The sequence below is a fragment of the Paenibacillus sp. ALJ109b genome, assembly GCF_010747435.1.
GTDB lineage: Bacteria > Bacillota > Bacilli > Paenibacillales > Paenibacillaceae > Paenibacillus > Paenibacillus taichungensis.
Window position 1 is genome coordinate 1 of sequence record NZ_JAAIFP010000007.1, and the last position, 57,671, is coordinate 57,671.

Annotated in this window: 42 protein-coding genes (1 of these 42 running past the window's edge); 22 read left to right on the forward strand and 20 right to left on the reverse strand. The window is 48.5% G+C overall.

The genetic code is table 11. The features are described 5' to 3' along the window. Positions 1 to 267: 267 nt before the first annotated feature. The 7 genes from G3352_RS07685 to G3352_RS07715 all read right to left on the reverse strand — a co-directional run bounded on the left by G3352_RS07685 (position 268) and on the right by G3352_RS07715 (position 10,708). The gene (locus G3352_RS07685; RefSeq protein ID WP_024632855.1) at positions 268 to 612 is read right to left on the reverse strand and encodes a Na-translocating system protein MpsC family protein; all 345 of its coding nucleotides are present in this window, start codon (positions 610 to 612) and stop codon (positions 268 to 270) included. A gap of 206 nt (positions 613 to 818) precedes the next feature. Continuing rightward, complete coding sequence (locus tag G3352_RS07690; RefSeq protein WP_345940736.1) at positions 819 to 4,649, reverse strand: GH32 C-terminal domain-containing protein; 3,831 nt, start codon at positions 4,647 to 4,649, stop codon at positions 819 to 821. A gap of 115 nt (positions 4,650 to 4,764) precedes the next feature. Continuing rightward, a complete protein-coding gene (locus tag G3352_RS07695; protein WP_163755430.1) occupies positions 4,765 to 5,655 on the reverse strand; it encodes an ROK family protein in 891 nt (296 codons plus the stop codon). Positions 5,656 to 5,674: 19 nt separating this feature from the next. After that, positions 5,675 to 7,156 carry a glycoside hydrolase family 32 protein gene (locus G3352_RS07700; protein WP_163755432.1) on the reverse strand — a complete coding sequence of 494 codons (1,482 nt, stop codon included), beginning with the start codon at positions 7,154 to 7,156 and terminating at the stop codon, positions 5,675 to 5,677. Positions 7,157 to 7,252: 96 nt separating this feature from the next. Continuing rightward, positions 7,253 to 8,860 (reverse strand): ABC transporter substrate-binding protein, encoded by a 1,608-nt coding sequence (locus tag G3352_RS07705; protein WP_205524762.1) that lies wholly within the window; start codon positions 8,858 to 8,860, stop codon positions 7,253 to 7,255. 56 nt (positions 8,861 to 8,916) lie between these two features. Next, positions 8,917 to 9,798 (reverse strand): carbohydrate ABC transporter permease, encoded by an 882-nt coding sequence (locus tag G3352_RS07710; protein ID WP_024632860.1) that lies wholly within the window; start codon positions 9,796 to 9,798, stop codon positions 8,917 to 8,919. 16 nt (positions 9,799 to 9,814) lie between these two features. Beyond that, the gene (locus G3352_RS07715; RefSeq protein ID WP_240342996.1) at positions 9,815 to 10,708 is read right to left on the reverse strand and encodes an ABC transporter permease; all 894 of its coding nucleotides are present in this window, start codon (positions 10,706 to 10,708) and stop codon (positions 9,815 to 9,817) included. Between the two features lie 506 nt (positions 10,709 to 11,214). Between G3352_RS07715 and G3352_RS07720 the strand changes: the two genes are divergently transcribed. Next, complete coding sequence (locus G3352_RS07720) at positions 11,215 to 12,276, forward strand: LacI family DNA-binding transcriptional regulator (RefSeq protein WP_163755434.1); 1,062 nt, start codon at positions 11,215 to 11,217, stop codon at positions 12,274 to 12,276. A gap of 165 nt (positions 12,277 to 12,441) precedes the next feature. Here the strand turns inward: G3352_RS07720 and G3352_RS07725 are convergent, their stop codons facing one another. Genes G3352_RS07725 through efeO form a run of 3 tightly spaced genes read right to left on the reverse strand, consistent with a single transcriptional unit; the run spans position 12,442 to position 16,527 of the window. Beyond that, positions 12,442 to 14,337 carry an FTR1 family iron permease gene (locus tag G3352_RS07725; protein ID WP_240342978.1) on the reverse strand — a complete coding sequence of 632 codons (1,896 nt, stop codon included), beginning with the start codon at positions 14,335 to 14,337 and terminating at the stop codon, positions 12,442 to 12,444. Positions 14,338 to 14,351: 14 nt separating this feature from the next. Further along, positions 14,352 to 15,626: an iron uptake transporter deferrochelatase/peroxidase subunit gene (gene efeB, locus G3352_RS07730; RefSeq protein WP_163755438.1), complete on the reverse strand. Its 1,275-nt coding sequence runs from the start codon at positions 15,624 to 15,626 to the stop codon at positions 14,352 to 14,354. 4 nt (positions 15,627 to 15,630) lie between these two features. Further along, on the reverse strand, positions 15,631 to 16,527 hold the full coding sequence (efeO, locus tag G3352_RS07735; RefSeq protein WP_163755440.1) for an iron uptake system protein EfeO: 897 nt from the start codon (positions 16,525 to 16,527) through the stop codon (positions 15,631 to 15,633). Between the two features lie 303 nt (positions 16,528 to 16,830). On the opposite strand from efeO, the gene G3352_RS07740 reads away from it, so the two are divergent. From G3352_RS07740 to G3352_RS07750, 3 genes are all read left to right on the forward strand, one after another. After that, complete coding sequence (locus G3352_RS07740; protein ID WP_163755442.1) at positions 16,831 to 17,745, forward strand: zinc ribbon domain-containing protein; 915 nt, start codon at positions 16,831 to 16,833, stop codon at positions 17,743 to 17,745. A 275-nt stretch (positions 17,746 to 18,020) separates the two neighbouring features. Continuing rightward, entirely contained in the window at positions 18,021 to 18,752 is a 732-nt protein-coding gene (locus G3352_RS07745; RefSeq protein WP_205524764.1) for a DUF3105 domain-containing protein, read from the forward strand. 277 nt (positions 18,753 to 19,029) lie between these two features. Continuing rightward, positions 19,030 to 20,748, forward strand: a complete 1,719-nt coding sequence (locus tag G3352_RS07750) for a methyl-accepting chemotaxis protein (RefSeq protein WP_163755445.1) — start codon at positions 19,030 to 19,032, stop codon at positions 20,746 to 20,748. Between the two features lie 162 nt (positions 20,749 to 20,910). On the opposite strand, the gene G3352_RS07755 is transcribed toward G3352_RS07750, so the two are convergent. Next, a complete protein-coding gene (locus G3352_RS07755; protein WP_163755447.1) occupies positions 20,911 to 21,864 on the reverse strand; it encodes a nucleoside hydrolase in 954 nt (317 codons plus the stop codon). A 278-nt stretch (positions 21,865 to 22,142) separates the two neighbouring features. Further along, complete coding sequence (locus tag G3352_RS07760) at positions 22,143 to 24,374, reverse strand: MMPL family transporter (RefSeq protein WP_163755449.1); 2,232 nt, start codon at positions 24,372 to 24,374, stop codon at positions 22,143 to 22,145. A 180-nt stretch (positions 24,375 to 24,554) separates the two neighbouring features. Here G3352_RS07760 and G3352_RS07765 point away from each other — a divergent pair, with 180 nt between their 5' ends. After that, positions 24,555 to 25,178, forward strand: coding sequence for a TetR/AcrR family transcriptional regulator (locus tag G3352_RS07765; protein WP_163755451.1), 624 nt, complete (start codon positions 24,555 to 24,557; stop codon positions 25,176 to 25,178). An 84-nt stretch (positions 25,179 to 25,262) separates the two neighbouring features. Further along, positions 25,263 to 25,844: a GNAT family N-acetyltransferase gene (locus G3352_RS07770; RefSeq protein ID WP_163755453.1), complete on the forward strand. Its 582-nt coding sequence runs from the start codon at positions 25,263 to 25,265 to the stop codon at positions 25,842 to 25,844. A 13-nt stretch (positions 25,845 to 25,857) separates the two neighbouring features. Here the strand turns inward: G3352_RS07770 and G3352_RS07775 are convergent, their stop codons facing one another. Continuing rightward, on the reverse strand, positions 25,858 to 27,069 hold the full coding sequence (locus tag G3352_RS07775; protein WP_163755455.1) for a serpin family protein: 1,212 nt from the start codon (positions 27,067 to 27,069) through the stop codon (positions 25,858 to 25,860). Positions 27,070 to 27,358: 289 nt separating this feature from the next. On the opposite strand from G3352_RS07775, the gene G3352_RS07780 reads away from it, so the two are divergent. Next, a complete protein-coding gene (locus tag G3352_RS07780; RefSeq protein WP_163755457.1) occupies positions 27,359 to 27,949 on the forward strand; it encodes a hypothetical protein in 591 nt (196 codons plus the stop codon). Between the two features lie 100 nt (positions 27,950 to 28,049). Here G3352_RS07780 and G3352_RS07785 read toward each other — a convergent pair whose 3' ends face one another. The 4 genes from G3352_RS07785 to uxaC all read right to left on the reverse strand — a co-directional run bounded on the left by G3352_RS07785 (position 28,050) and on the right by uxaC (position 33,837). Then, complete coding sequence (locus G3352_RS07785; RefSeq protein ID WP_163755459.1) at positions 28,050 to 29,930, reverse strand: ABC transporter ATP-binding protein; 1,881 nt, start codon at positions 29,928 to 29,930, stop codon at positions 28,050 to 28,052. Then, positions 29,927 to 31,654: an ABC transporter ATP-binding protein gene (locus G3352_RS07790; protein WP_163755462.1), complete on the reverse strand. Its 1,728-nt coding sequence runs from the start codon at positions 31,652 to 31,654 to the stop codon at positions 29,927 to 29,929. The genes G3352_RS07785 and G3352_RS07790 overlap by 4 nt, the downstream gene beginning before the upstream one ends. Further along, positions 31,651 to 32,193, reverse strand: coding sequence for a MarR family winged helix-turn-helix transcriptional regulator (locus tag G3352_RS07795; protein WP_163755464.1), 543 nt, complete (start codon positions 32,191 to 32,193; stop codon positions 31,651 to 31,653). The genes G3352_RS07790 and G3352_RS07795 overlap by 4 nt, the downstream gene beginning before the upstream one ends. Before the next feature lie 201 nt (positions 32,194 to 32,394). Next, positions 32,395 to 33,837 carry a glucuronate isomerase gene (uxaC, locus tag G3352_RS07800; RefSeq protein ID WP_163755465.1) on the reverse strand — a complete coding sequence of 481 codons (1,443 nt, stop codon included), beginning with the start codon at positions 33,835 to 33,837 and terminating at the stop codon, positions 32,395 to 32,397. A 204-nt stretch (positions 33,838 to 34,041) separates the two neighbouring features. On the opposite strand from uxaC, the gene G3352_RS07805 reads away from it, so the two are divergent. Beyond that, positions 34,042 to 34,788, forward strand: coding sequence for an MBL fold metallo-hydrolase (locus G3352_RS07805; protein WP_163755466.1), 747 nt, complete (start codon positions 34,042 to 34,044; stop codon positions 34,786 to 34,788). Positions 34,789 to 34,874: 86 nt separating this feature from the next. Here the strand turns inward: G3352_RS07805 and G3352_RS07810 are convergent, their stop codons facing one another. From G3352_RS07810 to G3352_RS07820, 3 genes are all read right to left on the reverse strand, one after another. Beyond that, positions 34,875 to 35,489, reverse strand: coding sequence for a hypothetical protein (locus G3352_RS07810; protein WP_163755468.1), 615 nt, complete (start codon positions 35,487 to 35,489; stop codon positions 34,875 to 34,877). Between the two features lie 208 nt (positions 35,490 to 35,697). After that, entirely contained in the window at positions 35,698 to 37,179 is a 1,482-nt protein-coding gene (locus G3352_RS07815) for an alpha-amylase (RefSeq protein ID WP_163755471.1), read from the reverse strand. Between the two features lie 165 nt (positions 37,180 to 37,344). Further along, positions 37,345 to 39,666, reverse strand: coding sequence for a helicase C-terminal domain-containing protein (locus tag G3352_RS07820; protein ID WP_163755473.1), 2,322 nt, complete (start codon positions 39,664 to 39,666; stop codon positions 37,345 to 37,347). Between the two features lie 169 nt (positions 39,667 to 39,835). On the opposite strand from G3352_RS07820, the gene G3352_RS07825 reads away from it, so the two are divergent. The 14 genes from G3352_RS07825 to gcvPB all read left to right on the forward strand — a co-directional run. Beyond that, entirely contained in the window at positions 39,836 to 40,048 is a 213-nt protein-coding gene (locus G3352_RS07825; RefSeq protein WP_036612923.1) for a helix-turn-helix transcriptional regulator, read from the forward strand. Then, on the forward strand, positions 40,038 to 40,352 hold the full coding sequence (locus G3352_RS07830; protein WP_163755474.1) for a hypothetical protein: 315 nt from the start codon (positions 40,038 to 40,040) through the stop codon (positions 40,350 to 40,352). Before G3352_RS07825 ends, G3352_RS07830 begins: the two co-directional genes overlap by 11 nt. Before the next feature lie 93 nt (positions 40,353 to 40,445). Then, entirely contained in the window at positions 40,446 to 40,943 is a 498-nt protein-coding gene (locus G3352_RS31405; RefSeq protein ID WP_090994860.1) for an antibiotic biosynthesis monooxygenase family protein, read from the forward strand. A 308-nt stretch (positions 40,944 to 41,251) separates the two neighbouring features. After that, entirely contained in the window at positions 41,252 to 43,240 is a 1,989-nt protein-coding gene (locus G3352_RS07840; protein ID WP_240342980.1) for an LTA synthase family protein, read from the forward strand. A gap of 293 nt (positions 43,241 to 43,533) precedes the next feature. Continuing rightward, positions 43,534 to 45,240: an amylo-alpha-1,6-glucosidase gene (locus G3352_RS07845; RefSeq protein WP_163755477.1), complete on the forward strand. Its 1,707-nt coding sequence runs from the start codon at positions 43,534 to 43,536 to the stop codon at positions 45,238 to 45,240. A 193-nt stretch (positions 45,241 to 45,433) separates the two neighbouring features. Continuing rightward, entirely contained in the window at positions 45,434 to 47,179 is a 1,746-nt protein-coding gene (locus G3352_RS07850; RefSeq protein WP_163755479.1) for a sensor histidine kinase, read from the forward strand. Beyond that, positions 47,157 to 48,341: a response regulator transcription factor gene (locus tag G3352_RS07855; protein ID WP_163755481.1), complete on the forward strand. Its 1,185-nt coding sequence runs from the start codon at positions 47,157 to 47,159 to the stop codon at positions 48,339 to 48,341. Before G3352_RS07850 ends, G3352_RS07855 begins: the two co-directional genes overlap by 23 nt. Before the next feature lie 129 nt (positions 48,342 to 48,470). Beyond that, positions 48,471 to 49,733: an ABC transporter substrate-binding protein gene (locus G3352_RS07860; protein WP_072733725.1), complete on the forward strand. Its 1,263-nt coding sequence runs from the start codon at positions 48,471 to 48,473 to the stop codon at positions 49,731 to 49,733. A gap of 24 nt (positions 49,734 to 49,757) precedes the next feature. Further along, positions 49,758 to 50,744, forward strand: a complete 987-nt coding sequence (locus tag G3352_RS07865; protein WP_163755483.1) for a carbohydrate ABC transporter permease — start codon at positions 49,758 to 49,760, stop codon at positions 50,742 to 50,744. Next, positions 50,744 to 51,556 carry a carbohydrate ABC transporter permease gene (locus tag G3352_RS07870; protein WP_163755485.1) on the forward strand — a complete coding sequence of 271 codons (813 nt, stop codon included), beginning with the start codon at positions 50,744 to 50,746 and terminating at the stop codon, positions 51,554 to 51,556. Before G3352_RS07865 ends, G3352_RS07870 begins: the two co-directional genes overlap by 1 nt. A gap of 40 nt (positions 51,557 to 51,596) precedes the next feature. Further along, complete coding sequence (gene lacZ / locus G3352_RS07875; protein WP_481856273.1) at positions 51,597 to 54,719, forward strand: beta-galactosidase, LacZ type; 3,123 nt, start codon at positions 51,597 to 51,599, stop codon at positions 54,717 to 54,719. Beyond that, the gene (locus G3352_RS07880; RefSeq protein WP_163755488.1) at positions 54,712 to 55,494 is read left to right on the forward strand and encodes an SDR family NAD(P)-dependent oxidoreductase; all 783 of its coding nucleotides are present in this window, start codon (positions 54,712 to 54,714) and stop codon (positions 55,492 to 55,494) included. Before lacZ ends, G3352_RS07880 begins: the two co-directional genes overlap by 8 nt. Positions 55,495 to 55,542: 48 nt before the next feature. Beyond that, complete coding sequence (gene gcvPA, locus G3352_RS07885; protein ID WP_163755490.1) at positions 55,543 to 56,943, forward strand: aminomethyl-transferring glycine dehydrogenase subunit GcvPA; 1,401 nt, start codon at positions 55,543 to 55,545, stop codon at positions 56,941 to 56,943. Positions 56,944 to 56,970: 27 nt separating this feature from the next. Then, a protein-coding gene (gene gcvPB, locus G3352_RS07890) for an aminomethyl-transferring glycine dehydrogenase subunit GcvPB (protein WP_163755493.1) crosses the window boundary here: on the forward strand, positions 56,971 to 57,671 show its 5' portion. Its footprint extends 868 nt past the window's final position; 701 of the gene's 1,569 nt are visible here — the first part of the coding sequence; it begins with the start codon at positions 56,971 to 56,973; the stop codon falls past the right edge of the window.

The window sequence follows — 57,671 nt, forward strand, 5'->3', positions numbered from 1 at the left end:
AGGTTGTTCTGTCATCGGAGTGCCAGTGTGAATATTTGTTAGTTGGGCTCATATAGTTCAACTTAAAAAAACAAAAAGAAAAGCATTCTTGTATAAACAAGAACACTTTTCTTCGTAAACAAAGGAAAGCGACACCCGCTGCCGGTACATCATCGGTTTCTGCCTCAGAATCAATCCGAAGTCAGACGCCATCATATGAAATTGTTCGGAATCCGAATGATGAATTAGAATTGTATGCAACGCATGCATCGAACCTGTCGATCCATCCTATGCTTGTTCCAATATCACATTCGTAATGGCCCACTGCGTGGACGCATCGTAATCCCGTAATACAGCTTCGATTGGCAAACCCATGTGCTGCTCCAACTTCTCCCTGAATTTCTTCTTATACAAGACAGACATGCGGAAGTCCACTTCCAGCTTCAAGCCGGGGGCCTCCCCTTCCAGGGCGTCAGAGCGCGGTGAACGTCGGTGCTTCGCGTAGAAGGTCACAATGTTCTGATCAATGGTCACTCTCAGGAGAGTGGTGCCAAAGCCGAACAGCTCCTTCGAAATTTCGTTATAATACTGGCACATCTTCTTCTTGCTCTCATTACTGTCCAGCAGTTCCATGAACTCACCCACATCATTTACTACCGTACGTTCGACGTGTTAACACGATTGATTATACATATATCTACGATTTTAGGCAACCCAAAAGATATAGTTAACATGAAAATAACACATAAAAGCGAACGATAGGTATAAACTAACGAAAAAATTCGTAAATGTTTGTTAACCGTGAGCGTGCTTGGAGATAACTGCACCCCTTTTCGCTATTATTGTTGCTTAAAAACCCACTTTTGATACTCGTTCTCTTGACGATACTCATCCATTACCAGCTCTGCCCCATCCTCGGATATGCCAAGTGCTTTCCCGTTATGAGAACTTGTAATGCGCATCGTCCCGTCCTCATTCTTTGAAATGTTCCAGCGTTGATTCGCATAACCAAGATACGAATAGAGCTGAATACGATTCTGTCCTACATCCCAATCAAGAGACATTCCGCTCAAGGTTCGAATGGAGTAAGAGCCGGAATCATCGCCTGTCGGTACAAGTACCCATTTGAAGCCTTCACCTGCATTCTCTGTCTCCACAGCAACCTTTATCACTTCTCCTGCTTCAGATGGAACAGCCTGCACCGTAACGGGATGTCCTGCGTTATGAATCATCACCTGCTCCAATTCTGCTTTCTTCCTATGGATTGCATTCACATTCTGGAAGGACGCATTCCCACCAAACACATGAATTCCAAAATGTCCTTCGGCAAACGTTCCATCCTGAAGATCCAGGACTCGCTCACCGTCTACATCAACCTGGATTCGAGGACCGTTCGCCTTAATCTGGATGTGATACGTATGATCTTTACGAACGAATCTCGGGATTTGAGCAATTACCTGTCGATTTTCGATTTTTCCATTCACTTTATAAAATAGTCGGATGGACTTCAGGTTCGGGTCAATATTCAAATAGTAGCCGCTTCGTCCATCCTCACTTGCACGGAATACAATAGACCCTGCTCCACCCTGAGCTCCCAGCGTCAGATCAGCATCATATTGAAAATCCCCTGCCGTTTCCTGTGCGATATATTGTGTATCTCCACTATAATAGCCCTGTATGCCTTGTTTGGAAATAAGCCATTGGGCAGATGACTTATCCGACTTCCAGCCAGATAAGTTGGTATGGAATATGCCACTGGATACCGTTATCGGTATTTGGGCAGAAGCTTTGCCGTTTGCCGTTGATACCGTTACTACTGCTTCGCCTCCACCCACAGCTCGAACCGTAGCTTTCGTTTTATCAGAATGAACGATTTGCACCACTTTAGGATTGCTTACCTTCCATTTCAACGGTTGAGTGGCAGCTTTTCCGGGTCTGCCTTCCACCGTGGCGTACAGCGTTTGTGTCTGCCCAACATTCGCCGTTCTTCTTTGCTTATCTGCAATAACCTGAGACTTGGAGGAAGTGCTCTTTCTCCAGATGTTATCTAAGACATACACCTTCATGGAGCTCACCTTCACTTCCCCACCCAGGCTATAAAATGCCATTGCCCTTCCCGCCGGATCTGGAAAAATGACATCTGAGAAGACAACCTTGCCATCATTGCCAAAGACCTCTATAGAGGATTCATCGACGAATATACGTAACTTCACCTTTCGATTTTCAGGTTGTAACGGGGCCTCGTGTACCTTGGTGAATAAGTCGGAGAAGCTTACGTCCCCCGAAGCGGTGCGATCCACGAACATGTTCTGCGTATTTACTCTGTATCCTACAGTGGTCTTCTGCCCTTCTCTTTGACGCACTTGAAAACCAAACTCGTTTACAGAGCTGTTAGCCGGAATTTCCACTTCAGCTTCAATCTCATACGCCCCTGCCGTTAGGCCATCAAGCGGATTTTTTGTTTTTGGTCCAACGATCATTTGTTGTGCACTATACAGGTTATGCCGCAGTGTCTGGAGTTCAGTGATCGGTGTTTGCACCAAACGTACTCCTTCATCCGTGGTTCGAAGAGAGACTTCTCTTGGTATGGTCAGTTGTCCTTTCCATGAGGAAGTTGGGAACTCAAACGGATAATCCCAGTTCGTCATCCATGCAAGCATGACTTTCCGCTGATCCGGCATATTCGCAAAGGACATCGATGCGTAGAACTCCTTACCAAAGTCCGTTCTCAACACTTGTCCCGCCGGATGATCGTTCAGGAATTTCCCATCAGCTGTTAGCTGGCCTACAAAATATTCCGCATCAGACCCTTGGGTGTTCGGATTGGCCCCTGTACTGATCATTAGCACCCACTTACGTTGACCCGTTCCATCTACAGGCAGTTGAATCAGATCGGGACACTCCCACACACCACCTCGAACATAATCGCCATATCCGAAGTTATCGGTTAAGGTCCAATCGAGCAGATTGGTTGAAGTAAAGAACCGGATGTGATCCCCGCCGGACACCACCATCAACCAACGGTTGTGATCTTCATCCCGGACGACCTTCGGATCACGGAAATCCCAGCTTCCCGGATCATCACCATTCTTGCCAGGGTTATCAATAACAATTGGACGATCTTTAGCGTATTGCCAATTCCGGCCTTGATCAGTACTATAGGCGAGGCCGATACGTTGATTGCCACCAGGTTTATCTGGATGATAGGAAGTGTAGTACGCAATCAGACCTTTTCCGCCCGAATCCGTGAACAGACCGGAGGCATTATTCAGATCAGCAATTGCAGATCCCGACCATACATGGCCCTGATCATTCCAGGGCAACGCAATAGGTAAACGCTTCCAATTTATAAGATCAGAACTGACTGCATGAGCCCAGGTGCCTCCATCCTGATGAAACAGATGATATTCTCCTTCGTAATAGACCAGCCCGTTTGGATCACTTGCCGATCCCCGAATCGGAGAATAATGGTACTGAGGACGATAGTTCTCCTTGTAGTACACCGATTCTTCCGTCACATAGATATCCTGAAAATAAGCGATGCCTTGTTGAACCACAAGTCCAGCATTTCCAATAGCGTAGCTTTTATCTGTCACCTCAACAGCTGCAGGCGTGTACCCATCTACATAGACCTGAATCAAGCTGCCCGAGGCTATAACTTCGATGTGATGCCTCGCTCCCGGTTGGCTTGGAAACTTGCGATTCGAGCTGGCGAGCACTGTACCCTCCGCTTTTCGAAGTTGTACCCGAACTTCTTCCCCTTCCCGAATCAGGGCTGCTTCATATCCCTTCGTTCCATCTGCATTTGCCCTGAATAGCAGCGCTGCTGAGGTACTCGCATTGGCAAGAGATATATTTCCTTCATATACAAAATCAGATGTCGCTTTCTCGTAAATGACCCTTCCTTTCCCCTGCACGTTTGCTTTCCCTTTATATCCTTTCAAATCCGGCTGCCATTCACCTACGCTACTAATCGTTTTGCCGATATTGCCATTCATGGTACTAACCTGCACATTCTGGAACAAAGCCGACCCATCCCACACATGAAGCCCCAGATTCCCTGATGAGTAGGTACTGTCTTTCACATCAATCACCGGGTCATACCGATTATCCCAATATACCTGAAGACTCTCTCCGTCCGCTTTCACTTTCAGATGATAGATACCTCCAGATTCCAGGTTTGCTTTATGTTCTACATTTAACGTTCCTGGCTGTCCACTGGCATCTCTCAGACGTATCACACCAGCCTGAGGAATCACTTGCAGCATATATGAAGACCAACCTGTATCATTGGATCGAAAAATAAGGCTCGTATCCGCTTTCATATCCTGAATCATCAAATCAGCTTCATAGATAAAATTATCGGATCGTGTAGTCGATATGGCCATCACATTCTCCCCGGCGTCCGAAGTCAGACGAAGTCCTTCATCCGTATCTTCCAGATCGCCTCTACCTTGCAATGTCCAATCTGACAAATTCGTTATTGCCTTAGACACTTTGGTTAACATTTGAACCGTCTCCCCCTGTTTTGCTGATTCCTCAGAGGTCTGCTCTATCCTTTGCGAGGCATTTGTCTCCATAACAGATGCTGTGGAGTATGCTCCAGCAGAAGAAGATCCAAGGACACATGATAATAGAACACAACCAATGGAACGGAAGATGAATTTCATGAGCATTCCCTCTTTTCATATAGTAATGAGACAAAAATCCCACAAAGGACGGCGCAGTCTCTTAGATAAGTGAACCTGCATCCGCCCCTTCTGGGACGTCCATACATATCAAACGCTATAAAGCATATGTTTCATGCTGCAATGCTTCTAAACCCAATGCGAGAGAACCGCACAGTCCTGCGTGCTGGCCCAATCCCGGCTGGACAATATATTGGTCGATATGTTGTGTTATTGGGGCTGCATTCACATAACCATTCAGATTCCGTACAACCTGCTCCCGGATCATGGGAAAAAGATGACCTTGCTGCATCACCCCTCCGCCCAGGATGACCTTTTGCGGGGAATGAAGCAGAATGGCCGTTGTGATGGACTCCGCAATGTAAAAGGATTCGATCTCCCAGGCCGGGTGGACTGCCGGCAGCTCGCTGCCAGGGCTCTGCCAGCGGGCTTGAATGGCTGGGCCCGCAGCCATTCCCTCCAAGCAATCGCCATGATACGGACATAATCCGGCAAAATGATCCTCCGGGTGGCGTCTCGTCCGGATGTGTCCACCCTCTGGGTGCAGCAATCCATGCACACGTTTACCTCCCGCCACAAGTCCAATCCCAACACCTGTGCCGATCGTATAATACACACAATTGTCCAGTCCCTTCGCTGCTCCCCACGTGACTTCTCCAAGGGCCGCTGCATTCACATCCGTATCCCATCCGAAGGGAACCGGGAATTCGCGCTTCAATGATCCAATAACATTACAGTTTTCCCACCCTGGCTTGGGCGTTGTTGTAATGTAACCATAGGTGGGGCTATCGGGTTGCAGATCAATCGGACCAAAGGAGCCGATCCCGATCGCCGCCACTCCTTTGTCCCTAAAATAGTCGATGGCCTTCGCCAGTGTGGTCTCGGGATGTTCCGTTGGAAAGCTGCACCAATCTTCAATTTCCCCTCGCTCGTTACCTACACCACATACAAACTTCGTTCCACCGGCTTCTATTGCTCCGATAAGCATCTTACTGTCCCCCTCACGATCATTTCGATTGACCTTCAACACGAATGGGGGATAGTTCGTAGATATGAAGCGAATCAAATACTAAATCCTTATTTTCGGACTGAACAGAGATTCCCTTGGAACCCGCATCCGGATAGATCAGATCGGTAATAACCGCTTGACCGTCATTGGCAAATACCTCTACGGATGAGTAATCCACATAAATACGCACATGTTGGTTGCCCTGCACTGCTTTTAATCCAGCTGCATGGCGGCCCAGGAAATGTTCATGGAAATCGCTAATACCCGATCGACTGCGATCAACATATACCTCATTCTGGCTAGCATCCACGCCGATGAGCGTTTCGTTGCCTGAACCACTTCGTAATGCAAATTGAACAGATTGATCAGAAGCCCATTCCGCATAAATCTCATAGTTTACGAGGCCCAAGGTGTTCAACTGCTCACTCAGTTGTCTAATGGAAGCGTTCTGTAAGGACAGTACTGGTGTGCGGGCTTGCTCCAGCTCACGTGCTGGACGCTGAACCAGCAGGACTTCTCCGTCCCTTTTCTCCAATGTCAGCTCTCTCGCAATGGTCATCGCGCCGCGATATGCTTCGGTTGGTGTCTGATTGGCATACATCCAGTTGCTCATCCAACCCATAAACAGGCGTCTGCCGTCTTCTGCCGGAATGTCGGACCAACTGACCCCTGCGTAGTTATCCCGACCATGATCAAACCAGCGAACGGTATGTGAAGCTTCATCAGGAACAAATGTATTCCCATTAAAATCTCCGGTGAAGTATTGCGTTCTGGAGCCTTCCTTGAAGGCCGGATCTGCACCAATGCTGACGAGCATCACCCATTTCTCCTGGCTCGCATCTCCATCCACGGCTAGCGGGAACAGATCAGGGCACTCCCAGACGCCATCATGCGAACCGATCCCGGCGCCGAATTCACTGCCCAATGTCCAATCCTTCAGATCGGGAGAATGGTACAGACATACCGTCTGACCACAAGCGATAATCATGATCCATTCTTTGGTCTGCTCATGCCAGAACACTTTGGGATCACGGAAATCCACGAATGACTCATGCTCCAGTACCGGATTGCCCTCGTATTTTACCCATGTTCTTCCACTATCCTTACTATATGCGAGACTCTGCCGCTGAATCGGATGATCGTTTGGCACCTCCTGATGATGGGTAAAAATAGCCACCAGTCCTGGCTCATCGTCAAAGAATCCGGACGTATTGTTCCAGTCCACCACGGCACTGCCGGAGAATATCATGCCATGTTCATCCGGCGCCAAAGCCACAGGGAGCTCTTCCCAGGTCACCAGATCCTTCGTCACCGCGTGTCCCCAATGCATCGGTCCCCAGGTTGTGCCAAACGGATGATGCTGATAGAACAAGTGATACTCACCTTTGAAAAATACCATGCCATTGGGGTCATTCATCCACTTCTCCTTGGGTGAGAAATGATAGACGCCCCGGTAATCGGTTGTTGAAATGGTAGACATATTGGTTTCTCCTTTGGATCAAACCGTTGAAGAGGACACTTTGCTTCACTCACGCACCTTAATACTAGTAAGGCAAAGCTCCTCATCCAGTTTGTTTTATTGGGTGTTGCGGTCATATCCCGCTTGTTTAATCTGCAGCCACTCTTGCAATCCAAGACGGTCCAGTTCTTTCAGATAAGCATCCCACTCCTGATCGATCTTTCCATTCTGATACCATTCCGTGCGCATACGCAGCACATAGGCGAACAGATCAGTCTCAATGGTGGAAAGGCGGTCGAGTTCATCGATTGAGAAGAACACGCTTGGATAGACGTTTTCTGCTTTCATGTGTGGAACCATATATTTATCGAGCAGTTCCATACGCCATGCAGCATCTTCCGGTTTGGTTGTGTATTTGTCATAGTAACTGTCGAGAATAGCCAACGGTCCTGCAATACTCGTTTTCTGTCTGAGCTCAACTGGTGCAGCGCCTTCCAGCGGAAGATGCTTCAGCATGCCTTTGGCTTCATCCAATTCAAAAATATTCTGTTGTGTCTCATCACCGTAAGTTCCCCAGTTGTTCTGCACGGACTGGAGCGGATCGTACAATTGGTCCACCCACTTCGCTGTGGATTCCAGATTTTTATTGCTGCTCGTAACAACCATTCGTCCCCGGTCTAGACCGATACCGTTTGTACGTGCAACATTAATTTCTCCATTCGGTCCGGCGACAGGAGGCAGAACATCATAGGTATCATTCATACCTGTAATGTTGGCCTTATCCCAAGTGAAGTACATGCCATACTTGTTGTCTTTGCCCTTGGCCAGATACGTATTCCAATCCTGCTGATATGCTTCCACATCCACAAGACCTTCCTGGACCAGTTCGTGAATGTATTTGACCGCTTCCTTGTAGCCTTCATCAGCTGCCGTGAAGACCACTTTTCCATCGTTGGTCACCACGGTGTGGTCCCAGTTCTCCCCAAGTCCAAATGCTGCAAATAGAAATGTCAGATCTTCTCCGCCCGGCTTGTTAATAAAGGACAACGGAATTTCGTCAGCCTTGCCATTGCCGTTCGGGTCCTGGGTTTTGAACGCAATCAGCACTTGTTTCAGTTCTTCGGTTGTCGTTGGCATCTTCAGTCCGAGCTTGTTCAGCCACTCCACGTTGATCCAAGGTATGTCATCCACCGCCTGTATGCGCTGCTTGCCACTTCCGAGCTCCTCAATCCAGGGAAAGGAATAAATATGTCCGTCTGGAGCCGTAATCATGCTCTTGTATTCGGGAGCTTCCTCCAGCACCTTTTGCAGGTTCGGCATGTATTGCTCAATCATGTCCTCCAGTGGAATGATGGCCCCATCCTTCGCCAGTTTCAGGAGATCATAATCCCCATAACCTGCGTCAAAGATGGCATCAGGTAAATCTCCGCTGGCTACCGCCAGGTTTCTTTTCTCCGCAAACACGTCACTCGTATAGTTCTTCCAGTTGATATGCACATTGGTCTTCTCTTCGAGTCGCTTGTTAATCAGTTTCTCGTTCGGATCAGCGGGCGCCAGCGGAGAACTCTGTGTTATAAAATTCAATGTCACTTTGCCATCAGGCGACTGGGCTTCACTCGCCGCACCGCCTCCTCCCCCGCCACACGCCGAGAGCAGGAGCATGGCTGACAACATGGAGATGGATGCCGTTGTAACGGCTTTTCTGGATTTTTTCACTTTTTTCATAATAATGACCTCCGTGAATTGTGTTGGGTCGAACGTGCTGTATCTCAGGCTGCTCACTATTTGAGTGAACCTACCATGACACCTTTTTCGAAATATTTCTGAAAGAATGGATACATAATGATGAGTGGCAGACTCGAAATGACAATGGCTGAATATTTGATCATTTCCGAGAGCCGTTTCAGTTCCGCCATCGCAAGCTGATCACTGATCATGCCCGGTGCAGCCTGATTCTGAATCAGGATGGAGCGCAGAACGAGCTGTAGCGGATGGAGGTTCGGATTATCCAGATAGATCATGGCGTCAAAATAGGAATTCCACTGCCCTACAAACGCGTACAACGCCAGGACAAAAATGATAGGTTTGGACAACGGAATGACGATCTGGAAGAAAATCTTCATCTCGGAGGCACCATCCACATTGGCGGCTTCTTTCAGTTCTCGCGGTACCCCTTTGAAGAAGGTTCTGGAGAGAATGATGTTCCAGACGTTGACTGCGCCTGGGATGATAATAGCCCATACCGTGTCCAGCATGCCGAGATTACGAACAAGCAGATAGGTAGGGATCAAACCGCCACCGAAGAACATCGTAATGATAAAAATAATCATGAAAAATCCTCGCCCAGCCAGCCTTTCATCAGACAAGGCATACCCTGCAAATATCGAAACGGTCACCGTCACGAGTGCAAAAGAAACCGAGTACAGAACCGCATTGGCAAACCCTCGAATCATGGCCGGATTGGACAAAATCATCTGATACCCGTCCAGACTCCAGTCGGACACATTGAAGGACAGTCCACGGTTCAGCAGCACCGTTGGGTCCATGAATGAGGCAACGACGATATAAATCAGGGGGACAACCACAACCAGTACGGCACAGGTGAGAAAAATCGCGTTCAGCGCGAGGATCAGACGATCCAGTCCCGTATGTTTGACTACCATGGATAACACTCCTTTCCTAATAGAGGCCTTCGCCTTCATTCAATTTCTTCACGATCAGATTCACAGTCACCAGCAAAATGACATTGATAACCGAGTTGAACAATCCCACTGCCGCAGAATAAGCGTAATCTCCGGACTGCAAGCCCACCTTGTAGACATACGTGGCAATGATTTCGGAGGAAGGCAGGTTCATGGACGTCTGCATCAGGTAGGCCTTCTCAAATCCAATCGACATGATTCCGCCAGCGGCAAGAATAAATACGATGGCCATAATCGGTCGAATCGTCGGAAGGTCGATGTGGCGAATACGTTGAATGAGATTCGCTCCGTCCAGATTGGCTGCATTGTGAAGTTCCGGATCGACATTGGCCAAAGCTGCGACATAAATGATGGAAGCCCAGCCGGCTCCGGTCCAGATATCCGACAAAATGTATATCCAACGGAAATATTCCGGTTCGGACATAAACATAATGGGATGCCCTGTAATTGCTGTGGCTATCTGATTGATCGGCCCTGTTGGGGATAGAAAGATAAACAGCATACCTACAACGACAACCACCGAGATAAAGTTGGGTGCATACAGAAACAATTGGATGTTTTTCTTCACTCCGGCTTTACGTACCTGATTGAGCATGAGAGCAAGCAATATCGGTACCGGAAAGCTGAATATCAATCCAAAAAAACTGAGTTTAAGCGTATTCATAAAGATGACATCAAAATTGGGCGAAGCCAAAAACTTCTCAAAATGCTTCAAGCCTACCCACTCACTGCCCATAATACCTTTGATCGGACTAAAATCCTTAAATGCGATAATGGCTCCGTACATCGGGATGTATTTGAAGACAAGGGTCAGGATCAGAGCTGGTGCGAGTAACAAGTACAAAAAATAATTCTTTTTGAACTGCTGCATCCTGTGACCGGTAGATGCCCTCTCTTTCAACGCCCTTCCAGTACCCTTTTTGGTATCCACTGTGTTATCCAACACATTACCTCCGTTCATTCCTGAAGTTGACAATTGTTTTTAGTAAGGGCTTTCAATATTTACAATTGCTCATTTGATAATTTACAATTTAGCAGGTGATCTAGGCATTAGTCAATACATTATGTAAAAAATAATTGTGCATTTGATATCATTTTATGTGTTTTTCGAGTTCTAAATGTGCATTAAATTGTATATACAACGTTTATTTATTCCCCCTCAACCTGTCACCCCTCTTATCATCAGTAGGATACTTCGAACTAATTATCATTTGTAACGAAGCTACTGAATACAAATAATAGCGCAATATCTGAATTAAAAACGTAAACTAAATTGTGCATATGTAAAATTACGATTGCTATTTCTTCCGATCTATTATACATTTGACTAAGATAATACTATGGACGACCATATGATCATTAGAGGTGAAGCACTAGATGGCAAAAGAAAAAATCACGATACAGGACATCGCGGATGCTTTGGGCATCTCCCGGAATACAGCTTCCAAAGCCTTGAATGATAGCGGAAATATACCGGATGAGACACGTAATCGTGTAATTAAAAAAGCAATTGAACTTAAATATAAACAGTTTGCCTATATGGAAAATGAGCATGTTCTAACTAAAGCTCCAAGCAATATCGCCCTGTTAACGGAGAATTTGCCCAATACATCTCACTTTGGTTCGATGTTAATCAGTGGTCTGGAGAAAAGAATCAGCGCAGAGGGGTACAATCTCTCCATTCATATCGTGCGTGAGGTTGATCAGGATTCACTTACACTTCCCAACAATTTTGATATTTCCAACGTGGACGGTATCATTTGCATTGAATTGTTCGATCTCAAATATACTCAGCTTATTACCGATCTTGGAATTCCCACGATCTTCATCGATAGCGCTTCCGACATATGTTATCCGGAATTTCATGCCGATTTGCTGCTAATGGAGAACGAGCACAGCACGTATCAATTAACCAGGAAATTAATTGAGAGCGGCTACAACCATATTGGATTTGCCGGGGATTACAATCATTGCAAAAGCTTCAATGAACGTTGGGTAGGATATCAGCGAGCCATGCTGGAAGCGGGGCTGCAGGTCGATCCATCCCAATGCATTGTGGATGATGACCGCCTGTTCTTCTCAAAGCCCGGCTGGTTGAACGAACGCGTGGCAGAGCTGAAGTCGCTGCCTGATGCGTATGTGTGTGCCAACGACTTTATCGCAGTCGACTTGATCAGAGCTTTGAAAGCGAGAAATGTTAAAGTGCCGCAGGATATCGTCATATGCGGTTTCGATAACGCACCTGAATCACGGATTATTGAGCCTGCATTAACGACGGTTCATATCTACAGCAACGAAATGGGCATTAAGGCTGCAGAGATGCTGTTATCCCGGATTGATCATCCGTCACAGCCTTATCAGGTCTCGCATATCGTGACCAAACCGATCATACGGGAGTCCACACCCACACTTATGAAAGCCAATCCACAGACCGTTTAACCTATCTCATAGATCTCTTAAAAATAAAAAGCCGTATCTTTCACGCAGAATAGAACGTGAAAGATACGGCTTTTTACGTAGGGACTTATAGATCCCCTTTGATGATGGCAATCACCATATGATGCGAACGGGACGCAGCCTCTAATTGGGATTCGTAGCTCTGTGCTACACGGATGCCTTGGATGCTCCTTTGGCCGAACGTACCTCTGTACGAATCAAATTGAAGCTCATAAAGACCAGCACAACGAGTTGTGGAATAAAGGTCTCCCATGTCGGATACATGCCAAGCCAGCCAATCGTCGGCAGACTCGGTGCGACATGAGCCCCCAGCGCTGCTGAGACTTGAAGGGAGTGAATACTCTCTCCAAGGAAACGAAATACCAGATAATAAATCAGCAGCGTAGCGGTCAGGAAAAACCACCGTACAGGCAGCCGTACACTGAACTGAATAATGGCCACAGCCAATACAATCAGGATGAGCAACGCCGCCCCCATGCCGATCAACATCTGTGAGGTCTCAATTGCAGGCGCCATACCAATATAAAAGATCGCAGTCTCCGCACCTTCTCGCAATATGGCAAGACCCGCCACAGCGAAGAGTGACCACAGACTTCCCCGGGCAAGCGCACCACCTACCTGTCTCTGGACATAGCTATTCCAGGAGCGGGTATTTGATTTGCTATGCATCCATTGTCCAACCGTCAACATCAGTACAACCGCTGCAAGCCCCGTATACCCCTCAATCATCTCCCGTGTGCTGCCCGATGATGCCACAGCAAGAGTCAGCGACAGTACAACGGCCAGCGCCGCACTAAGCAGCAGACCACTACCGGCTCCAGCCCAGATCCAGCGCCGGGCCGCAGTCTCGCCACTCTTCTTGGCGTAAGCCAGCAATGCAGCCAGTACCAGAATGGCTTCCAAACCTTCGCGAAGCAGAATCAATGCCGCATCCCATGCCGAGTATGAGGTAGTAGCCGTTAACGGCTCCAGCCGATTGATCATGCGGGTTACAACCTCGGTTGCCTTCGCCGTATTTGGCGGATTGGAGACGACATATCCCGATGCTTCGGCCATTTCATTCTCAATGGCCGTATATGAAGCTGGAGATGATATCTGTACCTGACCTTCAACCAAAGGCCAGGACACAATAAACTGCTCCAATCCCGATGCGGCAGAAGTCGTATCCCCCGCTTGAATCTGCTGCTCTACTTGCTCCAGTAATTTCAGCAGGTCGGACAAAGAAGAAACACCAGATGATGCCGTCGTATCCTCAACTTCCCCTTCCTTGAGTGTCCCTGCACTATAGTCTGTGAGCAACGTGACCAGTTCCTGCATACGTTCTGTTGCCTGTTCTTCCTTGCGGGGTTCGGCCTGCATTGAAATGCGAACCAGGCTGATGTCCTTCTCCAACTGGCTGTATACGCCAAAATGATCCTGACGAATCGGAGCTTCGGTGCCTTTCCAGGCCGTAACAATCCGTTTATAGGCAAGCTCTGCCTGGGTCCAATCGCCCTGTTCCATTGCTCTCAAACTTTTACGTGCGTCTGGCAGCAGCCTTTCGGCCGCTTTACGACCTGCGTCGCTGCTCTCTTCTGCACCCTGAAACGCCTCAATGTACTGATTAGTCGCACGGGCAAGATCGGCGAGTGCTTTCTTGGCAGCATCAGAATCCTTGCCGGACAGTGCCTGTTCCGCTTTGGACAAAGCTTCACCTACAACGCTGGCGGTCGTCGCAACCTGATCTGCGTTCTGCTCCGGCACCAACGTGCTGGCATCCTCCCACAGTTGCCTGAATTCGGCGACGTCCTCCGTGGCTTCTGCCAGCTTGCCCTGTCCCGCTTCAACCAAGGCGCTGCCCACAGGCGGCAATAGGCTATCCAATTGTTTTTGCACAGACTGCTCATTGTTTTGGAGCCCTTCAGCAGAAGCGTGTGGCATGCCCGGTAAACGAATTGCACTGGACCCCACCATCAGGAACACCAGCAGCATCAGCAAGGAGCGCATCAACCTTCCTTTGTACAGCCACCCCTGCGCCTTCCGATCTGCGATCCTGCCCATCATTGTCATCCTCCCCATCAAATCAAGGTGTCCCCAATATATCCGCCATTCGTAATTCCGGGGAAACAGGCAAATACAGCACTGCCTGTGTGCACAGTATATTCGTTCAGCTTATCGTTCTTTGCCAGTCGTTTCTGAATCGGAATAAACTGTTTCTCCAGGTCCCGTTGATAACTAATGAACAGCAAACCTGCATCCAGCTGTCCGGTCTTGGCATCAAGCCCACTCGAATATGAGTAGGAGCGGCGTAAAATTTGCTGACTGCCGTCCCCCTTCGCGAGGCGCAGATGTGACGTTGCCGGAATAACAGGCTGCCCATCGGCAGACTTGGCCTTCAGATCTACCGGATCGAACTCGCCGCTGCTGCCGAGCGGCGCTCCGCTGTCCCGGTGGCGTCCAAATGTCGCCTCCTGATCTTTCAGTGTGGAGCGGTCCCACACCTCCACACGCATGCGAACCCGGCGGACGGCCATATAACTGCCGCCGGCCATCCACCCTGGACCGTCAGCCGGCTGCGCCCAGACGGTCTGGTCCATCAGCACGGAATCCGTAGTATCCGGATTGCCGGTGCCATCCTTGAAGCCGAGCAAGTTGCGCGGTGTTCCACCCGCAGGGTCAGCTCGGCCTGTGCGCTGGAATCCTTCCTGCGTCCAGCGCAATACCGCATGCCCGCGTGCGATGCGCGCGAGATTGCGGATGGCATGGAAGGCGACCTGCATATCGTCTGCGCAGACTTGCACGCACAGGTCGCCACCACACCACTGCGGGTCCAGCGCATCTCCGGCGAATGCCGGCAGATCGCGCAGACCTTTGGGCTTCCGGCCCTGCAGCCCGAAGCGTCCGTCAAACAAAGAGGGCCCCACACCAAACGTCAACGTGGTTCGTGACGGTGTCAGGCCTGCCGCTTCACCCGTATCGGTAGGGGGCGTATTCAGCGTTGTATTATGTTCGCCAATCATCTCTCCGGCGGCCATGGCAGCGGCAGCCGCCGTCCAGTTCTTGAACAGACGGCGGAGATCATCCGCACTTCCCGCCGTCACATCAAAGGCGGCAAAGCAGATGAAATCCTGAGCCGGGGTAATAATGCCCGCCTGGTGCTTGCCATAGAAGGCCAGTGCCTTGTCCGGCGTGTTCACATCCAATGCCGCCGGACTGCTTTTGCGACCCAGCGCCATCAGACCGCTGGCACCGCCTCCGCCCAAGAGCAGACCCAATCCGGCCACGCCGGTCAGCTTCAGCATTTCACGCCGTGACAACGGCTTTTTCAGCGAATCCTTTTTCTGCTCGGTCATTGTTCTACACTCCCAGTACCTGTCCCATGTTCGACAGCGGCTCAGCCAATGCATCCAGGTTCTGACTCAGCTTCTTCACGTCCTCATCCTTCAGCTTCTCATAGGAAACGTACCCGTCTCCATCCTTGAATGGAGCAAGTTCTTTCTCGAGCGCATCGAATCGGTCCGCAATTTGCTGATTCAGATCTTTGTCTTTGGCAGCCAGATCATCCTTGAGCAGGTTATATATCTCGCGTGCTCCCTCTACATTCGCTGCAAAATCATACAGATCCGTATGGGAATAACGTTCCTCTTCACCCGTTACCTTGCTGGAGGAAACCTCATTCAGCAGTTCTACCGCACCCGTTACCATCAGACTCGCATCGATGTCCATCGTCTCGACTTTGGCACGAAGGAGCTTCGCATCGCTCAACAATGTATCCGCAAAGTCAGTCATGCCTTCGGTCGTCTTGTCTTCCCAAAGTGCTTTCTCAATCCGGTGGAATCCACGCCAGTCGGCAGCCTCTACATCTCCGTCACGTGCATCGATATTCGGGTCCAGATCGCCAAGTGCTTCGGCTACCGGTTCAATGCGTTCATAATACATACGAGCTGGTGCATATAATGATTTGGCAGTCTCCAGATCACCAGCTTTCACGGCATCCGTGAACTTCTCCGTTTGCTTCACGAATTCATCGATCTGCTCAATTGCAAACGTGCGATAGCCATCCACTGCGGTTGTATAATCACTCCCGGCCGCTTCCTGATCTGCTGCATCCGTGGTTTCTGTGGAAGTTTGATTTTCGCTTTGAGCAACGGGCGTTTCCGCCTGCTTGTCCGAACCAGCTTCATTATTGCCGCAAGCGGCGAGTAAAACCGAAGTTGCCAGCACAACAGCCGGCAATGCCAATATTTTTTTCAACACGATACACTCCCCATTGGTTAAACTGATTTGGTTGTACACCTGCGATTAATATGTTGATGAGTACAAACCCTTGGATTAACGTTCATTTAATGATAATGATTATCAATTTCGGTAAGGACATCATAATTCCGACGCATACTTATGTCAATATGAAAATAAGAGGACCGATTTAATCATATACTCAGGTGGAAAATACCGGGTGTTAAATCCCTTGAAAACATAGACAAACTTCGTCATCAACCGTTAAAATGAGACAAAATGTCTATATTATCTTAGTTTATGAAATTGGAGGCTCATGCCATGAAATGCCCAGTATGTAATCATGAAAATGGAAATGCTAGCTTTTGCGAGAGGTGCGGCGCTAATCTAAACCCTTCCTCCCCTACTGCAGATTCCGCTCAGGATCAACAATCCGCTGCTGCCGAACCTGAATATACCCGTTGGTCGAGCACACAGGCGACACCTTCTCACACTCCCATTTCATCCAACACACCTTCTGCTCCCAGACCTGTACAACATGAACCCGACTCTTCCAGCACAGAGGGCCCTTCATCTTCAGGAGACAACAACACCAATCAGTGGAATAACATCGTACAAAATGAGAAAGTTCAGCAAGCCAAAGAAGTAAGCAAACAGTATCTATCCTATTCCCTTAGTGTTCTCACCCGCCCTTATCAAACTATGAAAACCGTTGGTGAACAGCATTCTCTTAACGGCTGGATCACGATGGCTCTGATTGCGGTTCTATCCTCTACATACTTTTTGATTACTTTCGGCCGGATGGATATGGACGGATTGTTCATTGGCGGGTTTATTAGACCGCTGTTGTTCACCGCCATTTCTTTGGTCGTAGCGATCGCATTGATGTATGCCATATTGAAGATTGAAAAAATAACATTCCGCCCCAAAACACTGGTTGCCCAGTTCGGTACATTGCTTGTGCCCGCTGTAGCGTCGCTCGTCCTGGCGAATCTGTTTATTGTTATCTCGTATTCCATCGCTATCTTCTTCCTCGTTGTCTCGTATTTGATTATCTTTGTATCACTTAACACGGTGCTGTTCCAGTATCCGCTGAATCGTACGAAGGCAGCCATCGATAGCATGTACAGCGTGTTGATTGCCAATGTTGTATTGTTTTTTATTCTATCTCGCTTTCTGGGCACTACAATCATTGGATTGATTAGCCTGATGTATTCTCCATACGGTCGTATGTAGTATCTAGTTCAAAAGCTCTTACGAAGGCTCTCCCTGCTTATGCGAGGAGGGTCTTCTTTTGTTTTCAGCGTCAGCAGATTGCACTCGTTACGTTCCATACACTATAATGTGTAGTGTAAAAGGTATGTTCTTTTTTACGTAAGGATATGAGGTGAGAAACACCCCATGCTTATATTGGGAGCTATGCCATTGTCATTAACACTACATTATGTAGTGTAACGTTGTGATCATTCATTTTATTACGAAGGGTAGAGAAAATCGATATGGACATGAATATGAATCATATGCAAATGGAACACGAGGCAGGCACATCCTACCTATGGCTTATCGTTGGGGCAGTCGTTCTCTTGTTCTCCATCGCAGCTTATATCTGGTCTTCACGCACCCAGAAGTCTGTACTGGCACATATGAAGAAGAATGAACGAGCTGTGATTAAAAAGAAAACCCGATCTATCCGCCTGGGTGCACATGCACTACTAGGGGTGTCAATTATTGCGTTTGTCCTTTTCTTCATGCAGGGTGCACTTACCAAGTATGATGTTGCGGATCTGAATGCTGATGCTGCGATCGACGTGACCGACGATAAATACTATGGAGCCGATCATACAGAAGAGCCGATTCAATATGAGATGACCATCCCAACGTCGGGGCCTCATAACCCGCATGATATCAAGTTTGGATTTTACACCGATTTCCCCGGCTATCCATACCTGGTACATAATCTGGAGCATGGGGATATCATCATTTATTATCGTGTGAACGCAAGTGATGAGCTGAAAGAGCATCTGAAATACCTTGCCAAGTTCCGCAAAGCTGGATCAGGTATCCTGGCTGTGCCGAACAAGGACATCCCTGAAGGCAGTGAGGTCGTCGTGACGGCATGGACCAAAACCATGAAGCTGGACCAATTCAATGATGCCAAAGTAGGCACTTTTATTAATAAATATATTAACCAAGGACCAGAGAAGATCCCTGCCTCCATCCGCCAGGGTGGCGGGACGATGTAAAGCCCCCCTCTTTGTAGTAATAACAGCAAAGGGTTCCTGCAATCATGGGGAGTCCAAGAGATGAGATATCCATTTATACGTTTCAAACAAGATAAGCTCCTGGATCTACTTGATCCGGGGGCTAATTCTTTATCATGCAGATGCCGATATTTTAAATAGAAATGAAATACATATATGTACGTTAGCAAGAAAAGAAACTCAGTTCCAATATGACGATTCATTCAACTTCAATATAAGAATTCATAGTTTTATATATCAAGGGGGAACATTTCTACTAATGAACAGTTTGTTTATGCGTATCTTTTTATTTTTTTCCTGTCTGATGCTGGCGGCAGGAGCAGTTCTTGGCATTACCATGTATCGCTCATCTGCACAGTTGGTTGAACAATCAATGGGCATGCAGGCACAGGCTGTTGCCGAACGAGCAGCACAATCCATCGACACCTCCCTGTATGCGCCGCTCAGTACAGGACAGGATCAAACCGAGTATTACGATACCTTGCGCGAACAACTCAGCCAGCTTCGCCAGGCCAATGGGTTGAAGTATCTATACACGCTTGGTAAGCGTGAAGAGAACGGAGCCGCATCGTATTATTATGTGGTGGATGGCGCTGCTCCGGATGTGGAAGAGGATGATTTCTCTCCCTACGGGTCCCCTGAAGAGAACCAATATGCGGGAATGCTGAAAGCCTTTGCACAAAACGAACCTTTCCGGGGCGATCTGACCCAGGATGAGTACGGCGCGACGATTACAGCCTATGTACCGATTCATGGGGCTAATGGGGAACTGCTTGGTCTCGTTGGCGCCGACCTCGACTCCACTGCCGTCTACGAGCTAATGACACGCAATCGAATGACCATGATCTGGACTGCCCTTGCCATCGTATTACTCAGCGTGCTGCTGGTCTATGGATTTGCTCATTATTTGACACGTCCTCTGGTGAAACTGAAGAAGATCATTGCTGAGGTGGGCAAAGGTGATCTGACTGTCGATGTCGAGCTTGGACGGAAGGATGAGGTTGGGCAATTGGCCTCGGAGTTCAAACATCTGGTAACAGATACACGAGATGTCATGACAGGCATCCGCAAAAGCTCCGATTCCCTGCTGCAAGCCGCCGAAGGGGTATCCAGACACTCGCTGGCGACAGCGGAAGCCAGCCAGCGCATTGCTGAGCACACAGACCACACAGCCAAAGGCGCTGCGGAGCAGGTTGCACGGGCAGGCGAAGTTACTGTAGCAATGGAGGAAATTACACGTAGCATGCAGCATATTGCGAATTCATCTTCCATGGTGGCTGATGTATCCGAGGAGACGACCCATAACGCGATACAGGGCCAGACCAACATCAACACAGCGATTGACCGCATGGACAAAATCCATCAGGCCAACGCTCAGATGGAAGCATCTACCTCCCAGCTTGCGCAATACTCCAGCAAAATTGAATCGGTAGCCCACATGATGAAGGGCATCGCTTCTCAGACCAGTCTGCTGGCATTGAATGCAAGCATTGAAGCCGCTCGGGCCGGGGAACATGGCAGCGGATTCGCCGTTGTTGCTTCCGAGGTTCGGAAGCTTGCAGGGGAATCAGAGCAATCGTCCCATCATGTGACTGAACTGATCGCCGAAATGACACGCCAGACTGCCGTTTTATCTTCGCATATGTCGGCCAGTACCTCAGAAGTTCAGGCCGGTCTTGCTGTTGTTCAAGAAGCAGGACGTTCGTTCACGTCCATTCATTCCGGCATTGAGACGATGAATGAACGTTTGCACGAAGTGTCCGCCGCTTCCGAGCAGCTCTCCGCCAGTGCCGAAGAGGTATCCGCCTCCGTTGAGGATATGGAACATATCTCGCGCAAGTCTTCTTCCAGCATTCAGGAGGTTTCCGCTGCAACTGACGGGCAGCTGAAATCGATGGATGAGATGAGCACATCTGCGGAATCCCTTCGTGTGTTGTCCAGTGAATTGAACGGGTTGATAAGCCGATTCAAAATATAAATCCGATTGTAGATGGGCAATCAATGGTGCCCCACCAGATGAATACAAAAAAAGCCGCAAGGCAGGGAACGGGAACATGGGGTTTACCCCATTCCTGTTCACTCTACCTGCGGCTTTTTATTGTTGTCATTTTAATGGAGGCTGGCCTTGCGGCTGCCTGAATTAATAACGCTGTGGAGCAGCTTTTTTGCCCAAATCCGTCATGTATGTGAAGAACGCTTCTGGATCAGTATCATACACAAGTTGTACTGGACGTCCGTCTGCTTGTTCCACCGTACGGCCTTGGCTTGGACCATCCGGGATAACGATACAGTTCACCGTTTTCTTCTTCACGATGTCCTCACGTCCAACGGAAGCCGTAGTCAACACATCCCACAGATAGTAGGTGGAATTCGTTTCGCTGTATACCAGTGGCGGACATCCTGCATAACAGTTACCCAGGAAGTCAACGCCTTCAAAACGGCGCTCTGCAGCCCAACGGTTACGTACAGCAGGTGTCAGAGGTACTTTGTTCGTGCTTTCCAGGGCTACCAGATCAATCTGGATGCCGCTCTGCCATACACGGTAAGCCGCTTCCGGGTCCCAGAATACGTTCCATTCTGCTGTACCATCATGCTCAGGCTCTTCAACGTTCCCTCTTTCGAACGTACCACCCATCCACACGAGCTTGTCGATTTTCTCTTCAATGTCTGGTGCTTCGTCCAGTGCACGCGCGAGGTCAGTCAGCGGCCCTGTGAACAGGAGCAGCGTTTTGCCTTCGGTGCTGCGCACTTTCTCAATCAGATGCTGGTGGGCCGGAACGGAAGACAAAGGAGCTTCCATTTTGCCGGATTCGTTCAGTACTGGAAGTGCATCTACATAGAAGGAGTGCAATCTCCACGCCGCAGGAAACGGATTCTTCCCTCTGGAGTTGGATTTCGCTACCTCTACGGAATATGTGCCGAAGCGATCGATAATTTTACGGCTGGCATCTGTAGCTGGCTCCAGATATCCGTCTGCCGGAATAACCGATACACCGGTTACATTTACATTGTCCATTTGCAGAAGCATGAACAGCGATACGAGGTCATCCACGCCGCCGTCATGGTTAAAGTACACATTAAGTTGGTTCGTCATGCTTGTTTTCATCCTTCCCCCTGGTTGTCCCATTGATGTTCATCCCGTCCGTCTGCCTGTGGCTGACGTTAACTCTATTATGTCCCAAAACCCTTGGCCACGTAAACCTTCCTCGTACAAAGAAAATAGCGGCCAGGTCTGTTTCTGCGGATATTTTACAGTTCCTCCATTCCATCTCAACATATACCCGGATCAATCTGCATTCCAACATGAAAATGGTAAAAAAAAGGACAGTAGGCTTCAGGTCCCCACTGTCCTTGTCTGAATCTATCCATCAATTACATGGATTGTTTTTGTTTCTCTTTGGCTTTCTCTGCAACAGGCACATACTTGCCTGGCCAGAAAGCCCATTTGCCCAGCAACGTTGTAATGGCTGGCACCATGAACGGTCGAACAAGGAACGTATCAAGCAAGACACCCGCAGCCGTGATAATACCGAACTGCACCAGCACCTGTATAGGCAGTGTTGCCAGTACAGCAAACGTACCTGCGAGAATCAGACCTGCAGAAGTAATAACAGATCCGGTTTCACCCACACCTTCCTTGATCGCTTGGCGAAGTGGCATCGTTTTGCGTTTTTGCCAGATGCTTGAGATCATGAAGATGTTGTAGTCTTCACCCAGCGCCACAAGGAATACGAAGGAATACAGCGGAATCGCTCCCTGAATGGCGTCTGCCCCCAGTCCATAGTGGATAATGAGCCAGCCCAGGCCCAGTGCGGAGAAATAGGACAGTACTACTGTGGCAATCAGATACGCCGTCGCTACGACGGAACGCAGGTATAACAGCAGCAGCAATGTGATCATTCCGATTACCACTGGGATAATGATGCTGGCATCCCGCTCTCCAGTGACTTCGATGTCATACTGCTCAGCCGTCTGACCATCGATCCAGACATGGCTGTCCACACTTGTTATTCCAGCATCTTTCAATGCCTGTTCAGCCGTTGCCCGCAGATCCGGGATATGCTGCATCGCCTCCATCGAGTATGGATTCAGATTGAATTCCACATCGTAAGCGGTGATGTTTGCATTCTCAGCACCTTGCTGCGCTTCACCTACCTTGCTTACGTAATCCAGCGATTCCAGACGTTGTTTCAGATCTGTCTCGCTGCCTTCTGTATCGATAATCACTTTCGCCGGAGCGAGTTCACCTTCCGAGAACTGTTCTCCAATGACTTTGAAACCTTCACGAGATGCAACATTCTCCGGGAAGGATGATAGCAAGTCATACGTGAATTTTATTTGGCTAGAGAAAGCAGCCAGTCCACCCAACAACACCAGCGTAATCGCCAGTACTGTCCACGGTTTGGTTACTACTGTACGGCCAATCCAGCTTTCCTTGATTTTACGCGGAGCAGGCGCTGGTTTGCCTTTTTTCTTCGCACGTTCTACTTCCATATCATGCGTACGCGGTACAAACGGGTAGAATGAACCCCGACCGAAGATCGCCAGCAAAGCCGGAACCAGCGTCAGGCTCGCAATAAACATGATGAAGATGGATAAACTGAATGGTACGGCAAAACGGTGATAGGCACCATATTCTGCGAACAGCAGTACAAGCAGTGCTGCAACAACTGTAAATCCACTCATGGCAATCGCACCGGACGATCCGGTAATCGCCTGGAAAAGTGCTTTCTTTTTATCCGGCTCATGATAGAGAATTTGACGGAATCTGGAGATCATGAACAGGCAATAGTCCGTACCTGCACCGAACAACAGCACTGTCATAATCGAGATGGACTGCGCGTCCACTGTAATCCAGCCCTGATCCGCCATAAATCCAAGAATCGGACTAGTGACCATATAAGCGAATCCAACTGCAATAATCGGGATAATCGCCAGTACGGGCGAACGGTAGATCAACAGCAACAGCACGAGTACCAGCACAACTGTTGCAATCAGCAAGGATACATCCGCAGATGAGAACAATCCGCTCGCATCAATCGATATCCCAACCGGACCTGTGACCCGTGCACTTAGTGCACTGGCATCATCAATGGCAACGTCAAATGGGTCGGAGCCAAAAATGTCTTTCGTTTTCTGCTCCAGCGCTGCAATGCCCTCTTTCAACTGTGAGGAATCAGCTTCCTGATTGAAAAAGAGCGGCATAACCAAGGTGCTTCCATCTTCCGAAAGCTGACCTTTCAGAGCCTGTGGCGGCAACTGATATAGTGGTACAACAGATTGCTGCTGCTCTACTGGATCCTGATCCAGTCGCTCCGTTAACGCCTGAATGTTCTCAATCTGTTCATCCGTCAGCCCGCCGGCTTGATGCCATACGATGAGAGCGGGAACACCTTCGCCGCCGGGAAATTCTTTCTGCGCAACTGCTGCCGCTTGCACCGATGGCTTGGAATCACTCAGATCCTGCGCGTTATTCGTTTCACGGTCACCAACAGCAGGCCACACCACACCAAGGACAACCGCGATGATGATCCATACCAACAGTGTAATCCATTTGCTTCGTTTGCCGGCAACCCAGCGGCCGTAGCCCGAACCTTCTTGCATTGTCTCTTCATCTCCCTATTTTGGTTCTATGAAGCCGTTTTTATGTGATAAATATAGAAATGAACCACGGGTCATAGTATAATTGACTTAATTATATATACCGGAAGGTTAATATTGCAAATACTAATTTTGTGAACACTTTTGTACAGCCAACATGAATAAGTAAAGAGGTATGCAATCATGAGCAAAAATACGAACCCTCCCCGCTCGCCGGGAAGGCCCAAAGCCGGTGCCGATCAGGCATCAGCCCAGTCGAAAATACTGATGACCGCCTCGCGGCTATTTATGGAATACGGGTATGAACCTGTCTCTCTCCAGCAAATTGCCTCGCTATGCGGCGTGACCAAAGCATCAATCTATTATCATTTTTCCAGCAAGCCGCAGCTATTCACCGTCGCCATTACCAGCATGATGGCCATGGGCATGCAGCAGACAGCTCTCCGTATGGATGCACCCGGTACATTGCAAGAAAGACTGGAGAAAGTTGCGGAAGGACGGATGCAACAATCCCACGTTGATACCGAGACCATGATGCGTGAAGCCAATACCTATCTGAATGCAGATCAGCTGGCCCAGATCCGTGAAGCCGAAGTCCGCATCTATGAAGTCCTTGCCACCCACTTCAAGCAGGAGATGGACAACGGTTATTTACGTTCTGCCAATCCGATGCTGCTTGCCCATGCGTTCACGTCCTTGCTGATGTTGGCAAACCGTGAAGGCGTACGCGACATGCATGCAACGATTGCCGATCTGGCACGTGAGCTGGTAGCTTTATTTTTGGACGGGGCCACTCACAAGGCGTAAAGATCTCTCCATGCTTTTGCCAATGCGGCGATACCAGCTCGATCGTTCCTGCAGGACGACTTGAACTCACAGGAGGAATAACCCATGTCTCAACCAACACCATCCCCGCGCATCCCACGTCTGTTGGAAACGAAGCGCATCTATCTGCGTCCATTTGAATCGACTGACGTTGATACCTATTTCCCCGGATTGTTTGACGCCGAGATGCGCAGACTTACTGGAACACAAAACAGCTTCACCCGTACCCAAGTAGAACGCTACATCGAAAACGCGGCCCAGGATGACACACGCTTGATGCTGCTGATTGCCTTGCAGGAGAATGACCAGGTCATCGGGGAGATTGCCCTGATGGACCTACATACCAAAAATCGCAGTGCGCATATTCGGATCGCCATTGATCATACAGAGCATCAAGGAAAAGGATATGGCAGCGAGGCATTGCTGCTTATGCTGGATTATGGCTTCGGTATCTGCAATCTGCACCGAATCGAGCTTGAAGTGTATGCCTTCAACGAGCGTGCAATTCGTACATATGAGAAGCTCGGGTTTCAACGTGAAGGTGTACGGCGAGAGGCCTTGTATTACAATCATCAATATCACGATGCCATTCAGATGAGCATGCTGGAAAATGAATTCCGAGAGCGGCATGTCAGCAGAATTGGATAACGAAGACTACGTGCTACCGGGAGGGAATCTCTTCCGGTTGGTTTACGTTCCCGGCAAATAACCATGCTCCAGTGGATTTATCCACTACAGCAACCATAAATGGGCGATTGGCCTCCATCCTCACCGGATCCGTTGGTGGAGCACTTCCAGCCGCCATTCCCACTAATGTTGAAGCAGCAGCTACAGTTCCTTGTTCGCTCACTTCCATCACGGCACGATGCAGTACCTGACCAATGTAGGCTTGCAAGTTCGGCCCGGGAGAAATCATTTCCGTGAAATTGGCGGCATACGGATCAAAGGCCATTTCCATCCCCATCTGCTGCAACGTTTCTTTCAGGTTCATTCCATACTCTACACGAAAACGTGGCAAAGACAGCTCAACTAAGCTATATTCGGAGCCGCGATCAAGCCGTTTTGGGTCATCCAGCAACTGCTGCTGAACCTCATCCAGCGTACGCCCCTCTCGCGGCAAAACGACAAGCAGATGCATCTGGCCATCTCCGTAAGGCAGTCTTACTGCCTGCCAATCCTCATTCTCAGAGTATTGGAACTGCTTTGTCTGATGCATCATCCGCACAGACAGGTCCTTTCCATTGGCCAGCTTAAACTCTTCGTCCGTCGTGTACTCCGGGTCAAACTCATCCATCCAGTTACCATCAAATGCGATGGCATTCACCAGAATCATCAGGGCTTCCTTTTCGGGCGGCTCCTGCATCAAATTTGGAATCATGCTGTTGGTGTGCTGCTTCACCCATTGATTAATCTCTTCCTTTGCTTGTGCTGGTTGTCCATTGAGTGTCCTGATCTCGGCTTCATACGTTTGCTGTACGGCTGTTTGGTACGTTTCCTCTACCGGGATTCCGTCCTTCACCCACATGGAGTTCGCAATACCGATCTGTATTCCTTTTCCCGGATGGGTCAACAACTGCTGCAAAGCCGCTTGAGAAGCATTCACTTGCTCCATTTCTAGCCCCGACCAGCCCATGACCTTTGCCATCTCTCGCCTAGTCTCACCTACGCTACCGTTATATGCCATGCCAATCGCTGCCGTAATGCTGTAAGGAGAGATCAGCAGATTATTCCCATCAGCTTTCTCTTTGGTACCCATCTGTTGAAGGATGCGCAGCCCCATGGTGTTCATAGCTTGGATTCTTTCGGGTTCGATTTCTTTCAAAGCAGCATTTCGTTCTGACTCGGATAGCTCCTGATTCGAATTAGATTGCATCTTGTTCGGGTCCCCCTTTGCTGAACAGCTCGTAATGATCAGCCCACTTATACAGCATAATAACAGTAATACTCCTAACCGTGCATGCATCGAAATCCCCCCTCATCCGTAATACTCAGATACCCGTCATAGCAATTCACTGATTTCCTTTTTTTACTAGACGTACGGTTGAGGAAAAAGGTTACTTTACACTCATATGCCAAGGTCACCAATTTCTACTGAAGAAAACACCATTCAAAACGAGCCAAAACGGTTATATCTATACCATATACGAATGGAGGGATTCCCTATGATTCCAGCAACGTTGGAACAATTGGAGCAAGTTCGCAAGGAATGCCGCACCATGGTCAAAAAGAGAGCTACCGCTTCCGCCGGTACAACACTCGTTCCTCTTCCAGGTACAGACGTCCTGGCTGATGTGGGAATGCTCATGCAGTTACTGCCTGCCATTAACAATAAATTCGGATTATCGCAAAAGCAGCTCGACGGTATGGACCCTGAGACCAAATCCATGATCTACGGATTCGTCATGTCCATCGGAAGTAAAGTCATCGGACGTATGGTAACCAAAGAACTGGTCGTACAGGTTCTGAAAAGGGTCGGAGTACGCGTAGCTACCAAATCGGTCGCCAAATTTGTCCCTTTTGCAGGTCAGGGATTGGCAGCCGCGCTCAGCTTCACGGCCATGCGGTATGTCGGCAACAAACATGTCGAGGACTGTTATGAGGTCGTTAAACGTATGATCGAGCAGCGTGAATTAATACCGGGCGAGCCAGCACCTTCTGCGCTTGAGGAGACAAATGAAGATCCGAAGCTGGAAGTAAAGACGTCATCCGGCGTCAACGAAGGTAAAGCTCAAGAAGATTCGAAAGAGGGTTAAGGAAAGAAGAAACGATATCGTGGGACTTGCCGCGGTAGCAAACAAATAGCCGGGTGCACCCAAAGGGTGAACCCGGCTATTATGTTAACGCCATCTAGGATCAGATCGCCTGTGGCTGTTGCTCCGTGAACTGACTGTTGTACAGATCAGCATAGAAGCCTTGTTTCTCCATCAATTCCTCATGATTACCCTGCTCAATCACGTTACCATGATCCATAACAAGAATCAGGTCGGCTCCGCGAATGGTGGACAATCTGTGGGCAATGACAAAGCTGGTACGATCCTTCATCAGATCATTCATCGCTTTCTGGATGAACACTTCGGTCCGTGTATCGACACTGCTCGTCGCTTCATCGAGAATCAGAATGGCCGGATTCGCCAGAATCGCTCTCGCAATAGTCAGCAGTTGCTTCTGGCCCTGTGAGATGTTCGAGGCTTCTTCATTCAGCACCGTATCATATCCATCAGGCAAGGTACGAATGAAGTGATCAGCATGGGCCGCATCGGCTGCCTTGATGACTTCTTCTTCCGTTGCGCCTTCTCGGCCATAGGCGATGTTGTCACGGATCGTTCCGTTGAACAGCCATGTGTCCTGAAGCACCATCCCAAACAGGCTGCGCAGCTTGCCGCGTTCCATGTCCACGATATTAACGCCGTCAATTGTAATTTGGCCGTCCTGAATTTCGTAGAAACGCATCAGGAGGTTGATCAGCGTTGTTTTACCCGCTCCAGTCGGCCCGACAATGGCCACCGTCTGTCCCGGTTTTACATCAATATTCATATTTTGAATGAGTAACTCATCCGCTTTATATCCAAAATTCACACCATGGAATGCAACGGCACCCTGTGGATGCTGCAATTGTACTGGTTTCGAAGACTCTGGAACCTCTTCCTCTTCATCCAGCAATTCAAATACCCGCTCCGCCGAAGCGATAGTGGACTGAATGATATTCGAGATGTTGGCAATCTGGTTAATCGGCTGAGTGAACTGACGGGAGTACTGTGTGAATGCAAGGATATCCCCGATGGAGATGGCACCACGTGTAACAAAGATCCCGCCGACCACACAGATCAGCACATAACCAAGGTTACCTACAAACGTCATCAGTGGCATGATAATCCCCGAGATAAACTGGGCTTTCCAACCGGATTCATACAGCTCTTCGTTCACTTTTTCGAACTGTTCTACCGAATGTTCTTCCCGTCCAAAGGCTTTGACTACCTTATGGCCGGTGTACATTTCCTCGACATGGCCATTCAATTCACCAAGTGATTTTTGCTGACCTGCAAAGTGTTTTTGCGAACGGGATGCCACCAGCATAACTACTACCACGCTTAATGGCAGTGTCAAAATGGTAATGAGGGTCATCCATGGACTTATTGTCAACATCATGATGATAACACCGACAATGGTAACTACAGACGTAATGAATTGCGCCAAACTTTGCTGGAGTGTATTACTGATGTTGTCCACATCGTTTGTCGCCCGGCTTAATGTTTCCCCGTGGGTACGGGAGTCAAAATATTTCAGTGGCAGACGTCCTACCTTGGCGCTGATCTGCTCACGCATGTCATACACAACTCGCTGAGCTACACCAGCCATCAGGTATTGCTGAATGTACATGAAAGCTGCACTGAACAGATAGAGTCCCCCAAGCAGATACAAAACCTTCATCAAGGCAGGAAAATCAATCCCGGCCCCCTGTACACCCTGAAGGATGGCAATAGCGCCTTTACTGAGAATATCCGTACCTTCTGCCATAACCTTCGGGCTGATAATGCTGAACACGGTACTTAGAATCGCAGCGACCAGCACACCCAGCAAACGATAGCTGTGGGGTTGAAGATACCGCATCAAGCGCCGCAGTGTACCTTTGAAATCCTTCGCTTTCTCCACGGGAGGCCGCATGCCCATTCCGCCTCCGGGATGACCCGGCCCACCAGGGGGACGAGATGACTTGCGTTCTGAACGTTCACTCATGCGATCTCCTCCTCTGTCAGCTGGGAGGATACAATCTCGCGATACACTTCATTGTGCTCCAGCAGCTCTTTATGTGTTCCCGAACCAACAATTCGTCCCTCATCCATAACCAGAATGCGATCCGCATCCATAACCGTACTTACACGCTGAGCTACAATTAGCACCGCTGCTTCAGTCGTTTCGGACTTCAGGGCAGCACGAAGTTTGGCATCCGTTTTGAAATCGAGAGCCGAGAAGCTGTCGTCAAAAATATATACTTCCGGACGGCGAATCAGTGCGCGTGCAATGGACAAACGCTGCTTCTGTCCACCGGATACGTTGTTGCCTCCCTGCGCGATGACGCTGTCGTAACCATCTTTCATCTCCGTAATGAAGTTCTCTGCCTGGGCCGTTTGAGCGGCTCGAACAATCTCCTCCATCGTGGCGTCATCCTTCCCGTGGCGGATATTCTCCGCAATCGTTCCGGTGAAAAGAACCGCTTTTTGCGGTACAAATCCGATTTTGGCACGCAAATCTTCCTGCCGAAGCTCACGGACATCTGTTCCATTTACCCGTACACTGCCCTCCGTTACATCATAAAAACGTGGAATGAGACTGAGCAATGTGGATTTACCTGAGCCCGTACCCCCAATAATGGCTGTGGTTTCACCCGGGCGTGCCGTAAATGAAATACCCGACAACGCTGCATTTTCTGCACCCGGATAACGGAATGTCACGTTATCGAACTCAATGGTGCCTTGCAGCGATTTCATATGACGAGGCTGCTCTGGATTGCTAAGATCCGGATGCATATCCAATACTTCGTTGATCCGTTCTGCCGAAGCCGAAGCTCTTGGAATCATGACAAAGATAATGGAGACCATAATGAGGGAGAACATGATCTGCATCGCATACTGAATAAAGGCAATTAATGAACCAATATTCATATTTCCACTGTCAATACGCTGTCCACCGAAATACAGAATGGCAATCATTGAAAAGTTCATAACCAGCATCATGACGGGCATTAATGTGGACATGAGCACATTCACTTTAATGGAGACATCTCGCAGATCCGTATTAGCTCCATTGAAGCGAATACGCTCATGTTCCCCACGATTAAAGGAACGCACCACGCGAATTCCTGTTAGTTGTTCACGCAGGACCAGATTGAGTCGGTCGAGTTTTTTCTGAATTTGTTTAAACAAAGGCAGACCTTTCGCACCAATCAGTGCTATAGCCCCAGCCAGTACAGGCAAGACCACCAAGAAAATGGTCGATAATTTGGCATCCTGGGATACCGCCATGAAGATACCACCGATACACATCATCGGTGCCATAACCATCATGCGCAGCATCATCGTTAATACGTTCTGAACCTGCGTAATATCATTTGTGGTACGGGTAATCAGCGAGGCTGTACCCAATTTATCAAATTCCTGCAGCGAAAAGTTCTCCACATGGCGGAATACTCTGCTGCGCAGCTGCTTGGCGAATCCGCCCGCTGTGCGTGAGGATAGATAACTGGCTGTTACGGAACAGGCCGTGCCTGCTATAGCAATCACCAACATCCAGCCACCAATCTGCCAGATGTACGGAACATCCCCTTTTACGATACCGTGATTAACGATGTCCGCCATCAGGGTTGGCAAATACAGTTCAGCTAGCGACTGTAACAGCACCAGACCCAATATGAAGAAAATGGGGATTCGGTAAGGCTGAAGCATGCGAAACAATTTCATCATAGCTTATCATCTCCTTGTGTGGACGCATCCATCTGTTGGGAAACCTTTGTATCAAAAAAGGTGTACACCTTGGTCAACAACTCCGCTAATTGAAGACTGTCTTCCTCACCCAGATGCTCAACGAGCTTATTGAATATCTCCATACGCTCCTGATGAGCCGCCCGGATAATATCACGACCTGCTTCGGTAATCGTAATGCGGACTGCACGGCGATCCTCCGGGTCCATGGTTCGTTCAACCAGACCTTCGTCTTCAAGCCCCCGTATGACAGGAGTAATCGTTGGCGATTTCACACGCAACAAAGCACTGATTTCCGATACTTTCAGTCCTGGATGATTCGATTGCAGAGTGTCATTGAAATTAGGAGGATTATCCTGCCAATTCAACCGTTCTCCCGGGTGCATGCCGTGGAGCAAACAACCCAGAACCATAATTTCATTGTGATTACGCCCATGCGGTTTATGTTGCCTCCATTTGCCTTTATTAAACTGCATGATGGAATACAAAAGCTTCTGGGCAACCGGATCTATGCCAGTCATTATTGTCCCTCCCTTATTTTCATTATCATTCCATAGAGGTCCAACATCATAGGACATCTATTAAATAGCATTCCAATTAAATAGCCAATCAATTAATTAGGTGTACTAAGTATATTCCTGCAAAAGTTGAATGTCAAACAGCAAATGCACAACAAAAAACCGTGACTTTAAAGCCACGGTTTTGAACCAAATATAGAAGAATTAAGACTGCGAAGCAGATACAGTTTTGAGCGCGGAAGCAAAAGGGAAATACTCCTTCGCATTGTTGTAGGCAATGCCCTGTACGATCTGTCCAAGTAGATCCATATCATGCGGTACCTCTCCTTGTTCGGCCCATTCACCGATGAGGTTGCAGACCAGGCGACGGAAATACTCATGTCGTGTGTAGGAGAGGAAACTGCGGGAATCGGTTAACATGCCGACAAAACGGCTGATTAGACCTACATTCGCCAGCGCCTTCATCTGAGCGAGCATGCCATCCTTCGTATCATTGAACCACCATGCTGCACCAAGCTGAATTTTGCCTGGAATGCCGCCGCCCTGGAAACTGCCGATAATCGCTGCGAGCACTTCATTGTCCCGAGGATTCAAGGAATACAGGATCGTTTTCGGCAACGCTTGCTGCTGCTCCAGCGCATCGAGCAAACCGATCATGGCTAAGGAAAGCGGCGTATCATTAACGGAATCATATCCGGTATCCGGACCAAGCTGGGCGAGCATACGGCTGTTATTATTGCGGGCCGCATTAATATGGAACTGCATGACCCAGCCTCGATCTGCGTACAACTTGCCGAGGAAAGTCAGCGTTACCGTCTTGTACTTGTCCTCTTCCTCACGACTGACCTTCTCGCCTGCAATAGCCTTGGCAAAAATCGCTGCTGCTTCCTCACGTGTGGCCGTGCCGTAAGGTACATAATCGAGTGCATGGTCAGACACCCGGCCTCCTACGGAGTGGAAGAACTCTACCCGTGATTCCAGAGCGGAGAGGAATGAGTCATAATCGGAAATCTCCGTACCGGCTGCCTGCGACAACTTGCCTACCCATTCCGAGAAGGTGTCACGGTTCAATTCCAATCCTTTATCTGGACGGAATGAAGGCAATACTGCGGCATCGAATCCTTCAATCTCCTGAATCTTCAGGTGATATTCCAAGGAATCACATGGATCATCCGTCGTGCATACCACGGTTACATTCGATTTGGTAATAAGATCACGTGCACCGAATCCGTCACTGTTCAGTTTTGCATTTACTTTTTCCCAGATGGCCGGGGCGCTCGTCTCATTCAACACTTCATAGACACCGAAATAACGCTGTAATTCCAGATGTGACCACGCGTACAGCGGATTACCAATCATCATTGGTACAGTTTTGGCATACGCCAGAAAACGATCGTAATCGGTTACGCCCTCTCCACCCGTAATGTACTGCTCCTCAATTCCGTTTGCGCGCATCAGCCGCCACTTGTAGTGATCACCGTATAACCAAGCCTCTGTAATATTGCCAAAGGTTTTATTCTCGTAGATCTCCTGTGGACTCAAGTGGCAGTGATAGTCAATAATCGGCATGTCCTTCGCATAGTCCTCATATAACTTGATCGCCGTTTCATTGTGCAGCAAAAATTGTTCATCCAGAAAAGACTTCATTCGCCTCGCACGCTCCCTTAGGTGAGTTTACGTTCATATGGGTTCACTTCCCAATCTTTACGCTACACTGTTTGCCTACAAAGTTCAATATAAAATGATAGCGTTATCAAAAAAGGTTGATTTAGGCATATTTCCTGGAACAAGGTATACTGGTTTTAATCGCAATGATACTGATCTAAAGGTGGATCAAAGGAGATGAACGCAATGAAAATTACATTTCTCGGTACGGGAGACATGTTCAGCGTGGAGCAATTCCACAACAGTATGCTGGCCGAGTTCGGTGATACACATCTGGTGATTGATTTTCCGGAGTCCAATGCAAAAGCATTAAAGGCGTACGGCTTTCCAATGACGGATATCCACAATGTGTTTATTACCCATCTGCATGAGGATCATATTAACGGAGTACAGATGCTCGGATATTATTCACAGATTGTGGGCGATGGCAAGCCACGTTTGTTTATCCACGAAGAATTGGTTGATCCGTTATGGAGTATTTTATCCCCAGGCATGCGTTATACCACTGACGGGGAGCGCACGATGAGCGACTATTACGATATCGTACCTTTACCGGATGGAGGCACATTTGAGCTGGGGGGCGTGACGTTTGAAACTTTTCGAACACAGCATGTGCCGGGCATGGTCAGCAATGGCCTTCTTGCAAAGCCCTATTTCTACTATAGCGCAGACAGCACGCTCGATCAGGAACGAGTAGAGCAGGCGGCCAAAGACGTACAGCTAATTTTCCACGAATGTCATATGCATGATCTGGTGATCAAATCACACACCTCACTGAAGGATCTGCAACAACTACCCGCCGAAGTGAGACAGAAAACCGTGCTCATGCATTATCATGATGAATATGCCAATGCGGCCAAACGGGCACAGTTCAACCAGGAGCATGATCTAAAAATGGTAGGCACGCTGGAGTCGTTTGAACTGGAAGTGTAGTACGCAACTCGAACTAATGTATCACCAAAATAAAGAGGCAGCATCCATGCAGTTCCCCTTGGCGGAGCTTTTTAGGTTCTGCCTTTCTATTGATCTGCATTCCATGATTTCATATATTCAATAGTTTCAGGAGATGGTTTGGCTTTAACATGAATGTAATCTTCCGTACGCTTATCATTTGGTCCGTAAGAGATTTTGATATACATATCCTGATAAGTATGAATGATATTGCTATGGATCTCCGCTTTGGGCTTCAAAATATAATCTCTGAGTAAACTTAATCCCAACGGTTCTTTTCCAGGACCCAGAGTCGTCTCGTGTGTGTTTCCCGCATTGGAGTTAAGGAGCTCTGTGGCGTTAATACTATTCATCAAGGATGGATCAAGTGTAAAAGACTGTATTACATTGACCATCGGTACCCGGGCCTCTTTAACAGAAATCTCATATATAATGCGGTCCAGATCAGATTCTTGATGAACTCTAACAGTAGCAGTCAAGCTATAATCATCTGGCAAACGCTCCTGAAAGGAATCTGGATTTTTCAGCAAACGCTGGGTCAAATCTCTTCGCTCGGTATTCAGCGTATAATCATCCGTTCGCTTCGGTTCTCCCCTTGGCCCTTTGTTTGTTCCCAAACTGCAAGCCCCCAGACAGACCGCCATTACAAGCAGCCACAACCCCAAGTGTACTAATTTCCTCACCCGATTTCCCCCTCGGTATGATCTATCTAAGATGAACACGAATCGATTTTAATAGTAATCATAATATTGGTTTATTATTCCATATAAGGATAACACAATCAAACCCACTCCACCTAACATAAAAAAACCACCTGCCTGGCAGATGATCACCAGTTCAGATGGTTTAACTGTCTATATGAAGATTCACTGATCAATGATCCCAACCGTATTACTCAGCGTCTGCACGATCCTCACCCTGATCCGGGAGAGCCCACACGGAGACGCCCCCACCACATACATGGAAGGTGGCCCAGCCGTCTTTCTCAATAGTAATGCTATCCTCGCAGCTGTGCGTCAGATCGGTCCAGACTTCACCAGCACGGTGTTCGCCAACAAACATTCGTTTCTCACCATCATCACCATTCGAGATAACTACTGCACAACCGGAGCCTTCAATTTCGTCCACCCCGCGACGTACCCACCCAATCGTGTTCGCGTGATCGAAGTAATCTTCCTGCTCTCCATAAGCTTTGTCGTAACGGGCTGACATCAGAATGTCCAGAATGTCCTTCTTACCCTCAACAGGTTCGGGACCACCAATACCGTAATAATCACCATAAAAGACAACCGGGTAACCGTCACGACGCAGCAGCGTCAGCGCATAGGCGCTCGGCTTGAACCAATCGCCCACCCAGGATTCCAGCGCTTCATGCGGCTGGGAATCATGGTTATCGACAAACGTTACGGCATGCGTCGGATGGGTCTGCACCAAGGTGTCATCAAAAATCTTGGAAAGATCAAAGTCCCGGCCAGCCAGAGAGGCTTCATGAAGTTTGTAATGCAGGGACACATCGAACAGATCAATCTGATAGTCCACCGTATCCAGAAATTCACGGCATGCATCGAGATTGGAGTTCCAGAACTCGCCCACAATGTAGAAATCCTGCCCCCGCTTGCGGATCATCTCAGCAGCGAATTCCTTGATGAATTCGTGGTTGATATGTTTGATCGCATCCAGTCGAAAACCACTGCATTGCAGCGTATCGATGAGCCATTTTCCCCATTGGAGCATTTCCTGTCGGACATCCGGGTGATTGTAATCGATATTGGCGAACATTAGGTAATCATAGTTGCCGAACTCATCGTCGACATTTTGATTCCAGTTCTTGTTCTCCCCTGCAATGCGGAACACACCGCTTCGTTCTTCCTTGGCATCAAAGTCGGTACCGTTGAAATGTTCGGCGTTCCATTTGAAAGAGGAGTATTGATCCCCGCGGCCCGGAAATGTGAATTTGGTCCAGCCCTCAATCTCGAACGGTTTGGAAATTTCCTTCAATCGATCATTGGGGTCAACCTCAATCACCTTAAACACTTCCGTCTCATCCGCACCCGCTTTATGGTTCATCACCAAATCCACATAGACGGCAACGCCATTCTTCTGGCACTCGGCAATCGCATCGACCAGTTCCTGCTTGGTGCCATATTTGGTACGCACGCTGCCTTTCTGGTCAAATTCGCCCAGATCGTACAGATCATATACGCCGTAACCGGTATCCTCGGGAGATACGGCTTTGGTCACCGGAGGCACCCATATGGAGTCAATGCCTTTGGCTTTCAGTTCTGGCGCCATTTCGGCCAATCGCTTCCAGTGGTTTCCGTCTGCGGCCAGGTGCCATTCAAAAAATTGCATCATCGTATGATTTCTCTTCATTCCCAACCGACCTCCTTGATTGCTTTCGAAGCGGATCACGGCACGCATCTGTATCGTCCTTGTTCGTTCGTATGCTATCCAAGTAATACCCTTTTCGGCCTATCCTTCAATCATGCACAGAAAAGAAAGCTGAAAAGTCTACGATCGATCTTTAGCTATGAATCTTTATTGGGGTGAAATCCGTGTGTAGTCTTGCCATTCCTCGGGCAGCAATGATCGATACGGTTCCTCGGTGAAACGATCGTCAACCAGCACCAGTACGCCCTTGTCCTCTTCCGTACGTATCAGCCTTCCACCTGCCTGCAATACCTTGTTCATACCTGGGAAAACATAGGCATAATTAAATCCGTTTCGCCCTGTCCGACTATAATAATCGCGGAGTACGTTGTTCTCCAGACCAATCTGGGGAAGTCCGGCCCCGACCACCACAACTCCATTCAGACGATCACCCGGCAGATCCACACCTTCGGAAAATACACCGCCCATAACGGCAAATACCAACCGTGTTCGTTCAGGATGTGGCTGGAACGCGTTCAGGAACGCCTCCCGTTCCTCTTCACTCATGCCCTGTTCCTGCATCACGACTTCTGCCTCGCCCGGCTGTTCCATATACGTCGCATGTACTTCGCGCATATATGGATAGGATGGGAAAAAGACGAGCAGGTTGCTATGTGGCCACTCGGCAACCAATTGGCGCAGCATATTGGCAATTGGCTGTCTGGAACGTTCACGATCCCGATAGCGAATCGATAATGGTAGCAATCTCACATCCAGCTGCTCCCGCTGGAAAGGCGAAGCAATACGCAAAGTATAATCCTCTTCCTCCGCACCTAGCATATCCCGGTAATAACCCAGAGGTGACAATGTCGCAGAGAAATGAATGGTAGAACGGAACCCTTTGGCTGTCTGGCGCAGCAGCACGGACGGATCCAAGCAGAACAGCTTCACTCGTACTTCACTTCGTACACATTCCGCATAGGTAATGAAGCGTTCATCGTACAGCTTGGCAATACGCAGGAAATTCTGTGCGGTGAAATAGGCTGCCAGCAGCAATTCATCCGTCTCGGCATTTCCCGAACCGCCTTCAACAAGGCATTGCTCCGCAACCATGACAAAAGGCTCCAGCAGTTCAATCAGTTCCTCTGGCGCCTCCTGTTGCAGCAATTTACCCTCATCTCCACCGTTTTTGCGGAGCGTAATCAGGTATTTGTCTATGGCGCCCGTTCGATCCGCAATAGCTTTGGCAGCGGTCACACTGCTGCCAAGCGTTTGGAATTCCCTTTTGACATCCAGAAAGACCGCCTTCTCCAGCTCTGCCGAAAACATCATTCGGCCCCGATCAACCAGATTATGTGCCTCATCGACCAATAATACCGTCTTGCGCTTCTGCTCCTCCAGCATGCGTTTGAGCGAGATACGCGGATCGAAAATATAGTTATAGTCGCAGATCACCGCATCGGCTGCATACGCAGCGTCCAGTGAAAATTCAAACGGACATACCCGATGCTTGCGTGCGTACTGTTCAATAACCGGGCGTGTCATTAACGTCTCATGTTCCAGCATATCCAGCACGGCTTCATTAATACGGTCATAATATCCTTCGCACATGCCACACTGTCCCGTATCACAGGCTTCCTCTTCCTTGAAACAGATCTTGTCCTTCGCGGTCAGACTGATCACATGCATCTTCAATCCTTCCGCCTGCATCCGGGCAAAAGCCTCTTCTGCCGCCACTCGCGTCGTCGTTCTCGCGGTCAGATAGAACAATCGTTTGGCTTCTCCTTCACCAATGGCCTTGACCGTGGGAAACAGTACGGACATCGTTTTGCCAATACCCGTTGGCGCTTTCGCCATCAGTCCCTGCCCCTCGCGGATTGTCTTGTATACGGCTCCTGCCAGCTTGCGCTGTCCCTCTCTGTATTTGCGAAAAGGGAAAGGCAGCTCTCGCACGCTTATATCGCGCTTCTCTTCATAAGCCACAATCATCTCTGCGTATGGCGCGTAACCAGCGACCAGCTCTGCTGCAAACTGTTCCAGCTCCTGCCGTTCCAGCATCCGCCGAAACCGTCTTTCTTCATTGTTCACGGTGTGCACGTACGTAAGCTGTACCTGCATACGGGGCTCATCATGCTGAACGGCGTACATATAGGCATACATCATGGCCTGCGCCCAGTGTACTGGGGCCCCATCGCCCAGGTCGTCCAAATTTCCCGCAGTTGATTTGATCTCATCCACCGTCAGTTGACCATCCAGACGAATCAGTCCGTCACATCGTCCCTCCACCATGTAGGTCAAGTCTCCGTGCTGCAGTTCCACTTCGAGAACTACTTCTTTCAAATCCTCTTCCGTGTAGTCCTTCTGCACCCGTTGGTGTATCCGGGTTCCCTCCTGCATCGATGCATTAGTGCGGAACCCTGGACGTATGCTGCCACTGCGGTACACATATTCCACCAAAGGCCTGACTGATATTCGAATTGCGGTTGTCATACGATCACCCGTTCTGTTTGTAGTGACTATACTTTATCACGAAATATGCTTTTGGACACAGCATCACCTTAAAGAAGTGGAAAATATTATAAAGAAAGATTGACATCCCATCGTCCCATAAGTAAAGTTAACTTTACGTAAAGCCAACTTTACTTATGGGAGGATATACTTGCAAAATCTAATCAGAGACAAACGAATACATATGCACATCACACAGGAAGAACTGTCTCAACGTCTAAAGGTCTCCAGGCAGACCATCATATCGCTGGAATCCGGAAAGTACAAACCTTCTCTTGTTCTTGCTCACAAGCTTGCCCAATTATTTGGTTGTCAGATCGAGGAATTATTTATTTTTGAAGGAGATGAGAATATTGAGTTCTGAATTACTGAATCGGATGATCGGGATCGGTGGAATTGTAGCTGGTTTTTTATTTGCAATACTCATTATTTTTTTCACAAGGTTGATTGCAAAAAAGCATAACGGACTGGATGAGCGGTACCTTTATTGTATCACGAGAGCAAAGGCCTTCTCCTGGAATGCAACAACCATCAGTCTTGCTCTGGCATGGATCCTCGTAGTTATGCTAGACGGGATATCGCTTTCCTTTTTCATTATTACTGCAGTGTTTGTCATTCATTGTTTATCTTCTATTGTAGCAAACCTATACTACTCAGCTCAGAATTAGCCCACCTGTCCGATACATGTGAAACCGATTGGACTCACACAATCCCATATGCTATGTTGAAGTGGAATGTACGTAAATAAGGAGGCATCTTCTATGTATATCTATTTGGTTCCTTCACCAATTCCGGATGCACTTGCTGCATATCCGCATCTGACTTTGCGCAGCGAGGAACAGGTTCGTTTGGCCATTGAATCGACAGAACGTCTGATGAACATTGAGTCCGATGATAACGTAGCGGCGTATGAAGCCTTCGATGCCGCAGGCTCCTGGACAGGCGGCGGTTATGCCGTTCTCAACAATATACCCGTAACCGAAGATGGACGGAATGACTTCGAGGAACGCTTCAAGAACCGTGCACGCAAAGTGGAAGACGAACCCGGCTTTGTCGGCATTCGTGTGCTTCGTCCTTTAAAGGACGATACGTATGTCGTACTTACACTCTGGCAGTCCGAAGATCATTTCAAAAACTGGCAGCAGTCTCAAGCCTATAACCATGCTCACCGCAACCGCAGCACGAGTGAAGGGCTGACTGCACAGAAGCCCACCATGTTTCCAAGACCTTCATTCGTCACGACCTTCACCATAGAGTAAACGAACGGGAGCAAAACTGACGGTTATGCTCCAGAATCTGTATACAAGTTTACAGATATACTGTAATCACACTTTGGGCAAGCATCATTTGATTATTTGTACTTTAAAATGCAACCCCTTCCGCCTCTTCTTCAATGGAAGGGGCTTTTTGTATACGTGAGGTCATGAATGACCCAAACTCCTCCCTGCTTATTTCCAATAATTGAAAGAATCGAGCAACCAAGAAGTTCGTTGCTTTTGACACGACATGCCATGAGATAGCATAATACTTGTTAAATGAAACTTCGGAAAGGAAGGAAGGCGGTAACTTGTCACGCAATTCACTCACCCGGTTTCTAAGCGGACCGTTTATAGTGTTCACCGTTATTATGATGATCAAAAGCTCTCTGGCCTGGATTGTGATCTTCGATGACATCCCCGTCTGGAAACCGCTGCTGACAGAGTTGCCGCTGATCTGGATCTGCTTCTGTCTGATTGAGTGGTTCGCAGCCAAACGCCGGATGTGGCTCTATCTCGGACTAAATCTGGTGCTATCGGGCATCTTCTTCGCAGCGATCATGTATTACAAATATTATGGTGTGATTGTCAATTATCACGCACTCGCACAGGTTAATCAGGTAACCTCGGTCAAGAGCAGCATGTTCTCTTTGCTTGATCCGTATTATTTGTTTATTTTTGCAGATATTCTGGTCATCGCGGGGATTCTGATTCGTCGGCGGATCAAGCTCGGCGGGACTGAACGTCCCGGCAGAGTGCCGCTTGAACGAAGGGCCAGAAGACGGATTGCCTCAGTCATTCTGATTCTGTCGATGATGCTGTGCATGCTCAACATATACCCCAATCGGGCGAGTATGAGCGAAATTACACAGGCGGAGCAGATGGGTATTCTCGGTTACGAAGCGTACACCATCCTGGCTGATCGGCCTGACAAACCCGTGCCCCTCGATCAAATCGATCAGAATCATATCGACGAGATTAAACAAACGACAGCACTGCCCGCTGTTGTGAAGGAAGGTGCAGCCAAAGGACGCAACGTCATTGTCCTCCAGCTCGAATCATTCCAGAACTTCCTGATCGGATTGCAGGTGGACGGACAGGAAGTTACCCCCAATCTGAATAAGTTGGCTGGACAAAGCCTGTACTTCCCGAACTTTTATCAGCAAGTCGGACAGGGAAATACGTCGGATGCCGAGTTTGTGGTAAATACATCGTTTTACACACCGCCCAACGGGGCTGCAACTACCGTCTATGCCAATAAGGAGTTACCAAGTCTGCCCAGACTGATGTCCGCGAACGGTTATCAGACAGCCACATTCCATACGAATGATGTGCACTTCTGGAATCGCGATCAGTTATACAAGGCGCTTGGATTCGACCAGTATTATGACATGAATTATTTCGGAACAGAGGATTCGATCGCCTTCTCGGCATCGGATGAAGTGTTGTACAGCAAGACACTGGATAAACTCGAGGCCATGCAGGCATCAGGGTCACCTTTCTATGCACAAATCATATCCATGTCTGCACACCATCCTTACCATTTGCCAGAAGATAAGAAAAGTCTGACGTTGCCGGATCGGTACGTTAATACGTTGCCAGGGGATTATCTTGTGTCCCAGCATTATGCCGATCAGGCGGTGGGACAATTTATTGAGGGACTTAAGGAACGTGGACTATGGGAAAATAGCCTGCTGGTCGTTTATGGCGACCATCTGGGTCTGCCTATCTACTCGCTGGATCGGACTGATGAGAAGCTGATGCAGGAAATTTACGGTCGGGAGTACACGTCTGCGGACATGATCAATATTCCACTTATCGTCACGGCTCCTGGCATCACGCCAGCAGCTCAGCTGGAACAGATCGGAGGACAGGTGGATATTCTGCCAACGATCGCCGGGTTGACCGGCGCCTCTCTCCAGAACCAACTGTATTTCGGGCAGGATTTGCTGCGTGAGGGAAATAATCTGCTGCCAGAGCGCTATTATCTTCCCTCCGGTTCCGTACTGAACGATGCTTCACTGTTCGTTCCTGAGACGGGGTACGGTGATGGTACGCATTATTCTCTTGCGGATGCCGGGAGACAGGATGTCGTTTCGGCAGAGCCTGATCAGGAGAAGGGCACGATTCCCGACAGTCTGGAGGATGAACCGACCCTGCCCTCATCTGCCATACCATCTGAAGAGGAGTCGACCTCTTCAGAATATATTACGAAGGAACAGTACGAACGGGCTTTGGATCTTCTCCACTTATCCCACAGTTATCTGAGTCAGTTACCGAATCGAAATGCAGTGAAATGATACAACATGCAAAATGAACTTTCTTTCTTTTAACAAATTTAATCCATGATGATAAAAGACAAGAGCCCATGAAAGGTCGTCCGAGAACGATCTGGTTCATGGGCTTTTTCCATTCTTTTAACCTCTAGATCTAACACTTTCTCCCCAACTTTCTAACAAAAAGACACCTATAACCATCCGAATCATCCATTGCCAACAAATTCCCCTCTCTAGCGAAAACACCTGGACGTTCCTCTTCCTTGAGCAGCGGTTTACAATGAAAGCGTATTATTCCTTGTCGAAGGAGGAGAATGATGAAACTCGATCTGAACTTTGTACCCTTCAGCCGCAGAGAGTCGTTCCTTGCCGTCTCTCTTCTGCCTGAAGGCAAGAATAGACAGCAGGGCCTCTACCTACGAACTGTGCGGGGTGGGGATGATAAATTTGGCGAGGCGTTCCGTATCGAACTGTTGGATCAGCAGAATCAGACGATTCCATTCACGGCAGAAGCTTCTCCAGAAACTGTCCGGCTGAATTCACCAGTGTCGGCAATCTTTGCGGAAATCTGTATCTCGGATAACCGCACGGTCCGATTCCGTTCCAAAGGGTGCGGGATCAGATTGACCTTTATCCCGTCAACTTATGATTATGCATATGAGGCGAATAAGAACAGCTGGGAAGTAAATAGCTTCACCCATGAATGCCGCTTCATGCTGACTGGAATTGTAGGCGACATGAAACTGGAAGTGCCGTGGGATAAAATCAAGAGCTCACGCGTAATCGCAGAGTTCAATCCGGATACAGACACGAATACAGCTGAGTTTGCCGTTGAGGAGTTCCGCACAGTATGGGAGCCTCGCCCACAATGGGATTCCTTTGATGATGACGTAAAAGCGGTTAGGACTGAATTCAGCCAGTGGCTAGACAGTAGTCTTGCGATCCCTGATCGCTGGCAGGATGCGCGGGAGCTCGCTGCTTACATTACTTGGTCCTGCCTCGTTCCGGCGGAGGGTTGTCTGACGCGTCCAGCTATGTATATGTCGAAGAATTGGATGACGAATATATGGAGCTGGGACCACTGTTTCAATGCGATGGCGCTTGTTCGCCATGATCCAAAGCTTGCGTGGGACCAGTTCATGATCTTTTTTGATCGGCAAGATGAGAGTGGATTAATTCCTGACTTTGTGAACGATAAATATGAGCTTTGGAACTGCAACAAACCTCCTATTCACGGATGGACACTGGCTTGGATGATGCAACGTACGGATTATATCCGCGAGGCGCAGCTTCGTGAAGTGTACGGCCCATTGTCCAAGTGGACGAAATGGTGGTTCCGGTATCGTGATGATGATGGTGATGGGATTCCCCAATATAACCACGGTAATGATTCCGGCTGGGATAACAGCACCGCGTTTAATAATGGAATTCCTGTAGAAAGTCCGGATTTAGCTGCCTTTCTGATTATCCAGACAGAGCTTCTGGCTGAAATTGCTGGGTTGCTTGGGCTTACCAAGGAATCTTCTGAATGGAGAAAACTGGCGGATGATACGCTGGAGAAGATGATCAGCCACTTCTGGAAAGATGATAGATTTATCTCCTTACGTTCAGGTACACATGAACCTTCAGCTGGAGACAGTCTGCTGTTATTCATTCCGATTCTACTGGGCAAACGCCTTCCTGAACCCATCAGAGATCTTCTTCTGGAAGGCTTACGGGAGGAGAATCGCTTCCTAACGGAAAATGGTTGGGCGACCGAGAGCATAAGTAGCCCCTACTATATACCAGACGGGTACTGGCGTGGACCGATCTGGGCTCCATCAACCATGCTGCTCGTGGAGGGCGTAGCTGCTGCCGGTGACCTGGAGCTGGCTCGGGAAGTATCCCGCCGCTTCTGCAATATGCTTAGCCGGAGTGGTATGGCGGAGAACTTCGATGCGCTGACTGGTGAAGGCCTACGTGACAGGGCATTCACATGGACATCAAGTGTGTTCCTGGTTCTGGGGCACGAGTACACAATCTAAAACCAATATTGCACGTCCCTGGCTGCTGTTTTAAACAGCTTTCCGGGGAGGTGCTTTTCCCGTTTCCTCGAAAAATTTTATTTGCACACGACAAATTGAAAGCGTTACCATGAAATGATTGGATTCTTCTATAGGCTACCTGTCCGTGCTAGAATGCAGGTAGATGTAGTTATAGCGAGAGGGGAAACCGTTTATGAACATCCAATGGATCAGGCAGCTTAATAAACGCATTTTCTCTGGTTCCTACCGCAGTATACGGACCAAGCTGCTCTTTTGTTTTCTCATCGTGACTCTCATTCCGCTGCTCTCGCTTGGTGCGTTGTCCTATTACCAATCCGCCAAAATCATTAATTCCCAGTTTGGCAAATATGGTGAAAATGCTGTAGCGCAGTTGGAGCAACAAACGAGCTCATCTTTAAGCCGAATGAAACAAATGAGTGAAACGATCTATTCGTATTTGCTTGATCCCGCCCATACCAATCTAAGGAATCAGGCACCTACAAGCTATAGTGAAATCATTGAGAAGAATGACTTTGAAGCACTACTGAAATCGCTGCGGACGGACCAAACCGCAGGAATCTATATCATTACACCCTCTGGCTATTATTATGGAGAGAACAATTTGGATGTTGCCAAGCTGAGAAATATTCCAGAATGGAAGACAAAACCCGCTTCTTATAAAGGGTTATACTGGCTCGGTTTTTATATACAAAATCACGCAATGAGCAGCTCAGGCGATTCGAATCTTCCCGTCCTTGGGCTCGCTGTGCCGATTCATAATTCCAACGGAATGCAAAACGGCAGCACCATACTCATAGAGGAGAATGCGCAGGAACTGATCCATATGTTCAAGCTGTTTGAGACAGATACGAAGTCGAATCTGACCATTAAAGCTTCGGACGGAAGAATTATATATGAAAGCGCAGCCAATTTTACGAAGAAGGATAGTGATATTACATGGATTCGGACGCTTGCCGTGAACCAGTGGACCATAGAAGCGAGATTACCTGCCAAAGCCTTCTACTTGTCCTCGGGCATTATTCGGTCGAATACCATTGTCGTGGCCGTTATTTCATGTCTGCTTGCCTTTGGATTCGCCTATCTGTTCTCATCGAGGTTTACAGCGCGTATTCGTACGCTAAAGGATTCGATGCAGAAGGTCAGCTTCGGTAAGCTGGATACACGGATGCCGATCGAAGGCAGAGATGAGCTAGGTAGCCTTGATATGAGTTTTAACCGGATGGTAAGTGGCGTCCAATCGCTTGTACAAGAAGTGGAACAGAGCGAAAGACTCAAGAAGGAAGCGGAACTGAAGGCTTTCCATTATCAGATTAACCCCCACCTGCTGTTCAATACGTTGAACTCCATTCAGTGGAAGGCCCGTCTGGAAGGGGCTGATGATATCCGTCAGATGTTATATCATTTAACGATGGTGCTGGAAGGAAATCTGGATATATCGCAGGAACTGATCACGGTGGGCAGAGAACTACGCATGATTGAGCATTTCCTGAAAATTCAGGAGATCAGGTACGGAAATGTGTTCAGCTATGAGCTGAATTGTGAGGACTCCCTGAAGCAGTATCTGATCCCGCGTATGACTCTGCAGCCACTGTTTGAAAATATATTTTTCCACGGTTTCACGGATGGAATAGGTGTAATCAAGCTGGATGTCACCGTAGAAAAGAATGAGCTTCTGCTGACTCTCCGGGATAATGGAGCAGGTATGACAGAAGAAAAACGGGAGCGTTTGCTTGTTCCAGATCCGAAACGTCGTGGTCGCGGAGGATTAGGCGTCCAGAACGCAGACCAGAAATTCAAACTGCATTTCGGCTCGCAGTACGGACTTACAGTACATTCGACTAAGGGTGAAGGTACAGCGATTGTCATTCATTGGCCCAAAGAGGAGGAGCGTCCGGATGGATACAGCAAAGAGAATTAAGGTGCTGATTGCAGATGATGAGAGTATTGTACGGAAGGGCCTACGTTCGACTGTAGCTTGGGAGAAATTTGGAATGGAAGTTATAGCTGACGCGCCCAATGGACAAAAAGCCTGGGAAGCCTTTCTGGAGCATCGGCCTGAAATTGTAATAACAGATATTGTAATGCCGGAGATGGATGGCATCGAGCTGTCTCGCAAGATAAAGGAGATGGCGGCGAAGACCAAAATAATTCTGCTCAGTTGCCACCGCGATTTTGAATACGCACAGCAGGGAATTCAACTTGGGGCATCCGGATATCTTTTAAAAACCGCTTTTGAGGACGAAGAACTTGAAGACATGTTAAAGAAGTTCCAGCAGGAACTGTCAGTCTCCGCTCCCCCCTCTCCAAAAGACGAAGAACGTATGGAAACACTGCTCTTTGCATGGCTGAACGGGCATAGCTGTAAATTTCCAGAGGAGCTGAAGAAGCTGCATGGCGGTCAATCGCATGTTAATGGACAGCCGCTGTTAATATATCTGATTCGAACGTCAGAATGCGGAGCATCTTGGACCGAGCTGCTACAAGAAGCTGAGAAGAATGACCGCAGCATGCTCGAGGGTACGATCATTCCTTATGGAGAAGAATACCACTATTGGATCGTTCCTGATACGCTGCGAGGGTCTGCAGACAGCCTTCTGGTAGAGAGTAAGAGCAAATGCAGTCAGTTGAAGTGGACTCGTAAAGAATCCTTGCTCAACAGCGATGATCTGAAGCAGGCTTTCCAAAACCTTCATAAAGAAGCTGAGCTAGAGAAGCTGTATGGGATATCCGTAAATCATTGGCCAGATCCGATCTGGAAAGCCGTGAATCTACTGTATGCTAATCCCGCAGCTGACTGGTCAGCCAGCGAACTGGCGGAAGAGGTTGGGCTCAGCCGCAGTCATTTCTCCATTCTCTTTAAGAAGGCTGTCGGTGATAGTTTCATTGCCTTCCAATATAAACGGAAACTTCGCCTTGCTTATGGTTTACTGCGGGATACACATCTTACCATGCAGGAAATTGCCGAGCGGACAGGACTTGGGGACAGCAAATATTTTAGCAAATGGTTCAAACGCTGTACGGGTCAAACACCGAGCCATTACCGTGCCCAACAAAAAGACGACAGCTCTCGAACAGATTGACACCTGCTTCAATAATTCGAACAAAATCACAACAACATTCGAATAGATACACGTTTTGAACCGCTTTCATTCGCGTTACGATGAAAGCGGTTCAATTATTATAAACCTCACTGACAGGGAGCTGACAATATGAAAAAAAGAATTTCACACATTGTCCTTGCAACGACGCTGATGGTATCTATACTGTCTGCATGCAGCGGTAACGCTGGAACAGCCAATCCGGAGAACGGCGGTTCGGATCAGACGAAGACGCTTCGTTTTGCAACCTGGGATACGGGAGACGCGCTCAAAATTGAGCAGGATATCGCCAAGAAGTTTGAAGCAGAACATCCCGGTACAAAGGTGCAGGTTGAGGCCTATGCGGACGGATTTGACCAGAAGCTTGCTGCAGGCTTTGGAGCGGGTAACCCACCAGACGTCATGTACATGTGGGACTTCCCTACTTACCATCAATCTCTTGAACCACTGGATAGCTTTGCAGAAAAAGATAAAGACCTGAAGATAGATGATTTTTACAAAGGATTGTTCAACTACGGAAAAATTGACGATAAGCTATACGGCATTCCGGCCGGTTTCACGACTCGTGTCGTCTATTATAACAAAAAGCTCTTTGATGCTGCCGGTGTCCCTTATCCTAAAGACGGATGGGAATGGAGCGATTTCCAGGATATCGCTAAAAAGCTGACGGATCCATCTAAGAAGCAGTACGGTTTCGGTGCACGTGCCGAGAATGATACGTATGACTTGCAGGGCTTTGTCTGGAGCAACGGTGGCTCCTTTATTTCCCCGGATGGTAAAACCATCGAAGGCTACATGAACAGTAAAGAAACCGCTGAAGCTATCCAAATGTTTGGTGATATGGTGAAGGACGGCACCGCCGTGCTCACAGGTGGTAAAGGCCAGCAAAGCGGTGATGATATTTTTAAAGGCGGTAAGATCGCCATGTGGGAAAGCGGAATCTGGCCGCTCGAATCATTCAAACAAGCGGGAGTTGATGTAGGTACGGTCGAAATTCCGGCTTTTCCAGGCAAACCGGTTAAAGGTGTACTTGCAGAATCTGCCCTGTCTATTGCCAAAGACTCCAAGAACAAAGATCTGGCATGGGAATTCGTTAAATTTTATGTTTCTAATGAATCGATCAAAATGCGTGTTGCTGACCTGCCAGTACGACAAAGTGTTGTAAACGAACTCAAGAAGGATCAAGATCCGCTCTACAAACCTTATTACACCATGCTTGAGCGTTCGGACAATACACCTGCATTTCTACTCAATCCGAAGTGGAATGAAGTGAACCGACAGCTGTCGGCTGCAGTGGAAGCAGTTATGCACGGCAGCAATGCCCAAGAAGCGCTGAATCAGGCGGTTAAGGACAGCGAGCGATATTTGAAATAACACTTGTAGAAAGAAGGTTAGGAGATGGCTCAGACCTACCTGCAGAATACATCAGAACCGACAGCTACCCTTAAGGCCTTGAAAAAACGTAGATGGGGTGGGCTTGCACCCTACCTCTTTATCTTCCCTTGGATATTTGGATTTGTTTTCTTCACTTTAGGCCCCCTGCTGTTCTCATTGGTCATTTCATTTTTTGATTGGCCAATCGTTGGTAAGGTAACTTTTATCGGGCTAGACAACTACGTGGAGATGTTTTCGAATGATCCACTTTTTTGGAAATCTTTATTTGTAACATTGAAATTTGCAGCCCTCTTCGTTCCGCTCAATATTGTAGTCGCACTCGGACTCGCCATGCTGCTCAACCAAAGGGTAAGAGGAAGCGCCATTTTCCGTACGGCATTTTATCTCCCCTCTGTAATTTCAGGTGTGGCGCTTGCTATGATCTGGTCGTGGGTATACAGCGGAGACTATGGAATTCTGAACTATTTCTTGTCTGTCCTGGGAATTCAGGGACCCGATTGGCTGAATGATACGAACTGGTCGCTTGTTGCAATGGTCGTTGCTAGCCTCTGGGGACAAGGATCGATGATGCTTATTTTCCTAGCAGGACTTAAAGGCATTCCTAAGGACTTGTACGAATCGGCTTCAATCGACGGAGCAGGTAAAATCCGAAAGTTCTTGAGTGTAACCATTCCGATGATTACGCCAACCATTCTGTTCAATCTCATTACATCCATTATTGCAGCATTCCAGCAATTAACTCTCGCCCTGCTACTTACGGGAGGCGGGCCAATGAAATCAACCTATTTCTATGCGATGTACATGTATGAGAACGCTTTCAAATATTTTAAGATGGGTTACTCTGCTGCCAACGCCTGGTTTATGTTCCTGATCGTGCTTACCTTGACGTTTCTGGTATTCAAATCTTCGGAAGCCTGGGTGTTCTATGAAGGTGAAATGAAAAAGCAGCCGCAGAAGAAACTTAAGGCCAGTACAAGGGGGCGGTCCTGATGAAAAAAATAGTTGCATACACGTTGCTGATTGGGTTCTCACTGCTATTCATCGCCCCACTGTTCTGGGCGGTGACCACGGCACTGAAATCACCGCAGGAGCTCTATCTGTTTCCTCCCAAATGGATTCCGTCCGTCTGGAAATTCAGTAACTTCGCAGAAGCATGGAACATCCAGCCCTTTAATTTATTTTTGAAAAACACACTGCTCGTTACGGTTTTATCCACCCTCGGACAGCTGATATCCTGTACGCTCGTCGCTTACGGCTTCGCCAGATTCCAGTTCAAGGGTCGTGATTTCCTGTTTCTTGTCGTTCTGGCTACCATGATGATCCCTTGGGAAGTAACGATGATTCCGCAGTATATGGAGTTTAACTATTTGGGTTGGATCAACACACTCAAACCGCTGATTATTCCATCGTGGTTCGGCTCTGCCTATTATATCTTTTTGTTGCGGCAGTTCATTATGACCCTCCCCCGGGAGCTGGATGAAGCAGCGACGATTGACGGCGCCAGTAAAATGACCATTCTGCTGCGAATCATCGTGCCGCTAATGGGACCTTCGCTGATCCTGGTCTCCGTATTCCAGTTTATGAGTTGTTGGAATGACTATCTGGGGCCTCTCATTTTCCTGAATGATCAGACGAAATATACGTTAACGTTAGGCCTATCTCAATTTAAGGGCATGTACGGTGTTGATATGCAATCCATCATGGCCATCACCTGCTTAATTTCGATTCCGCCACTTGCGATTTTCTTCTTCGCCCAGCGTTACATTGTCGGCGGAATTGCCACGACAGGTATTAAAGGATAGGACATACAGATAGAGGAAAGGATTGACGATCATGACTGTTATGAACATTGAGCGCGACTGGGATAACCTCAGCGTGCTGGAGAGAAACCGTGCGAAGAGTCGCTCCTATTTTATTCCTCATTCCAATAAAGAAAGTGCTCTGAGCTATGACAGAGGAAGCTCTCCTTGGTTCAAATCGCTGAACGGTATTTGGAAGTTCCAATTTGCTGAGGGGCCTGATCTGGCCACCCCGGATTTTTATCAAAATAACTATGACACCTCTAGTTGGGATGATATTCGTGTCCCTGGCCACTGGCAGTTGCAGGGCTACGGAAATCCGCATTACACGGATCTCGACTACCCATTCCCTGTTGATCCTCCTCATGTACCTAATGATAATCCAACGGGTAGCTACGTAAGGGAATTTACGCTGCCAGACCATTGGGACGGAAGAGTTGTTTCACTTAAGTTCGACGGTGTAGATAGCGCCTTTCATGTATGGCTGAATGGTTCATTTGTCGGCTACAGCCAAGGCAGCCGCCTGACATCAGAGTTCGATCTGACCCCTTTCCTTCAGGCGGGAATTAACCAATTGGCGGTCCGGGTATATCAGTGGTCTGACGGGAGTTATTTGGAGGACCAGGATATGTGGTGGATGAGTGGCATTTTCCGGGATGTCTATCTGGTTTCCGAGCCTTCAGCATCCCGCATTACCGATTATCGAATTGTAACGGAGCTAGATGCAGAGTTTACCAATGCGGTACTGTCGGTCCGCTTAGACCTGGATGGAGAAGAAGTTCAGGGTAAAGTGCAGTTACAACTGCTGAATAACGTTGGCGAGCAGATCCTGTCTGCTGAGAAAAATCTAAACGACCCTTCAAGTGTCGAGTTCACTCTGCCTGTGGCGAAGCCTTTTTTATGGAGTGCCGAAGCTCCTTATTTATATCATCTGATCATTTCATTGGTCGATTCGAAAAATCAGGTTATAGAAACGATTGCCCAGCGAGTTGGGTTCCGACGTGTGGAAGTCAAGGATGGACAGTTCTTGGTGAATGGAGTTGCGATCCTTCTCAAAGGTGTAAACCGACATGACCATCATCCAGATACGGGGCGAACCGTTACGGTATCCACCATGCTCGAAGATATCCAAATGATGAAGCAGCACAATATCAATGCGGTGCGAACTGCACATTATCCGAACGATCCGCGGTTCTATGATCTATGTGATGAGTATGGGTTATACGTTATGGAAGAGACGGACCTGGAGACGCATGGCTTTGAGCCGCTGGGCAATATTTCACGACTTAGCGATGACCCCTCTTGGAAGGATGCTTATGTTGACCGCATCCGCCGTATGGTGGAGCGCGACAAGAATCACCCTTCCGTGATTTTCTGGTCACTTGGCAATGAATCAGGATTCGGCTGCAATTTCCGTGCGATGTCTGAGTGGTGCAAAGCCAATGATTCCACACGGCTTATCCATTATGAAGAAGACCGTGAAGCGGAAGTATGTGATGTGGTGAGCACGATGTATTCTTCCGTGGAGAAAATGGAAGGATTCGGCCAGCTAACCGATCATCCGAAACCGCATATTCTATGCGAATTTGCCCATGCGATGGGCAATGGGCCCGGAGGATTACGGACGTATTTTGACACCTTTGACGCTTATCGGCGTCTTCAAGGCGGCTTTGTCTGGGAATGGATCGATCATGGGCTTAGCAGAAAATCAATCGATGGCAAGGCTGACTACGCTTACGGCGGAGATTACGGAGATGTACCGAATAACAGTAATTTTGTTATTGACGGACTGGTTCGCCCAGACCGCACCCCCTCTCCGGGACTCATTGAATATAAGAAAATCATCGAACCTGTAGGGGTCGAATTGATAGAAGCAGGAAAGATTCGCGTAACGAATCGGTATGACTTTGTGACTTTAGATCATCTGCAGGTTCATTACAGTATCACGGCTGATGGAAGAACCATAAACAGTGGTGCACTCGTACTTCCTCAGATTAGTCCGGGTGATAGCGCAAACGTATTGATTCCAAATTTGAATTTAACAGATCAACAGTCGATTCATCTTGAGCCAGGTACGGAGATGTGGCTGAATGTCGGATTTACGCTGGCAGCAGACTGCGCTTGGGCAGCACAAGGGCATGAGGTGGCGTGGGCGCAGTTTGCACTGCCGAATCATTCCACCTCAGCCGTATCTCCCTCATCCCTGCTGTCTGTAGAGCAGAAATTGTCAGTCACCGAAGAAGGACGAGAGCTAATCCTTACGAATGACAGTTTCCGTATTTCTTTTAATCGTCTACGTGCAGGGGTCACGTCCCTTCGCCTGAACGGAAAGGAGCTCATTCAACTTGGACCACGACTGAATTTCTGGCGCGCTCCGATTGATAACGATATGTATGTGCTCCCAGATTGGCGCAAGGCACACCTCGATCGACTGACAGAGCGGATAGACGATTTCCGCTGGGATCGATTGGATGAAACGTCTGTGCGTATGACTTGGACTTCACGCATAGCACCCCCTGTCTACGATTGGGGCTTCCGCTGTGAAACGTCCTATACAGTTACTGCAAGTGGACTAATCATTATAGATGTGAAGGGAATGCCGGAAGGAACACCACCTGCTATGCTCCCGAAAATCGGTCTTCAGATGAAAGTTCCCGGTGATATAGATCGTGTGAAATGGTATGGCCGTGGGCCGGGAGAGAGCTATTCGGATAGCCGGGAGGCCGGACGCTTCGGCGTATATCAGCGCAGTGTAGATGGATTGTTCACGTCGTATATTTATCCCCAAGAGAATGGAAATCGGACAGATGTAAGATGGGTTTCGATTGCCGATGGAGCAGGAATCGGTCTGCTGGCGGCAGGAGCGCCAACGCTTGATTTCAGTGCTAGACGTTACACGGATGGTGATCTGGAGAAGGCGCAGCATATGAGCGATTTGGCACCTCGTGATTTCATTACTCTGAATCTGGATTACCGACAGAACGGACTGGGAAGTAATAGCTGCGGCCCCGCACAGTCGCCTGAGAATACAGTTAAACCGGAAGCGTTCCGGTTCCGCATCTTGCTTCAGGCGTATATGGCGGAGGATAGCTCTCCTGAAAGGCTGAGCCGCCGAATGAGTACAGAAGCGATGCAATATGAAATGGAGGAAGATAAAGATGCTTAATACACAGGACGTTTTGAATTTATCTGGCAAGGTAGCCGTCGTTACTGGCGGGGCATCAGGCATTGGGCTGGCCACCGCTGAGCTTCTGGCGAGCTTCGGGGCACATGCTGTCTTGATTGACATTAATGAGGCGGCGGGTAACGAGGCCGTCGCAGGTATCCGTGAACAGGGAGGTCAGGCCAGCTTTTACTGCTGCAACGTGACCTCTGCCGCAGATTGTGAACGCACAGCCTCAGAGATCAAATCAGCTCTTGGAGGGATTCATGTCCTGTTCAATAACGCAGGGGTTATTCGCCGCAAAACGGTTACCGAGTTGGATGAAAGAGACTGGGATCTTGTATTAGACGTCTCACTCAAAGGCGTCTTCCTCCTCTCTAAATATGTAATTCCCATTATGGAGCAAAGCGGTGGCGGTAGCATCATTAACACAGGCTCAGGTTGGGGACTGAAAGGTGGAGACCGCGCTGCAGCTTATTGCGCCGCAAAGGCAGGCGTTGTCAATCTGACGCGTGCCATGGCTATCGACCATGGAGCAGCGAACATTCGAGTCAACTGTGTATCACCAGGGGATACGGATACACCTCTCCTGCGTGACGAAGCGAAGCAGCTACAGCAGGATGAGTCAGCATTTCTGGTTGCCTCTGCAGGAGGCAGACCGCTGGAGCGTCTAGGTACACCGCGTGATATCGCGAATGCCGTATTGTTCCTAGCGAGTGACTTATCCTCATGGGTAACAGGCAGTGTTCTCGTTGTTGACGGAGGCGGAATCGCTTAGGACGATAAGAATTACCATTTTCCCAACATATGAACGGAGGCGTTAATTGTGGCTGACAACAAAACATATGCCCATCCCTATATCCCAAATACCGTTCCGGAGGTCCGGGACGCGATGCTGAAAGAGATTGGTTTAACGTCTATGGAGCAACTCCACGACGCAATCCCTGAAAGCCTGAAGCTGAAGCGGGAGATGGACCTTCCGCCAGCCATGAACGAGTATGAACTGCGCCGACATATTGATGGACTGTTAGCAAAAAACAAGCACAGTGGAGATTATCTTAATTTTCTGGGTGCAGGATGCTGGCAGCATTTCATCCCGGCTGTATGCGATGAGATCAATCAGCGTTCTGAATTCGTGACGGCCTATGCCGGAGAACCTTATGAAGACCATGGTCGATTCCAGGCCCTATTCGAGTATCAGAGCTTGCTTGCCGAACTCGTGGACATGGATGTCGTAAATGTACCAACCTTTGACTGGGCTCAGGCGGCTTCCACCGCGATTCGGATGGCGGGGCGTATTACAGGGCGCAAAATCGTGCTGCTCCCACGTTCCGTAGACCCGGATAAGGCGGCGATTATTCGTAATTATTGTACTCCAGTCATGGACATTCAGTATGTTGACATCGATCAGGTAACAGGACGAATGGATCTGAATGATCTGCGCAGCAAATTAAGTGACGATACGGCGGCAGTATACTTTGAAAATCCAGGTTATCTTGGAATCATTGAGGATCAGGGTGCCGAGATATCTGAACTGGCTCATAAGATTAATGCCATTTCTATTGTAGGTGTTGATCCCATATCACTTGGAGTTCTGGAGCCTCCGGGCCGTTACGGGGCCGATATCATTTGCGGAGATTTACAGCCGCTGGGTATGCATATGAACTTTGGCGGTGGGCAGGCTGGCTTCATTGCAACACGTGATGAGGAAAAATACGTCATGGAATACCCTTCCCGGTTATTTGGCATCGTGCCAACCGAAGTGGAAGGCGAATATGGCTTCGGAGATGTTGCCTATGAACGTACATCATTCGCTCTTCGTGAGAAAGGCAAGGAATCGGTAGGAACTCAGACCGCTTTATGGGGCATTACGGCAGGAGTATATCTGGCTCTCCTCGGTCCTGCCGGAATGCAGGAGGTTGGTAGCACTATTATCCAGAAATCGCATTACGCTGCGAAACAGATATCACGAATTCCAGGTGTGTCACTCCGCTTCGAAACTGGCACCTTTTTCAAAGAGTTTGTTGTTGATTTTAATGATACGGGTCTAACCGTTGAGGAGATCAACCAGAGATTAATGGAGACAGGGATTTTCGGTGGTAAGGATCTGTCATTATCCTACCCATCATGGGGTCAATGTGCACTGTACTGCGTCACGGAAACGCATACCCAGGCCGATTTGGACAGACTCGTCGATACTCTTCGTTCCATTGTCAGCACATCATAACGATCATATAGAGGAGGACTGAATGCCATGAAACGGATTCGCAGAGATCATAAGGTTCGTAAGTTTCACCAAGCGAAATGGGATGAGCCCGTTATCTTTGAACTTCACCGGCCCGGAGAGCGGGGCGTTGTCCCGCCGGGAACGGAAGCGGCTGTAGCGGCTGAAGTAGGTTCCGCAGAAGACAACATACCGGCATCCATGTGGCGGCGCACTGTTCCCGCTTTGCCAGAAATCGGGCAGGCAAAGGTACTGCGGCATTATCTGAGATTATCCCAGGAAACGTTGGGATCGGATATGAACGTGGAGATTGGTCAGGGAACCTGCACGATGAAATATATTCCCCGGATTAACGAAATGCTTATCCGCAATCCACGTATGACCGAGCTTCATCCGCTACAAGATGTGGATTCGGTTCAGGGGATGCTGGAGATATTCCACAATCTCGATCTGGCAATGCGAGAGATTTCGGGTATGGATGCGTTCTCCTTTCAGCCGAGTAGCGGAACCCAGGCACTTCTGGCTATGGCCTCCATCGTTCGCGCCTATCATGATTCGCGCGGTGAAGGTGAGCAACGTGATGAAATCATTACTACGATTTTCTCTCATCCTTCGCAAGCTGCTACAGCTGCCGTTAAGGGATATAAGATTATTACGTTGCATCCAGACGAGGATGGATTCCCGGACCTTGAGAAGCTGAAGAGCGTTGTCTCCGAGCGGACAGCCGGATT

Coding starts and splice junctions, on each gene's coding strand:
- G3352_RS07700 (WP_163755432.1), bottom strand. CDS start 7,156: ATGTCTACCATTTCAACAACCGATTACCGGGGCGTCTATCATTTCTCA.
- G3352_RS07725 (WP_240342978.1), bottom strand. CDS start 14,337: ATGATGGGCAGGATCGCAGATCGGAAGGCGCAGGGGTGGCTGTACAAA.
- G3352_RS07870 (WP_163755485.1), top strand. CDS start 50,744: ATGAAAAAAATAGTTGCATACACGTTGCTGATTGGGTTCTCACTGCTA.
- G3352_RS07790 (WP_163755462.1), bottom strand. CDS start 31,654: ATGATGAAATTGTTTCGCATGCTTCAGCCTTACCGAATCCCCATTTTC.
- G3352_RS07740 (WP_163755442.1), top strand. CDS start 16,831: ATGAAATGCCCAGTATGTAATCATGAAAATGGAAATGCTAGCTTTTGC.
- efeB (WP_163755438.1), bottom strand. CDS start 15,626: ATGACCGAGCAGAAAAAGGATTCGCTGAAAAAGCCGTTGTCACGGCGT.
- G3352_RS07805 (WP_163755466.1), top strand. CDS start 34,042: ATGAAAATTACATTTCTCGGTACGGGAGACATGTTCAGCGTGGAGCAA.
- G3352_RS07715 (WP_240342996.1), bottom strand. CDS start 10,708: ATGCAGCAGTTCAAAAAGAATTATTTTTTGTACTTGTTACTCGCACCA.
- G3352_RS07860 (WP_072733725.1), top strand. CDS start 48,471: ATGAAAAAAAGAATTTCACACATTGTCCTTGCAACGACGCTGATGGTA.
- G3352_RS07705 (WP_205524762.1), bottom strand. CDS start 8,860: ATGAAAAAAGTGAAAAAATCCAGAAAAGCCGTTACAACGGCATCCATC.
- G3352_RS07720 (WP_163755434.1), top strand. CDS start 11,215: ATGGCAAAAGAAAAAATCACGATACAGGACATCGCGGATGCTTTGGGC.
- G3352_RS07760 (WP_163755449.1), bottom strand. CDS start 24,374: ATGCAAGAAGGTTCGGGCTACGGCCGCTGGGTTGCCGGCAAACGAAGC.
- G3352_RS07785 (WP_163755459.1), bottom strand. CDS start 29,930: ATGAGTGAACGTTCAGAACGCAAGTCATCTCGTCCCCCTGGTGGGCCG.
- G3352_RS07745 (WP_205524764.1), top strand. CDS start 18,021: ATGAATCATATGCAAATGGAACACGAGGCAGGCACATCCTACCTATGG.
- G3352_RS07880 (WP_163755488.1), top strand. CDS start 54,712: ATGCTTAATACACAGGACGTTTTGAATTTATCTGGCAAGGTAGCCGTC.
- G3352_RS07765 (WP_163755451.1), top strand. CDS start 24,555: ATGAGCAAAAATACGAACCCTCCCCGCTCGCCGGGAAGGCCCAAAGCC.
- uxaC (WP_163755465.1), bottom strand. CDS start 33,837: ATGAAGTCTTTTCTGGATGAACAATTTTTGCTGCACAATGAAACGGCG.
- G3352_RS07770 (WP_163755453.1), top strand. CDS start 25,263: ATGTCTCAACCAACACCATCCCCGCGCATCCCACGTCTGTTGGAAACG.
- G3352_RS07690 (WP_345940736.1), bottom strand. CDS start 4,649: ATGAAATTCATCTTCCGTTCCATTGGTTGTGTTCTATTATCATGTGTC.
- G3352_RS07845 (WP_163755477.1), top strand. CDS start 43,534: ATGAAACTCGATCTGAACTTTGTACCCTTCAGCCGCAGAGAGTCGTTC.
- G3352_RS07775 (WP_163755455.1), bottom strand. CDS start 27,069: ATGCAATCTAATTCGAATCAGGAGCTATCCGAGTCAGAACGAAATGCT.
- lacZ (WP_481856273.1), top strand. CDS start 51,597: ATGAACATTGAGCGCGACTGGGATAACCTCAGCGTGCTGGAGAGAAAC.
- G3352_RS07820 (WP_163755473.1), bottom strand. CDS start 39,666: ATGACAACCGCAATTCGAATATCAGTCAGGCCTTTGGTGGAATATGTG.
- G3352_RS07780 (WP_163755457.1), top strand. CDS start 27,359: ATGATTCCAGCAACGTTGGAACAATTGGAGCAAGTTCGCAAGGAATGC.
- G3352_RS07855 (WP_163755481.1), top strand. CDS start 47,157: ATGGATACAGCAAAGAGAATTAAGGTGCTGATTGCAGATGATGAGAGT.
- G3352_RS07815 (WP_163755471.1), bottom strand. CDS start 37,179: ATGAAGAGAAATCATACGATGATGCAATTTTTTGAATGGCACCTGGCC.
- G3352_RS07750 (WP_163755445.1), top strand. CDS start 19,030: ATGAACAGTTTGTTTATGCGTATCTTTTTATTTTTTTCCTGTCTGATG.
- G3352_RS07710 (WP_024632860.1), bottom strand. CDS start 9,798: ATGGTAGTCAAACATACGGGACTGGATCGTCTGATCCTCGCGCTGAAC.
- G3352_RS07755 (WP_163755447.1), bottom strand. CDS start 21,864: ATGACGAACCAACTTAATGTGTACTTTAACCATGACGGCGGCGTGGAT.
- G3352_RS31405 (WP_090994860.1), top strand. CDS start 40,446: ATGTATATCTATTTGGTTCCTTCACCAATTCCGGATGCACTTGCTGCA.
- G3352_RS07695 (WP_163755430.1), bottom strand. CDS start 5,655: ATGCTTATCGGAGCAATAGAAGCCGGTGGAACGAAGTTTGTATGTGGT.
- G3352_RS07865 (WP_163755483.1), top strand. CDS start 49,758: ATGGCTCAGACCTACCTGCAGAATACATCAGAACCGACAGCTACCCTT.
- G3352_RS07685 (WP_024632855.1), bottom strand. CDS start 612: ATGGAACTGCTGGACAGTAATGAGAGCAAGAAGAAGATGTGCCAGTAT.
- G3352_RS07850 (WP_163755479.1), top strand. CDS start 45,434: ATGAACATCCAATGGATCAGGCAGCTTAATAAACGCATTTTCTCTGGT.
- G3352_RS07795 (WP_163755464.1), bottom strand. CDS start 32,193: ATGACTGGCATAGATCCGGTTGCCCAGAAGCTTTTGTATTCCATCATG.